Source organism: Geodermatophilus sp. SYSU D00965 (assembly GCF_054050075.1).
In genome coordinates, this window is record NZ_JBJGYQ010000002.1 from 112,245 (window position 1) to 168,098 (window position 55,854).

Genomic DNA, 55,854 nt, shown 5'->3' on the forward strand with positions numbered 1-55,854 from the left:
GTACGGCCTGGAGACCATGTGCATCGGCGGCGGGCAGGGCCTCGCCGCACTGTTCGAGCGCGTGTGAGCAACGACCCCGTCGTCCCCACCCCTGCGAGCGGTGTGGACGACGGGGTCGCCTCTCAGGTGCGCTCGGGGTAGCGGGCGCGGACGAAGCAGAACGCGCCGAACGCGGCGATCCCGAGCGCGACCAGCGTGAGCAGCCACTGGCCGAAGGGCGCGTCGAGGATGGTCCGCAGGGCGCCGTCGAGACCGCCGGCCTTGGACGGGTCGAAGGTGACCGCGGCGTAGACCAGCAGCGCGCCGACCAGGCCCAGCGCCACCCCCTTCGCCGGGAAGCCCACCATGCCGAGCTTCTCGACCAGGGCCTTCGTCTTCGGCGGTGCCTGCGTGAGGTCGATCTGCTTGAGGAAGCGCTTCGAGAGGCCCTTGTAGACGTGGTAGACGCCGACGCCGACCACCACGAGCCCGACGATGCCGACCAGCCAGCGGCCGCCGGGCCACCCGAAGACGCCGGCGGTCTGCTGCTGTTGCTGCCCGGCACTGGACTGCCCGCCGCCGGTGGCGAAGCGCAGCGCGAGCACCGCCAGCGCGAGGTAGACGACGACCTTCGACGCCGATTTGACGATCTTCTTGACCGCCTTCTTCCGCGCGTCGCCGGACGCCGAGAGCCCGCTGCGCCAGCGCAGGATCTCCGCCGCCTGCCAGGCGGCCAGCGCGATCATGCCGAGGGCGATCACCCACAGCAGCGGCTTCCCGACCGGCGACTCGGAGAGGGTGGCCATGGCGCCGGACTGGGAGGCCTCCTGCCCGCCGCCGCCCCAGGCCAGCTGCAGCGCCAGCCACGCGAGCAGCACGTGGACGACGCCGTAGGCGATCAACCCGACCCGGGCCAGGTGCTCCAGTGCGTCGCTGTTGCCGACCCGGTCCGCGGCGCCCGCGGCCGACCCGACGGACCCGCGCCCGCTGCTCATCCCGACTCCTCCCGTCGTCCCACGTGGTGGGAAAGCCCAGCGTGGCACAGGAGCGGCCGCGCCGCCGGTCGGGACGGCAACGCGTCCGGCGGCGCGGCTGTGCGAGCAGGTGGCCGGCGACCGGCGGCACGGCCCCCGAGTCAGCCGAGGGGGTGCCGGGCGCGGGCCAGGCAGTACACCGCGAACGAGGCCAGCCCCGCCGCGAGGACGGTGAGCACCCAGGCCCCGTACGGCTCGGCGGCGACGGTCCGCAGCGCCCCGTCCAGACCGGTCGCCGCGGCGGGGTCGAAGGTGGCCGCCGCCCACGCGACCACCGCGCCGACCAGCACGAAGGCCACGCCCTTCAGGACGAAGCCGACCTGGCTGAACCGGTGGGTGAGCGTGCAGAGGGCGGGGGAGACGGTGCTGAGGTCGATCTCGCCGAGGAAGTCCGAGCGCAGCCCCTTGCGGACCTGGTAGGCGCCGATCCCGATGACGACCAGGCCGGCGGCGACGACCAGTGCCTGGCCGCCGGGCCAGGACAGGACGCCGCGCACCGCCCGCGCACCGTCCTCCGGCCGCTGCCCGTCGCCGAGGGCCGTGCGGGCGGCCGAGACGGCGAGGAAGCCGTAGACGACCGCGGTGCCGAGGGTCTTGCCGAGCTGCACCAGGGCGGCACGACGCTCCGGCCCCGGGTCGGGCGGTGTGGTGCGGTGCCGCAGCACCTCCACCGCCTGCCACGCGCACAGGCCGGCCAGGCCGACCGTGAGGGCCCACAGCAGTCCCCGGCCGACCGGTGACTCCGCGAGCAGCGCCATCGCCCCGCTCTGGTCGACGGGGTCGGCACCGCGGGACCGCCCGGCGTGCCAGGCCAGCTGCAGGGCCAGCCACGCGACGAGGAGGTGCACCAGCGCGTACCCGACCAGCCCGAGCCGGGCCACGTGCCGCAGGGCGGTGCTGCGCGCCGCCCGGTGCACCACCGGGACGGCGTCCCCGTCCGCCTGCTCGGTCTCCGTCGTCATCCCGTCCCCGTCGCCGGCGTTCCTGCGCAGGGCAGCGTGACACGGCTCGCGCCCGGTCGCTCGGGACGCTCGGGAGCGGGCCGCGGCCGGAGGGCCTCGGTGAGGGACACTGGCTGCCGTGGCGAACGGCGCAGCGGTGTTGACGGCGGAGCGGACGACCCCGGAGGAGGCCCGCCGGTCCTGGCCGCGGTGGCTCGCCGGCGGGGGAGCCCTGCTCGTCGTGGCCGTCGTGGCCGTGTTCTGGGACGCCGCCGGTGCGCGGCTGCTGCTCGGCGTGGCGGGGGCGCTGGCCGCCGTCCGCGGTGGGGTGCTCCTCGCCGGGCGCCGGTCGCGGGGCCCGGCCGCCGTCGCCGTCGCCGCCGGGCTGGCCGCGCTGGTCGTGGCGCTGCTCTCGGCGTCCGCGTCCGGATGGGTGCTGCTGGCCGGCGTCCCGGCCGGGTTGCTGGCCGGCGCGCTGGTGCTCCTGCGCCGGGGTGGCGCGGCCCGCCGCAGCGGCTCGGCCGCCCTGGTCTGGTGGGCGCTGGTGACCGGCCTGCTCGTCGTGACCGGCGTCGTCGCCGGCTGGGGCCGCGCCGCGGACGGCGCCACCGTCGTCGCCGCGCTCGCCGTCGGACTGCTCGGGGTGTTCCTGCTCGTCGGCGCGGCCAACCTGCGCACGGTGGCCCAGCGGCCGCCGGCACCGGCCCGGCCCGCCGGCTGCGCCGGGTGCGCCTGCGGCGCGGGGGGCTGCGGCTCCCTCGGCTGACCCCGACGGTCGGCACCGTTCCGGTTACGGGGGGACGGCGCCGGGAACCCCCGTTGCGTGACCGGACACGTCTTCGTCGTCGGCGCCGACCTGCGCCACCTGGTGTGCGACGACGTCCTCGTGCCGACCGACCGGGCGCTGCGGGTCACCGCGGGGTGGCGGGAGCTGCTGCCCGCCCAGCTGGTCGCCGACGAGGACGGCGAGGGGGTCTGCCTGGACCTGCGGTGGCACGGCGACGAGCGGGTGCTCGAGGTCCCCTGCGACCGGCACCCCCGCCTCTGGCTGGTCGACACCGTCGACGGCGACGGGGGCGAGGGGGACGACGCCCTGCCGTGGCTGCTCGACGGCGCCCGTGCGGCGCTGGCCGCCGTCGCCCGGCGGGAGGTGGCCGAGCCGGTGCACGGGCGGGCCCGCCGGCTGGTGGCGCTGCCGGCGCTGGGCACCGGCTGGGGTGGAGCCGCCGGCCGCCGCGGCGAGCTCCTGCAGCGGCTGCTGCCGGTGCTGCGCGAGGCGGCCACCGAGCACGGCTTCGACGTCGCGCTGGTGCTGCGCGGGCCCAGCGACCTGGCCGCCGCGCAGCGGGTGCGCCGCGGCGAGGACGGCGGCTGGGACCTCCCCGAGCACCTGCGCGACCTGGCCGAGCAGCTGGGTGAGCGGGCCCGCCGCGGGCAGCTGGCCGCGTTCGTGGGCGCCGGGGTGAGCGCCGCGGCGGGCCTGCCGACCTGGGAGCAGCTGCTCGACGAGCTGGCCGAGCGGTCCGGGCTGGGCGCCGGGCTGCGCGCCGGTCTGGCCCGGCTGCCCGCCCAGGACGCCGCCGCGCTGCTGGCCCGCGAGCTGGGCCGCGGGCAGCTGGAGTGCTTCGTCAAGGAGCGCTTCGGTCCCGGCCACTACGCGCTCGCCCACGCGCTGCTCGCCGACCTGCCCGTGCAGGAGTTCGTCACCACCAACTACGACCCGCTGGTCGAGACCGCGGCCCGTGACATCGGGCGGTCGGTGGCGGTGCTGCCCTTCGACGACCCCGAGCCCGGCCGGCCGTGGCTGCTCAAGCTGCACGGCGACGCGGCCCATCCGGAGAGCATCGTCCTGACCCGCGAGGAGTACCTGCAGTTCGGCGACACGCGCGCCGCGCTGGCCGGCGTGCTGCACTCGATGCTGCTCACCCGGCACGTGCTGTTCGTCGGGACCTCGATGCAGGACGACGACCTGATCCGCATCGCCCACCAGGTGCGCAGCGCGATCCAGGCGCCCGGCGCGGCCCCCCGCCGGCGCAACGGCACCGTCCTCACCCTCCGCGAGGACCGGGCGCGGGCGCGGCTGTGGGAGCAGGACGTGGAGACCGTCGCGATGGCGCCGGCCGACACCCGGCCGGCCGAGGCGGCCCGCCTGCTGGAGGTCGTGCTCGACCTGATCGGCTGCCTGTCCACCCCGCCCACCGGCTACCTGCTCGACCCCGCGTACCGCGGGATGCTGGACGAGGAGGAGCGGGCACTGGCCGAGGCGCTGGGCCGCGTCGAGCAGGTGCTGCCGGCGGAGGTCGGCAGCGCGGCCGCCGCGGAGGTCGCCGCCCTGCTGCGCCGGCTGGGCTCCCGGGCCGGCGACGACCGCCCGCCGCCCGACGAGGCCACCCACCGCCGGGACGACCGGGTCCAGGAGCAGCGGCCCGGATGACCTCCGGGTTACCCACCGTCGCGGCTGGGCACGGGTGCTGCCATGCGCCGCCCCCGCCTCGACAACAGCGTCCAGCTGCTGACCCAGGGTTACGCCTGGCTGCCCGACAAGCGGCGGGCGCTGGGCCGGCGCACCGTCGCCACCCGGCTCGGAGGCCTGCCGGCGTTCGGCATCGAGGGCCCCGACGCGGCCCGCTTCCTCTACGACGAGGACCACGTCCGGCGCGCGCACGCCATCCCGGAACCGGTGCAGGGCACCCTCTTCGGCAAGGGCGCCGTGCACACCCTCGACGGGCACGAGCACCGGGTGCGCAAGGCGATGTTCGTGGCCCTGCTGATGGACCCGCAGCGCACCGCGCCGCTGGTGGAGCGGGTCACCGCCGCGTGGGACGCCGCCGTCCCCGGCTGGGCCGCGCGGGAGCAGATCGTGCTCTTCGACGAGGCGCGGGTCGTGCTCACCCGTGCCGTCCACGACTGGGCAGGCATCCCGCTGGCCGACGACGAGGTGCCCGGGGTGGCGCGGGACCTCACCGCGATGGTCGACGGCTTCGCCACCGGCGGCCCCCGCCACTGGCGGGCCCGGCGCTCCCGCGGGCGGCAGGAGGCCCGGCTGTCCCGGCTCGTCGAGGAGGTGCGCGGCGGCGGCACGACGGTGCCCGTGGGATCGGTGGTCGACGTCGTCGCGCGGCACCGGGACGCCGACGGCGAGCAGCTGGACCCGCACGTGGCCGCCGTCGAGCTGCTCAACGTCGTCCGGCCCACCGTGGCGATCAGCTGGTTCCTCGCGTTCTCCGGGCATGCGCTCGTCCGGTGGCCGCAGTACCGCGAGCGACTGGCGTCGGGCGAGCCGGCGTTCGCCGAGGCGTGGGCGCACGAGGTCCGCCGGTTCTACCCCTTCGCGCCGTTCATCGGCGGGCGGGCGCCGCGCGAGGTCGAGTGGGACGGCGAGCGGATCCCGCGCAACGCGATGGTGCTGCTGGACCTCTACGGCCAGGACCACGACCCCGACCTGTGGGGGGACCCCTACGCCTTCCGGCCCGAGCGCTTCCTCGACCGGGAGATCGGCGCCTTCGAGCTGGTGCCGCAGGGGGCGGGGGACCCCCGCACCAACCACCGCTGCCCCGGGGAGCAGGTCGTGGTCGCCGTGCTGGCGGCGCTCGCCGTCCGGCTGGCCCGGCTGCCGGCCGACGTCCCCGAGCAGGACCTCACCATCTCGCTGCGGCGGATCCCGGCGCGGCCGGCGTCGGGCGTCGTGCTGCGCGTGCGGGGCTCGGAGTGACCGCAGCGGCGTGGTCGCGCTCCGCAGCGGCCACGCCGAGGGCGACTCCCGGCCGTCGGCGGCCCGTGGTCAGATCAGAGCCGGTCGGGCTGGGGGAGGCGCGCATGTGCAAGGTCTGGGCTGCGGTGGTGGGTGTCGCCGGGCTGCTCGCGCTGGTCGGCGGCGTGGTGTGGGCCGAGATCGACATGGCCTCCATGACCGGTCCGGCCCTCGTCGGCCTCGGCGCGCTGCTGCTGGTGGCGGCCGCGACCCTGTGCGGCGTCAAGGAGGGCCTCGACGCGCTGACCCGGCACCGTCACGCCGGCCACCCCTGAGCCCCCTTCGGAGGGGGCAGGGATGGCCATCCCCGCCCCCTCCGAGGACTTACGCCAGGCGGGCGAGCTCGGCAGGCAGCGTGCCAGGGGAGAGGACGGCGAGCCGCTGGGTGGCCCGGGTGAGGGCGACGTAGAGGTCGTTGTGTCCGCGCACCCCCTCGTCGAGGACGCCCGCGGGGTCCACGACGAGCACGTTGTCGAACTCCAGCCCCTTGGCCTCGGTCGGCGTGATCACCACCGGGCCCGTCGAGGAGTCGGCGTCCGGACCGCTGGAGACGCCCGCCACCCGCTCCGCGACCGCGGCGGTGACCTCGTCGACCCGGCTCGGCGGGACGATGACCGCGGTGGTGCCCTCGTGCTCCGCCAGCTGCGCGGTGAGCTCGACGACCCGGCCGGCCAGCTTCTCCTCGCCGGTCACCTCGGCCCACGGTGCGGCGGTGCCCGGCCGCACCGAGCGGGGCGCGGTGGCACCGTTGCCGGCGGCGGCGAGCACGTCGGCGGCCACCGCCATGATCTCGGCCGGCGTGCGGTAGTTGACGGTCAGCTCCTCCAGCCGCCAGGCGTCGCCGACGTGCGGGCGCAGCGTCTCGTCCCAGGCGGCGGCACCGGCCAGTGAGCCGGTCTGGGCCAGGTCGCCGACGGCGGTCATCGAGCGGGTGGGGCAGCGGCGGACCAGCAGCCGCCAGGCCATCGGCGAGAGCTCCTGCGCCTCGTCGACGACGACGTGCCCGAAGGTCCAGGTGCGGTCGGCGGCGGCCCGCTCGGCGGTCGTGCGGGTGTCGACCGCGCGCTGCCGCTCGGCCAGCTCCTCGGCGCCGATCAGGTCACCGGCGCTGAGCACCTCGGCCTCCAGGTGCTCGTCCTCGAGGTCGATCGAGCGCGAGCCGTGCAGCACGTCGAGGGTCTCCTGCGCCTGCGCCAGCCGGCGGCGGCGGTCGCGCTCCTCGCGGGCCCGCTGCGCGCTGTCGTCGAAGCCGAGCAGCTCCTCGGCCTCGTCCAGGAGGGGGACGTCGGCCGGGGTCCAGGCGGCGCCGCGGGGGCGGTGCAGGAGCGCCCGCGTCGCGTCGTCCCAGCTGGGCGTGGCGGCGGCGATCCGGGCCGGGTCGGCGTACAGCTCGGTGAGCAGCCGCTCGGGGGTCAGCACCGGCCACAGGTCGTCGACGAGCAGCCGGACGGCGGGCTCGGCGGCGACCTCGCGGCGCAGCGCGGCGACGTCCTCGCGGTCGAGCAGGCTGCCCCCGCCCTGGACGTCGGTGCCGATGCGCTCGGCGTAGCGCTTGGTGAGCGTGTCGACGATGCGGCGGGCGAACTCCGGCCGGGCCAGGTTGTGCAGCCGGTCGGCCTTGCGCGCCCCGGTCTTCGCGCGCTTCACGTCGATCGGGCGCAGCCGCAGCGCGAAGCCGTCGACGACCACCTCGACGGGGGAGTCCGGCACCACCTGCCGGGCGGTGACGGCGCGCTCGAGGACCTCGACCATCTCCAGCCGGCCCTTGACCGCCGCGGTCTCCGGCGACTCGGTCCCGCGCGCGTCCAGGCCCGGGCGCAGCTGGCCCAGCCCGGCCAGGAGCACGCCGGTCTCGCCGAGCGAGGGCAGCACGTCGGCGATGTAGCGCAGGAACGTGGGCGTGGGCCCGACGACGAGCAGGCCGCGCCGGGCCAGCCGCTCACGGTGGGTGTAGAGCAGGTAGGCCGCGCGGTGCAGGGCGACGGCGGTCTTCCCGGTGCCCGGCCCGCCCTGGACGACCAGGACGCCCCGGTCGTCGGCGCGGATGATGCGGTCCTGCTCGGCCTGGATGGTGCGGACGATGTCCGTCATCCGGCCGGTGCGCGCGGTGTCGAGCGCGGCCATGAGCGCCGCCTCGCCGGTCAGTCCCGAGCCGGCGACCCCGTCGGTGAGCACCTCGTCGTCCAGCCGGACGACGCGACGCCCGCGGGTGCGGATGTGCCGGCGGCGGGACACCCCGAGCGGGTGCACCGGGGTGGCGGTGTAGAAGGGCCGGGCCGCGGGTGCCCGCCAGTCGACCAGCGCGGGGTCGCCGCCGGCGTCGTCGGCGGCCAGCCCGATCCGGCCGATGTAGAGCGGGCCGTCGTCGGTGCGGTCGATCCGGCCGACGCACAACCCGGCCTCGGCGGCGTCGAGGGCGGTGACCCGCTCGGTCTGGAACCGCACGGTGGCGTCGCGTTCCTGCAACGCCTGCGGATCCACCGCCGGCCAGGAGATGGCCTGCCTCAGCCGCTGCGAGGCGAGGTCGCGGGCGGCGTCGAGGCGGCCGTAGAGGTCGGCCACGTACTGCTGTTCGGTGTCGAGCTCGGGATGGGGAACGACATCGGGCTGCGTCGTCGGCACTGCGCGTCTCTCTGTCGGGGATCTCGGCGAAGGAGCAATCGCCCATGGTGCCCCGACATTCCCGATCCGCGCCGCCGACGCACCCGACAGACCCCTACGCTCGCGCTCGTGGGTCCCGGCCTCCTGCTCTCGCTGACCCTCCCCGGGCTGGTGCTGCTGCTCGTCGTCCTGGGGGTGGCCGAGTCCGTGTGGGCGCGGCTCGGCCGGCGCAGCCCGGTGACCCGCCACTCGCGGCACGCGCTGTCGGCCGGCGGGCTCGACGTCTTCTCGGCGGCGCTGGCGCCGGGCCGGGAGGTCGACCTGGAGCAGCAGCGGGTCCAGCGGACCCGGCGGGAGGACGCCGAGGAGGGCGCGCCGCCGTTCAGCCGGGTCGACCTCGACGCCGGCGTCGCCGTCCTCGTCGTGCCGCGGTCAGCTGCCCAGTAGCCGGCGCAGCCAGCGGGTGCGCGCTGCGCGCGCCTCCTTCGAGATGGTCGCGTCGGGGGCGAACCCGTCGAAGCCGTGGAACCCGCCCGGCCACACGTGCAGCTCGGCGATCCCGCCGGCCTGCCAGATGCGGGTGGCGTACTCGACGTCCTCGTCCCGGAAGGTCTCCGCGGAGCCGACGTCGAGGAACGTCGGCGGGAGGCCGGACAGGTCGGCGGCCCGCGCGGGCGCTGCGTAGGGGGAGACGTCGGGGCCGCCGCGGGCGTCGCCGAGCAGCGCCGTCCAGCCGGTGTCGTTGGCGGTGCGGTCCCAGACGCCGCGACCGGCCATCTGGCGGGCCGAGACGGTGTCGTTGCGGTCGTCGAGCATGGGGCACAGCAGCAGCTGCCCGAGCAGCGGCGGGCCACCCCGGTCGCGGGCCATCAGGGCCAGCGCCGCGGCCAGCCCACCGCCGGCGCTGACGCCGCCGACGACGATCCGCGCCGGGTCGATGCCCAGCACGGCGGCGTGCTCGGCGGTCCAGACCAGGCCGGCGTAGCAGTCCTCCACCGGGCCGGGGTGCGGCGTCTCGGGTGCCAGCCGGTAGTCGACCGAGACGACGGCCATCCCGAGCTCCTCGGCGTGCTCGAGCGGGCCGAGGACGCCGGAGCGGTTGTCCCCGATGATCATCCCGCCGCCGTGCGTGAAGTAGATCGCCGCGGTCGGGCCGGTGGCGGCGGTGGGCCGGCAGATCAGCAGCGAGACCTCCGGCGCGCCCTCCGGTCCGGGTACCGACCGCTCCTCGAGGGTGAACGCGCCGCCCCGGCGCAGCTCGTCGTCGGTCGGCCGCGGGGTGAGCGGGTTCTCCCGCAGCGCCGGGATGAGGTCCGCGGTGAGCGGGGTCGAGGTGAACGCCGCGAACTGCTCCAGCGCGACCGCGCACTCCGGGTCGAACGGGGGCGGCGGGCCGATCTCGGTGGCGGGGCGGGCGGACGGCGACGTCAGTGTCACGGGACCTCCAGGACGCGGGCGGACGGCGGCCCCATCGTGGTGCCAGGTGCAACCGTCGGCCAACCCCGCGGGCTCGGACCGGGCTCCGTGCGGCGCTGCGCCCGCCGGGACCAAGGACCCTGGCGCAGATCACAGTCGGTGACCGGGACGGCAACTCGGAGGTCATCTCGACGTCATGTCCTCTCCCTACCGTCGGTCGTGCACACCCCAGGAGGAAGCCATGACCGCACCCACCGCTGACCGCTCGACCCGCCGCGCCTCCGGCTCCCGGAGCCGCCCGCGTCCGGACCGCACGACCTGGACCTGCCCGAACTGCCACCGGGAGACCAAGCCGCCGCGCAAGCGCTGCGCGGACTGCGGCACCTCCCGCTACTGAAAGGACCCCTGGAAGGACCCCGTCCTCCTCACCGCTCGCAGGCTCGCGGCGAGCCTCTGGACGGGGCCGCTGACCCTCGCAGGCTCGCGGCGAGCCTCTGGACGGGGCCGTCCCCGCCCGTCGCGGCGCCCTGGAGGGGGCCGCCGACCGGCGCTCCGGGGGCGGACACGCCTGTGCGCGGGGACGGCGGGAGGAGACGGGGGACAGCCGGGGCGCGGTCCGTATACGGTCGGGCCGTGGGCGTGATCATGCGGAACCGGGTCCGCGTGACCGGGGTCGCCGGCGCGCGGCCGATGGTCTTCGCGCACGGCTTCGGGTGCGACCAGGAGATGTGGCGGTTCGTCGCGCCGCGGTTCGAGACCGACCACCGCGTCGTCCTCTTCGACCACGTCGGGGCCGGGCGCTCGGACCTCTCCGCGTACGACCCGGTCAAGTACGGCTCGCTGCGGGGGTACGCCGCTGACGTCGTCGAGCTGTGCCGGGAGCTCGAGCTCGCCGACGTGGTCTTCGTCGGGCACTCGGTCAGCGCCATGATCGGCGTCCTCGCCGACCAGCTGGCGCCGGGGCTGTTCGGGGCGCTGGTGATGATCGGTCCCAGCCCCCGGTACGTCGACGAGGGCGACTACACCGGCGGCTTCTCCCGGGCCGACATCGCCGGGCTGCTCGAGGCGCTGGACAGCAACCACCTCGGCTGGGCGCGGGCGATGGCCCCGGTGGTCATGGGCAACCCCGACCGGCCGGAGCTCACCGAGGAGCTGACCAACAGCTTCTGCCGCACCGATCCCGACATCGCCAGGCAGTTCGCCCGGGTCACGTTCCTCTCCGACAACCGCGCCGACCTGCCCGGCGTGGGCGTGCCGGTGCTGGTGCTGCAGTGCAGCGCCGACGCGATCGCGCCGGAGGCGGTGGGCCGGTTCGTGCACCGGCAGGTCCCCGGCAGCGTGTTCACCCAGCTGGCCGCGACGGGGCACTGCCCGCACCTGAGCGCACCCGAGGAGACCACCGCCGCCATCCGGGCCTTCCTCTCCGGCCTCGGCGGGTGAGGCCTGTCGTGGAACAGCCCGTGGGCGGTCGGCGGCCGGACGACCCGGCCGTGCTCCAGCGGTTGCTCGAGGAGGACCCCGCCGACCTGTACGAGAACGCGCCGTGCGGCTACTTCTCGGCGCTGCCCGACGGCCGCGTGGTCAAGGTCAACCGCACGTTCTGCGAGTGGACCGGCCGGGACGCCGGGGACCTGCTCGGCACCCGGTTCCAGGAGCTGCTCAGCATCGGCGGCCGGGTCTTCTACGAGACGCACATGGCGCCGCTGCTGCGCATGCAGGGCGCGGTGCGGGAGGTGGCGCTCGACGTCGCCCGCGCCGACGGCTCGCTGCTGCCGTGCCTGGTCAACGCCGTCGAGGTGCGCGACGCCTCGGGTGCGCCGCTGCTGGTGCGGGCGACGGTGTTCGAGGCGACGTCCCGGCGACGGTACGAGCGTGCGCTGCTGGCCGCCCAGCGCGCGGCGGCGGAGTCCGAGGCGCGGTCGGCGACGCTGCACCAGACCGTGTCGGAGCTGGCGGCGGCCACCTCGGCGCGGGAGGTGGCGCGCGTCGTGGTCTCCCGCAGCCGGTCGGCCGTCAGAGCCGGCGGCGCCGGGCTGTGGCTGGCCACCGAGCGGCGGGGCGCGGCGCGCCCGGGACCGTCCGTCCCGCCCATCGAGCTGGTCGCCGCCGAGGGCATCCCCCCGCAGCTGCTGCGGGAGATGGAGGCGGCCGCGGTCGGGGGCGCCGAGCTGGTCCGGGAGGGTGGGGTCCACACGGTGCCGCTGGGGGCCGGCCTGCGGTCGGTGTGGCCGCGGCTGGCCGCCGCGATGGAGGAGACCGGTCAGGAGTCGCTGGTCGTCGTCTCGGTCAACGCCGACAGCCGTCACCTGGGGGCGCTGGTGCTGCTGCTGGGCGCGGCCGGGGACAGCGAGCTCGTCGACCTGACCGAGCCCGGGCAGCGGGGCGCCCTGCCGCAGGCCGACCTCGACCTGCTGGCGACCGTCGGCCGGCAGGCCGGACAGGCCCTGGAACGGGTGTGGCTGCACGAGGAGACCGCACGGCAGGCCGAGCGGTCGGCGTTCCTGCTCGACGCCGCGCGGCTGATGGCCTCGGCCCGGGACGTCACGGAGACCGCCGAGCGGCTGGCCGAGCTGGCGGTGCCGCGGCTGGCCGACCTGTGCGTGATCGACCTCGTGACCGAGCACGGCCTGAGCCGCCCGGCGGCCCGGCACGCCGACCCGCGGCGGCGCCGGCTGGTCGGCGAGCTGCAGGAGCGGCACCTGCCGGCGCGCAGTTCCACCCACCCGAGCGTGCAGGCGATGGAGCAGGGGCGCACGGTGTGGGTCCGCGGGATCACCGACGCCTGGCTGGCGGAGGTCGCCACCGACGAGCGGCACCTGGAGATCGCCAGGGCGCTGCAGCTGGTCGACCTGGTCTGCGTGCCGCTGACCGCGGCGGACGGCCGCCCGCTCGGCGTGCTGACGCTGGGCACCGACCGGGGGCGCGGACCGCTCACCCCGGCCGACGTCGAGGTCGCCGAGCAGCTCGCGCTCCAGGTCTCCCAGGTCGTCGACAAGGGGCAGCGCTTCGAGCTGGAGGCGCGGACCTCGCACACCCTGCAGGCCAACCTGCTGCCGCCCGCCCCGCCGCCGGTGCCCGGGTTGCGGGTCGCCGTCCGCTACCTCGCGGCCAGCCGCGGGGCCGACGTCGGGGGCGACTTCTACGACGTCGTCCCGCTGCCCGGCGACCGGGTGGCGCTGGCCGTGGGGGACGTGGTGGGCCACGACATCACCGCGGCGGCGGTCATGGGCCAGCTGCGCAGCGTCCACCGGGCGCTGCTGGCCGACGGCGCGACCCCGAGCGCGGTCGTCGACCGGCTGCAGGCCGGGTGGCCGATGCTGGGGCTGCAGCGGATGGCGACGGCGCTGTTCGGCACGCTCGACCCCGACAGCGGCCGGCTGCAGGTGGCCTCCGCGGGGCACCTGCCGCCGCTGGTCGTCGCGGGCGGGGACGCCGCGCTGCTCGACGTCCAGCCCACCCGGATGCTCGGTGCCCCGCCGTCCCCGGCGCCGACGCGGGAGTGGACCGGGGTGCTGGCACCGGGGGCCACGCTGCTGCTCTACACCGACGGGCTGGTGGAGAGCCGGGACGCCGACGTCGACGTGGGCCTGGCCGCGCTGCGGGACACCGCGGTGCGGGTGGCGAGCGACGACCCCGACGAGTTCTGCGACCGGCTGCTGGCGGAGCTGGCCGCCGGCGTCCGGGCCGACGACGTGGCGCTGCTCGCGATCACCCGGGCGCCCGGGGTCGACACGCCCTAGCGCGGCGGCCCCGTGCGCGCGACCATCGGCGCAGAGCACCACGTGCGGCGCGGGAGGCGGCGATGGAGCGTTCCCCCAACCCTGGGACCACCAACCCGGTCATCGAGTCGATCGACGGCGCCACCGGTGACATCACCATGTCCGGCGACGCGATGCGCTGGTCACCGGAGCTGGCCGAAGGGAGCGGGCGCGGGGCGGCGTCGACCTTCCCCGGCGTGGACGTCGCCGCCGGGTTCGGCTCGCTGCTCGGCCTGGACGGCTCGGGCGTGCGGCGGCTGGTGTCCGGCGCGGTGACCTCCCTGGCCACGGTCGCCGGGGACGTCGTCTCGGAGCTGCGCCAGCTCACCCGCGGGACCGAGGCGGACGACGACCCCGAGCGCTGACCCGGGCGCGCGGTCGCCTTTCCTCTCCTCGTCGGCGTTGATCATGGGGTTGTTGCCGGCGACACGCGCCGACACGCCGCGCGACCGGGCAACAACCCCATGATCATCGGCGGATCCGGACGCGCCGGTCCTGGCGGCTCCCTGTAGAACCGGGGTGCACGGCCACACCGACGTGGGGAGTCGCACCGGATGACCAGCTCGCTGACCCTGGCGCCGGCGCCACCGTCCGAGGCCGCCGAGCGGGTGCGGGCGGAGGTGCGCGAGTTCCTCGCCGCCGAGCTGGCCGCCGGCACGTTCAGCACGCACGTCGACACGTGGCTCTCCGGCGTCGACCCGGCGTTCTCCCGCAAGCTGGGCGAGCGCGGGTGGCTGGGGATGACCTGGCCCAAACGCTACGGCGGGCACGAACGGACGGCGATGGAGCGCTACGCCGTCACCGAGGAGCTGCTCGCCGCCGGGGCGCCGGTCGCCGCGCACTGGATCGCCGACCGGCAGTCCGGGCCGAACCTGCTGCGCTACGGCACCGAGGCGCAGCGGCAGGCGATCCTGCCGCGCATCGCCGCGGGGGAGTGCTACTTCGTCATCGGCATGAGCGAGCCGGACTCCGGCTCCGACCTCGCCTCCATCCGCACCCGGGCCACCCGCAACGGCGACGGGGACTGGGTGGTCACCGGGGCCAAGGTGTGGACGTCGAACGCGCACGCCTCCCACTACGGGATCGTGCTGGTGCGCACCTCGCCCGCGGACCCGGCGAACCGGCACGCGGGGCTCTCCCAGCTGTTGGTCGACCTGTCGCTGCCCGGCATCACGGTCAACCCGATCCGCATCCTCGACGGCGGCCACCACTTCAACGAGGTGGTGTTCGACGACGTCGTCGTCCCCGGGGACATGCTGCTCGGCGAGGAGGGTGCGGGCTGGCACCAGGTCACCGCGGAGCTCGCGTTCGAGCGCAGCGGGCCGGAGCGGTTCCTGTCGACCTACCCGCTGGTCGCCGAGTTCGCCCGCCGAGCCCGCGACTCGGGGGACCCCGCGCAGCTGGCCGCGCTGGGCCGGTTGTCGGCGCGGCTGCTGGCGCTGCGCCAGTTGTCGATGCGCATCGCCGCGGCGCTGGACCGCGGCGAGCTGCCCGACATCCCCGCGGCGCTGGTCAAGGACGTCGGGACCACGTTCGAGGCCGACGTGATCGACGAGGTGCGGCGGGTGGTCGACGTGCCCGCGTCCCTGGACTCGCCGGACCCCCTCGGGCGGGCACTGGCCGAGGCACAGCTGCACGCGCCGGGCTACACGCTGCGCGGCGGGACGAACGAGATCCTGCGGGGGATCGTGGCGAGGGGGCTCGGACTGCGATGACGACGGCCGGGCGAGCATCGCAGGGAGCGCCAGCGACCGAGGAGCGGAACGAGGCCGGAGTCGAGCGGGGAACAGACCGATGAGTGACCAGGACCTGGTGGTCGAGACCGTCCGGGACATCCTCGCCGCGCACGAGCCGTTCACGCTCACCGCCGAGCAGTCGTGGGACGCCGGGCTGTGGGCCGACCTGGTCGCCACCGGGCTGACCGGCGTGGGGCTGCCCGAGGAGGCCGGGGGCTCGGGCGGCGAGCTCGCCGACGCGGTGGCCGTCGTCCGGACGCTGGCAGCCGGTGCCGCGGCGGTGCCGGTCGCCGAGCAGCTGCTGGTCGCCGGGCCCGCGCTGCTGGCCGCCGACCTCGACCTGCCGGCGGTCGAGGAGCCGCTGACGGTCGCCACCGAGGGCGCGGTGCTCGCCGAGCCGGTGGACGACGGCGACGGGCCGGGGCGCTGGGCGCTGACCGGCACCGCGACCGACGTGGCGTGGTCCGGGGTGGCGCGGCACGTGGCCGTCCTCGCCGCCGCGCCGCGGGGGATCGGGGGGGCGGTCCTCGCGCTGGTCGACGTGGCCGGGCTGGACACCAGCGAGGCGCGCAACCTGGCCGGTGAGCCACGCGGGTCGCTCGTGCTCGCCGAGGCGCCGGCCGCCGGTGCGCTGCTCAGCCCGGCGCGCGCCGACGAGGTGCGGGCCCGGTACGCGCTGGCGCGGTCGGTGCAGCTGGCCGCGGCGCTGGAGGAGGTCCTCGCGGCGACGGTGCGCTATGCGGGCGAGCGGCAGCAGTTCGGCCGGCCGCTGGCGCGGTTCCAGGCCATCCAGATGGAGCTCGCGGAGATGGCCGGCGAGGTGACCGCGGTCGGCGCGCTGGTGGACGCCGCCGTCCAGCGGCTGGCGCGCGGGGAGGACGTCGTCCTCGCGGCCGCGGCGGCCAAGGTACGGGCCGGCGCGGCGGTCGAGGCGGTGGCCCGCCTCGCCCACCAGGTGCACGGCGCGATCGGGTTCACGCAGGAACACCGGCTGCACCACCTCACCCGGCGGTGCTGGTCGTGGCGGGACGAGGCGGGCAGCGAGCGCACCTGGACCGAGGTCCTCGGCAGGGGGCTGCTCGCCGGCGGCGACGACCTCTGGCCGGCGCTGACCCGGGTCCTCTGACGCCGCGAGGCGGGGCCGGCGGTCCCCGCCCCGCGGTGCACCGTCCCGGGTCGGCCCCGTCCAGAGGCTCGCCGCGAGCTTGCGAGCGGTGAGGAGGACGGGGTCCTCTCTCAGACGGTCTCGGGCACCCGCAGGTGCGCCAGCGCCAGCTCGAACTCCGCGACGTCGAGGAACTCCACGCCCATCTCGCGGGCGGTGCGCTCCCGGATGGCGGCGGCGGGGTCCCGGCTGCGATCGAGGGCCGCCCGGTCGGCGAACGTGACCGCCCCGGCCCCCAGCCCCTCACGGCGGTCCAGCAGCATGCTGGCGCTGCAGAAGCCCTCCATGTCCTCCAGCCGGGGCAGCACCCCCATGCGGTAGGTCTCGAGGAGCTCGTCGACCCGGGCCGGCTCGATGCGCGGCCAGGTGACCCGCACCCGGGCGCCGGCCGGTGCCTCCCGGACCCGGTGGAGGACCGCGATCTCCCAGCCGTGCACCTCGGGCTGCCCGCCGAGGATCTGAGCGGCCCGGTCGCGCAGCGGGCCCACCCGGTCCATCGTGGCGCGCATCGCCTCCTCGGTCTGCCAGGCGGTCGTGACGATGCAGCGGCCGGTGTCGCGGTCGGTGAGCAGGGAGATCCCGACGAAGCCGTCCATCTCCTGGACCGCGGGCATCACCTCGTCGCGCAGGTAGGCGGTCGCGTCGTCGATCGCCCCGGGGTTGCCGCGGATGGTGGTCGTTCGGGCGTACATGCCACCACTCCTCTCGGTGTGCGGCGACGCCCGTGCGGCATCGCCGCACACCCGAGCCTCCTCGCCGGGCGAGCGGGTGGCTACGGACCTCGGGCCCGGTGGCCGCGCCCTCACACGGTCTCGGGCACCCGCAGGTGGTGCAGGACCAGCTCGAACTCGGCCACCTCGAGGATCTGGGCGCCCATCGCGGCGGCGAACTCCTCGCGGACCGCCGTCGCGTTCGTGCGGGACCGCTCCAGGGTCGCCCGGTCGGCGTAGGTCACCGCGCCGGCGCCGCGGCCCTCCCGCCGGTCCATCATCAGGCTGGCGCTGCAGAACCCGTCCATGTCCTCCAGCCGGGGCAGCAGGCTCAACTTGTAGGCGTCGACGACCCGCTCGACGTTCTCCGGGTCGGTGCGGCTCCAGGTCACGCGGGTGCAGGCGCCGTCGGGCGCCTGGTGGTCGCGGTGCAGGACGGCGATCTCCCAGGTCTGCACCTCCGGCTGTCCGCCGAGGATCGTGCCGAGACGCGACCGCAGCGGGCCGACGCGGTCCATCGTGCCCCGCATCGCCTCCTCGGTCTGCCAGGCGGTCGTGACGATGCAGCGGCCGGAGTCGCGGTCGGCGAGCATGGACAGGCCGACGAAGCCCTCCATCTGCTGGACCTGCGGCATCGTCTCGTCCCGCATGTAGGCGGTCGCCTCGTCGATCGCCCCGGGGTTCCCGCGCACGGTGGTCGTTCGGGCGTACATGCCACTCTCCTCCCGGGAGGCGGCGGTGCCCCTGCGGCATCGCCGCGTTGCAGAGCCTCCTCGCCGGGGAGGGGGGTGGCAACGACGTCGGTCCCCGCTCAGGCGGTCTCGGGCACCCGCAGGTGGGCGAGGACCAGTTCGAACTCCGCGACGTCGACGATCTGGCTGCCCATCGCCGCGGCGAACTCCTCGCGGACCGTCGTCGCGTCGGTGCGGGTGCGCTCGACGGTCTCCCGGTCGACGTAGGTGACCGCGCCGGCGGTGCGGCCCTCCTGCCGGTCCACCATGAGGCTCGCGCTGCAGAACCCGTCCACCTCCTCGAGGTGGGGGAGCAGGGTCAGCCGGTAGGCGTCGACGACCCGGTCCAGGTTCGCCGGGTCGGTGCGGGCCCAGGTGACCCGGGTGCAGGCCCCGTCGGGGGCCTGGTGCTCCCGGTGCAGGACGGCGATCTGCCACCGGTGCACGGCCAGCGAGCCGCCGAGCACCTCGGCGAGGTGGATGCGCAGGGGCCGGATGCCGTCGTCGCTGGCGTGCAGCGCCGCCTCCGACTCCCACGCGGTCGTGGCGATGCACCGGCCGGTGTCGCGGTCGGCGAGCATCGACAGACCGAGGCAGCCGTGGGTCCGGTCGAGGACCGGCATCACCTGCTCCCGCAGGTAGGCGATCCCGTTGTCGACGGCCTGCGGGTTGCCGCGGATGGTGGTCGCACGCGCGAACACGCCGCTGCTCCTTCCGGGGTCGGGAAGCGCTCCGGACGGTGCCCGCCCCGGTGTGGCCGGGCACCGTCCGGAGCCGAGGTCAGGCGGTCTCGGGGACCCGTAGGTGGGCCAGCACCAGTTCGTACTCCTGGACGTCGGTGATGGCCGCGTTCGTGCGCGCCACGAAGTCGTCCCGCATGGCGCGGGCGTACTCCCGTGCACCCTCCATCGCCTCGCGGCTCTCGAAGGTCACGGCGGAGACGCCCATCCCCTCGGCGCGGCTGACCAGGACGCTCATGCTGCAGAAGCCCCGGTACTCCTCCTCCATCCGCGGCAGGAAGACCATCTTGTAGGCGTCGAGGGTGCGGTCCATCTGGTCGGGCTCGCAGCGGACCCAGGTGACCCGCGTCCAGGCGCCCTCGGGTGCCTCGTGCGCCCGGTGCAGGACCCCGATCTCCCACTCGTGGACCTCGGGCTGCCCGCCGAAGATCTGCCCGGCGCGCTCCCGTGAGGAGCGGACGCCCTCGGCGCTTGCGTGCATCGCGTCGGCGTCCCGCCACGCGGTCGTCACGACGGCGCGGCCGGACTCCCGATCGGCGAGCATCGACAGGCCGATGCAGCCGTCCATCCCCTGGACCAGGGGCATCACCTCGTCGCGGACGTAGGCGATCCCCTCGTCCATGGCCTGCGGGTTGCCCTGGATGGTGGTCGAGCGGGCGTACATGCCACCACTCCTCTCCGGGAACGACTCCGCCGGGACGGCGGCCCGGCGGGAACGGCGGTGCCCCTGCGGCACCGCCGCGCCACCCAGCGTCCTCGCGGCGCGCGGGGGAGGGAAGGGCCCTCCGTCGCGCCGGGCGCAGTTGCCGAGGTGGCCACGAAGGCCGGTGTCCGGGTCGGGCGGGTGGGTCTGGTCGAGCCAGGGTGGGCCGGGCCGACGACGGGCGCACGTCACCGGTCGTCGCAGACCAGCCCACGCTGCAGCGCCGCCAGGTTCTGTCGCATCAGGCCGAGGTAGTCCTCGTCCGCGGCGACCCGCTCCACCGGGTGCAGCACGTCGGTGACCACGCCGAGGTCGTCGGCCAGCGCTGAAGCCGTCGCCCGGGAGGCGGCGGCGTCGAAGAAGACCGTTCGCACCCCGGACTCCTGCACGGTCTCGGCCACGTCGCGCAGCCGCGCCGGGGTCGGCTCGACGGCCGGGTCGATCCCAGCGATCCCCACCTGCCGCACGGCGTAGCGCTCGGCCAGGTAGCCGTACGCCTCGTGCCCGGTCACCAGCGTGGCGCCCCGGCAGGGGGCCAGCGCGGTCACGTACTGCTGGTCGAGGTCGGTCAGGGTGGCTTCGACCGCGGCGACGCGGGCCTCGACGTCGTCCGCCGCGCCGGCATCGAGCTCGGCCAGCGCGGCCCCGACGTCCCGGGCGACGATGGCGAGCCGGAGCGGGTCGAGCCAGAAGTGCGGGTCCCCCGCGAGGTCCGCCACCGGGGCGACGTCCACCAACCTCCCCGGGGGTTGCTGGTCGAGCGCCGCGTCGACGCCCGGCTGCAGGCCGCCGGAGAGGTGGACGACCAGGTCGGCCTCGGCCAGCTCGACGACCTGGGCCGGCGTGGGTTCGAACCCGTGGGTGTCTCCGCCGGGCGGCACGAGGTCGGTGACGGCCACCTCCGGTCCCGCGACCTGCTCGGTGACCCACTGCAGCGGGTAGGACGTCGTGACGACGTCGAGAGTGCCGTCCGCGTCCCGCGCCGCCGGACCGGTGCAGCCGGTCAGCGCGACGGTGGCGAGCAGGCACCCGACGGCGCGGGCGCGGAAGGCGGTCACTCGGCGTCGTCCCCCTCGTGAGCGGCCTCCGGGTGGCTCGCCCCCGCCTCGGCGTCGCCGGGGACACCTCGAAGCTCGTTCGGCGTCACCTCGAGCGGCGCGCTCTTCCAGACCTCGCCGCCCTCGACGTCCACGGCGTGGATCTGCGTGCTGGCCGGCTCGGTCACGTAGGCCGTCCCGTCGACCACGAACACCTGGGGGTGCGGGTCCTGCCAGTCCTCGGACTCCTCCCAGGGCGCGGTGACCGGGATGGACCGGGTGATCGAGCCGCTGGCCGGGTCGACGACCTGGAGCGCGCCGTCGTAGGTCAGGACCAGGCCCTCACCGTTCGGCCCGCGGCCGAACGAGCGGTACCAGTAGGGCGCCGGGAGGGCGACCAGGCTCATCTGCGCGGTCGTGGTGTCGATCAGCGCGACCGTCCGGGAGCGGTCCTCCGCGCTGCGCTCGTAGTCGCCGAGCACGATCGGCGAGTCGTCGGTGCCGAACTGGTTGCCGATGCGGCCGTACGCGTCCGGGCTGTCGATCTTGGTGAGCCGGCCGTCGGCGTACAGGACCGCGCCGTCCTCGCACCCGATGACGACCGCCTCGCCGGCGGCAACGGTCTCGCCGTGGACGTTCGGGCAGTCGTCGCGGGCGGCGATCTCCTGGCCGTCGGCGTCCAGGACCCGGACCCCGGAGCGTGCGTCCTCGGTGCCGTCAGAGACGACCATCCGGCCGTCCTCGAGCTCGACGGCGACGCCGTGGTGCGCTGCCGGCGTGCTGAACTCGCGGACCTCGCGGCCGGGGTCGGCGACCTCGGCGCTGTCGAACGCGGTCACGTCCCCGGTGCCGTCGTCGAAGAGCACCGTGCGGTCGGCGTGCGTCACGACGTGGCCGGGCTCCTCGGCCGGGAACACGATGTCGGTGAGCTCGGGCTCGGCCGTGTAGTAGTGCGAGTGGTCGCCGTGCGGCTCGGCCCAGGCGCCGGCGTCGAGCACCCGGAAGCCCCCCTGGGTGGAGACCAGCAGGTGCCGCCCGTCCCCGGCCGGGTTGAGCCGGCTGAAGCCGGGCAGCGGCTCGTCCGCGAGCACCTCGAGGGTCGTCGCGTCGAGGACCTGGACGCCGCCGTCGTAGGTGATCGCCAGCCGGGGGGCGTTGGCGCGCACCTCGAGCGCGGAGGCGTCCTCGGTCTCGTGCCCGTCGCCGGTGGGCGAGGGGCTCGTCGTGGCCGGGGCTGCGGACTGCCCGGCGTCCCCGGACGCGCACCCGGTCGCCACCGCGAGCGGGAGGACGGCGGCGACCAGGGAGACGCGGCGGGGGGCGGGGGACGAGAGGCGGTTCACGGCGACTCCTCGGTGGGTGGTGGGAATGCCGCGAGGCTAACAATAACGATACTCATTATCGATTAGCGGGGTCTGGTCGTCGCGCTGCAGGCCGGGCAGCATGCCGGGGGTGACCAGCGCGACCGACCGACACGGACACACCCACCGCCTCGACCTGGCGGACGCGACCGTCCGGGAGTGGGACGCCACGGTGGTGGCGGCCGACCCGGAGCAGGGGATCGTCCTCGACCGCAGCGCCTTCTACCCCGGCGGGGGCGGGCAGCCGCCGGACGAGGGGGTGCTGCTGTGGGGCGGCGTCCGCACCCGGATCGCCGGCACCCGGAAGGGCGACGAGCTCTACCTGATCCCCGTCGAGGGCGACCCGGTCCCGCCGGCCGGCACCGCGGTGCGCGGTGCCCTCGACGACGAGCGGCGCACGCAGCTGATGCGCACCCACTCCGGGCTGCACGTGCTCACCGGCGTGGTCTTCCGCGACTTCGGCGCACTGGTCACCGGCGGCAACATGGAGCCGCTGACCGCCCGGATGGACTTCGACCTGGCCGAGGTGCCGCCGGACTTCAAGGACCGGGTGGCCGAGGCGGTCAACGCCGAGATCGCCGCCGACCGCCCGATCGAGGTGAAGACCCTGCCCCGCGAGGAGGCGTTCGCGATCCCCGACATCATCCGCACCGCCACCAACCTGCTCCCGCCCGACATCGAGGTGGTGCGGATCGTCGACATCGTCGGCCTGGACACCCAGGCCGACGGCGGCACGCACGTGGCGAGCACGTCGATGGTGGGCCGGGTCGAGGTCACCAAGATGGAGAACAAGGGCCGCGGGTTCCGCCGGCTGCGCATCCGCGTCGTCTGAGGCTCAGGCCCGGTACGCGGCCCACTCGGGGGTCTCCCGGCCGAGGGCGACGGCGTGGGTCAGCCGCAGGCTGCCGGCCAGCCACACCAGGACGTCGTGCAGCCGCAGCCGGGTGAGCGGGACCCCACCGGTGGACACCAGCAGCTCCGACACCGTCGTCTCGAGGACGGCGAAGGCCTCGGCGCCGGCGACCAGCTCCCGGTGCACGACCGCCTCGACCCCGCTGTCACCCTCCTCGAGGTGGGGGAGCAGCTGCCGGCGGGTCGTCGCGTCGACCAGCGGGAACAGCTCCGGGCGCCGGTGGTGCAGTGCCGCGCCGAGGTGGTCGCGCGACGGCCCGGCCACCCGCTCGCCGATCTCGCGCAGCGCCGCGCCCACCGTCCCGGGCTCGGCCAGCACCGACAGCTCGTCGACCGGCAGCTCCCAGAAGGCGCGGCCGGCGGCCCGCTGCGTGACGGCGTCCGCGAGCGGGGCGACGTCGTCCATCGCGGCGCGGACGGCGGCCCATCCGGCCGGGTCGAGCCGGCCGTGCAGCCCCTCGGCGGTCAGGACGTCGTCGTCGCCGAGCGGGCCCGTGCCGCGGGTCCGGCCGTCGAAGCGCTCGTAGCCGAAGGCCAGGACGCGCAGCCACCGGCCCTCCGGGCGGCCGAGGGAGCGGAACCACAGCGGCCGGCGTCCGCGGGCGTAGCCGAGCACCGCCGCCACCGCGGTCTCGACCGTCAGCGGCTCGGGGCCGGCGCTCGGCAGGCGGAGGGGAAGACTCCCGTCGGGCACCGCACCAGCCTGGTGGACGCGGCCTCCGTCGCACAGCAGGGCGCGGCGAGTCGCGGGCGACTGGCCTACCGTCGTCCGTGCGCCCGGAGTCGCTCCCCCCGACCGAAGGAGCGTCGCGTGCCCTCGTCGCCTGCCCGCCGGCGCGCCGTCCTCGGCGCCCTGGTCCTCGTCCTCGCCGGTCTGCCGGCCGCGCAGGCGGTCGCCGCCAACTGCGCGGCCGAGCCTCCGCACGAGATCGGTCAGGTCCAGGGCAGCGGCGCGGCCACGCCGCTGGCCGGGCAGCAGGTCACCGTCCGCGGTGTCGTCGTCGCCGACCTGCCCGGCTTCTCGGGGTTCTACGTCCAGGCGCCGGACGGCGACGACGCGACCTCCGACGGGGTCTTCGTGTTCAGCCCCGTGCCGGTGGCCCTCGGCGACACCGTCGCGGTCAGCGGCGAGGCGCAGGAGTTCCAGGGCCAGACGCAGATCGCAGCCCGCTCGGACGTCACCGTCTGCGCCACCGGCAGCCCACTCCCGGCGCCGGCCGTCCTCGACCTGCCCGCCGGCGACGCGGCCCGCGAGCGGCTGGAGGGCGTGCTGGTCGAGCCGGCCGACGTGCTGACCGTGAGCGACGTGTTCGACCTGGTCACCTTCGGCGAGCTCACCCTGTCCGAGGGCGGGGTGCTGGTGCAGCCCACCGAGGTGGCCCGGCCCGGCCCGGCCGCGCAGGCGGTGGCCGCCTACGACGCGCGGCGGAGCGTCGTCCTGGACGACGGCGTCAGCGCGCGGGTCAGCGTCACGACCCGCCCGTACCTGTCGCTGACGACGCCGGTGCGGGTGGGCGACGAGGTCCGGTTCACCGAGCCGGTGGTCCTCGGCTGGGGCTTCGGCCAGTGGCGGCTGCAGCCCGCCGACGGCACGGCCGACGGCCTCCTCGCCCCGCAGGACACCCGCCCGGTCGCGCCGGACGACGTCGGCGGCGCCCTGCGGATCGGCTCGTTCAACGTGCTCAACTACTTCCTCACCCGCAGCGGCCCCGACGCCCGCGGGGCCCGCACCGACGCGGAGTTCGAGGAGCAGGCCGCCAAGGTCGTGTCGGCCATCGCCGGGCTGGACGCCGACGTCGTCACCCTGCTCGAGGTCGAGGACACCGACACCACCGGCTTCAGCCCCGGCGACGCCGACCGGGCGCTGGCCGACCTGACCGGGCGGCTCACCGAGCGCACCGGCGAGGAGTGGGCCTTCGTGCCGCTGCCGGCCGCGCTCTACGGCGTCGAGCGGGACGCCATCCGCAACGCGATCGTCCACCGCACCGCCGCCGTCCGGCCGGTCGGCGACCCGGTCGGGCTGGTGGACGAGGCGGTCTGGGGCAACGCCCGCGAACCGGTCGCGCAGACCTTCGCGGCCGGCGGCGAGGTGCTCACCGTCGTCGCCAACCACTTCAAGTCCAAGGGGTCGGCCGACGAGGCCACCGGGGACAACGCCGACACCGGCGACGGCCAGGGCGCGTGGAACGGCGACCGGGTCCGGCAGGCCCGCTCGCTGGCCGGCTTCGTGGCGGACCTCGCCGCGACCGACCCGGACGTCGTCGTCCTCGGCGACCTCAACGCCTACACGCGGGAGGACCCGGTCGAGGCGCTGCGCGCGGCCGGCCTGACCGAGCTCGGCGAGCGGTTCGACCCGGACCGGTACAGCTACGTGTTCGACGGCCGCTCCGGGTCGCTGGACCACGCGCTGGCCACGCCGTCGCTGGCGGCGCGGGTCACCGGGCTGGCGCACTGGCCGGTCAACGCGGTCGAGTCGTCGGCCTACCAGTACGACGGCGACCCGGCCCTCTACGCGCCTGACCCCTACCGCTCCAGCGACCACGACCCGCTCGTGCTGGGGGTCGACGCGGGCGCCGCCGGCCTCGCCGCCGGCCCGGCCTGCCTCAGCCGAGCAGCACCTCCCGCATGACCTCGTGCAGGTGGGTGTTCGGGTAGCTGCCCGCGAGCCGGTCGCTGCCCGGGCCCTCGGCGGTCACCGGAGTCGGCGCGCCGGTGTGGCCGTCGGTCGCCCAGCGCAGCACGAAGGCCCGGTCGCTGCCGGCCACGGGGAACGGGCCGTCGTCTCCGACCGGGACGGAGCCGCCCACCTCGACGGACAGGCCGCCGGTCTCGTGGTCGCCGGCCACGACCAGCAGCGTGTCGGGGTGCGCGGCGACGTGCTCCCGGACCACCTGGACGGCGTCGTCCAACGCGCGCATGGCCGCGAGCAGCCCGGCGCCGGCGTTGTCGTGGGCCGTCGCGTCCACGCCCTCCTCCTCGACGAGGAGGAAGAAGCCGTCCGGGTCGGCGGAGAGCCGGGCCAGCGCGGCGCGGGTCAGCTCCGCCAGCGACACGTCCGAGGGGCCGCCGTACAGCGGGCCGCCGGCGAACAGGCCGAGCACCCGGTCGCCGCCCGCGGCCGCGAGCCCGGCGCCGTCGGTCACCGTCGCGTAGCCCCGGCCGCGGGCGGCGTCGAGCAGGCCCCCGGACCAGCGGTCCGCGCCGCCGCCCAGGACCACCGCGGGGCCGCCGTCCTGCAGGTACTGGCCGGCGATGTCCTCCTGCGCGTCCCGGTCGGGCGTGGTGGCGAAGAACGCGGCCGGGGTGGCGTCGGTGACCTCCGAGGTGGTCACCAGACCCGTCGCGATCCCGGCGTCGGCGGCCTCGGTGCCGAGCGGGGTCAGCGGGTTCCCCTGTGGATCCACGCTGATCGCGCCGTTGCGGGTCCGGACGCCGGTGGCCCACGCCGTGGCCGCGGCCGCGGAGTCGGTCACGTCGGTGCCGGGGTCGTCGGGGGTGGTGGTCTGCTCGCCCGCCACGGCGAGGGAGTCCATGGCCAGCAGCCCGTCGGCGCCCTCCTGGTCCAGCCGGCCGGCCTCCCGCTGGGCCGCACCCATGCCGTCCCCGACGACGAGGACCACGCTGCGCGGCGGGAGCGCGCCGCGGACCGGCGACGTCGGGCCTGCGCCGGACGGGTCGGCGACCGTGCCGGCGGTGCCGGCCGTGCACGCCGCCAGCAGGACGGCGCTGCCGAGCGCCGCGGCGCGGGCGGACCAGCGGTGCCGGCTCATGCGGTCCACTCTCTCCCGCCCTCGCCCCGGCCGGCCCGGCTCCGGAGCCCGACCGGCTCAGCGGTGGCCGATGCCCGCGGGGCCGTGGTCGGCGGGGACCGTCTCGTCCTCCGGCGGCGGCCCGGGCGGCGTGCCGTCGCCGAACGGCGACCCGCCGAGCTCCTCCCGGCCGTGCGGGGTCAGCCAGTTCGACGTGTCCGGCCCCTGCGGGATGACCTGGGTCGGGTTGATGTCGGCGTGGACGACGTAGTAGTGCTCCTTGATCTGCGGGAAGTCGATCGTGTCGCCGAACCCCGGGGTCTGGAACAGGTCGCGCGCGTAGGCCCACAGCACCGGCATCTCGCTCAGCTTCTGCCGGTTGGCCTTGAAGTGGCCGTGGTAGACGGCGTCGAAGCGGGCCAGCGTGGTGAACAGCCGGACGTCGGCCTCGGTGATCGACCCGCCCATCAGGTAGCGCCGGTCGGCCAGCCGCTCCTCCAGCCAGTCCAGCGCCGTCCACAGCCGGTCGTAGGCCTTGTCGTACGCCGATTGGGAGCCGGCGAACCCGCAGCGGTACACGCCGTTGTTGACCTCGGTGTAGACCCGCCGCATCACCTCCTCCATCTCCTCGCGCAGGTGCGCGGGGTAGAGGTCGGGGGCGCCCTCCCGGTGGTGCTTCGTCCACTCGGTGGACAGGTCCAGCGTCATCTGGGCGAAGTCGTTGGTGACCACCTGCCCGCTGGGGACGTCGACGATCGTGGGCACCGTGATCCCGCGGTCGTAGTCGGGGAAGCGGGCGAGGAAGGCCTCCTGCAGCCGCTCGTAGCCGAGCACCGGGTCGCGGCCGTCGGGGTAGAGGTCGAAGGTCCACGACCGCTCGTCGTGGGTCGGCCCGCACAGGGCCATGGAGATCGCGCCCTCCAGGCCGAGCAGGCGACGCACGATCACCGCGCGGTTCGCCCACGGGCAGGCCCGGGCCACGACCAGCCGGTAGCGGTCGGGCTCGACCGGCCAGCCGCCGGAGCCGTCGGCGGTGATCCGGTCGCTGATGTAGGTCGAGTCCCGGTTGTACTCGCCGCCGGTCACGTAGCCCGATCCGCTGCTGTCCTCGCTCACGCCCCCAGCTTGATCGACGCGACGGCGTCGCGCCCGTCAGAGGCGGGTGAGCGTGGCCTCGTCGCGCTCGCCGCCGAAGAACCGGTCCAGCACCTGGCCGAAGACGGCGGCCTCGGGCTCGGCCCGCTCGAACAGCGTCATCGACGAGCGCAGCTTCACCGCGTCGACCGGCCCGAACACCCGGACGGCGTCGGCGGTGCCCAGGTCCAGCAGCGCCTGCGCGCACTCGGCCAGCCGCGGGCCGAGCACCGGGTGGTCGAGGTAGGCCTGGGCCTCCGGCAGCCCGGAGACCGCGTAGCGCTGCGCGGTCGCGCTGCGGCCGAGGCCGGCGACCTGCGGGAAGACGAACCACATCCAGTGGCTGCGCTTCGCGCCCGCCCGCAGCTCGGCCAGCGCCTGCTCGTAGGTCCCGCGGTCCTGGGCCTGGACGAACCGCTCGAGGTCGAAGGGATCGCTCACGCCGTCTCCCGTGTCCGCCGCGGGCCGCCGCCAACCACGCCCGGTGCACCCGGGGCGCCGGCCTGCCGATGACGTACGGGTGAACACCGGAAGAAGCCGTGCCGGGCGCGCACGGGATCGAGGACGCCGCCGGCTCGGGACGGCCCTGCTGGCCGGTGCGGTCCTGGGGACGACGGTCGCCTGCGGCGCGCAGACCCCCGCGGAGCCGGCCGCCTCGGCGGCGCCGACCGCGACCACGCCCCCGCCACCCCCGCCCGTGCTGTGGCCCCTCACCGGGGTGGACAGCGCCGGCGCCGACGTCGACCGCCCCGCACTGGCGATCAAGGTGGAGAACTCCGCCGACGCCCGCCCGCAGAGCGGCCTGAACGCCGCCGACCTGGTGTGGGAGGAGGTCGTCGAGGGCGGCATCGCCCGCTACGTCGCCGTCTACCACTCCACCCTGCCGCCGTCGATCGGCCCGGTGCGCTCGGTGCGGCCGATGGACCCCAACATCGTCGCGCCGCTGCACGGGCTGCTGGCCTTCTCCGGTGGCCAGAAGCCCTTCGTCCAGGCCACCCGCGACGCCGGCCTGCAGGTCGTCGACCCCGGGACGGGCGCCGGCTTCACCCGGGTCAGCGACCGCGTCGCGCCGCACAACACCTACGTCGACCCGGCCGCGCTGCTCGCCCAGGCCGACGCCGACCACCAGGCCGCGCCGCCGCCGCAGTTCGACCTCGCCAGCGGGGACGAGCAGCCCACGGCGCTGACCGACGGCACCCCCGCGGCCACCCTGGACCTCGCGCTGTCCCGGATCAGCACGCCGCGCTGGACCTGGAGCCAGCCGGACGGCGCCTGGGTGCGGGCCGAGGGCGGCACCCCGGCGGTCGAGGCCGACGGCACCCCGCTGCGGGCGACCAACGTCGTCGTCCTGCGGGTGGACGTCGTCGACACGAAGTACAAGGACAGCGCCCGCAACCCCGTGCCGGAGACGGTCATGCTCGGCGGGGGAGAGGCGCTGGTCGCCTCCGGCGGGCGTTCGGTGCCGGTCACCTGGTCGAAGGGGTCGGCGGACGAGCCGGTGCGGCTCACCGGCCCCGACGGCCAGCCGGTCCGGCTCGCGCCCGGCCGGACCTGGGTCGAGCTGGTGCCGAAGGCGACGGGGTCGGTGACCGTCGGCTGACAGCGCCGGGGGCATCGCAGCGAGCGAGGAGCGGACCGGGGCGCGCAAGCCGACCAGAGAAGCCGTCGCCCAAGTGTTGGTCCCGGGATGCTCGTGCTCTGCGTGCCGGACGTATGCAGAGCACGAGCACCCCGAGCACCAGCACGTGCGGACATCGTGCTCTGCGTGCTGGGCGTACGCAGAGCACGACCATCCAGAGGTGCGGGGTCGGCCGGCCGGGGGGCGCCACCGCGCCGCGGCCGCCCGGGGCGCTACCGCGCCGGTTCCCCGGGGGGCTCCTCCGCCAGTGACCTGGGCGCCACGCCCGCCGGGCGCGGCCCGTCCAGGGAGCCGACCAGGAAGTCCAGCGTCGTCCGCACGATCAGCTTGCGGGAGTCGGCCCGCCGGAAGACGTGCCCCTCCGCCTTGAGCTCCAGGTACTCCACCGGCCGGTCCAGCGCGCGCAGCGTCGCGACGATCTGGTGGGCTTCGCCGATCGGCACGTTCGTGTCGTGCTCGCCGTGGATGACCAGCAGCGGGGCGTCGATCCGGTGGGCCGAGGCCAGGGGCGAGATGTCCTCGAGCAGGGCGCGGTCGCGCTCGGGGTGGCCGTACTTGCTCACCGCCGCTGCGGCGATCCACGGCTCGCTGTCCCGGTAGAACGACACCAGGTCGGACATGCCGCAGACGTCGACGCCCGCGGCGAACACCCCGGGTGAGAAGGCCAGCGAGGCCAGCGTCAGGTACCCGCCGTAGGACCGGCCGGTCACCGCGACCCGGTCGCTCTCGGCGATCCCGGCCGCCACGAGGTGGTCGGCCGCGGCGAGCACGTCGGCGAAGGCGTCGTACCGCAGGTGCACGTCGTCGGCGTGCACGAACTCCCGGCCGAAGCCCGACGAGCCGCGGATGTTGGGCGCGAACACGGTGATCCCCGCCGCGGCCAGCGCCTGGTGCTCGGGCTCGAAGGTGGGCCGCTCCTGGCCCTCCGGGCCGCCGTGCAGGTACAGCGCCACCGGTCCGGGGGCCTTGAGCCGGCTCGGGGCGCGGTACAGCCAGCCGGTCAGCGGCAGCCCGTCCCGGCCGGCGAAGGTCTCCAGCGTCGGCACGACCAGCCGCCGCTTGGGCAGCGGCGGGGCGGAGGTGACCCGGGTCCAGGCGTGCGTGGTCGTGTCCAGGTGCCACAGCTCGCGGGGGCGGGTGGGGCCCTGGACGCCGAGCACCACGCTCGAGCCGTCGCGGCTGAGCACCGGGTCGGCGGCGACCAGGCCGGGCAGGCCGGTGATCGGCGTGCGCCCGCCCGTGGCGGTGTCCATCAGCTCCAGCTCGCTGCGGCCGGCGACGTTCCACACCAGCAGCAGCAGCCGGCCGGCGTCGTCGGCGTCGATGCCCTCCAGCTCCGCGTCGTCGCGGGCGGCCAGGCAGCGGGCCTCCCCGCGCCAGCCGTTGGGCCCGAAGGGCAGCCCGATGAGCTGCCGCCGGGGCAGCCCGACGTCGGAGGCGAGGTAGACGTAGACCGGGCCGCGGTGGTCCTCCGGCGCGGGCCGGATGAGCGCCACCTCGGTGGAGCCGGTCGCGCCGTGGGGGAGCGCGCTGAAGTCCTCGTCGGTGAGCCGGTCGACGACGGAGACGTACTGCTGACCGCGCTGGCCGTCGCGGATGACGATGAACCGCTCCTCCAGCGACACGTCGAGCACGTGGATCAGGTCGCCCTCGGCGAGGGGGTCCATCCGCCCGGTCGCCGGGTCGGCCAGGTACGAGCGGGTCGGCACGTCGGGCCCGGCTCCGGGGAAGGTGACGACGAAGCGGTGCCCGCTGCGCGTCCACGGGCCCAGCTCCGCGTGGGTCTCGGCGTCCCCGGCCACGCGCCGCGCGTCGGTGCCGTCGGGCCGCACCACCCAGACCGCCGTCCGGACGCCGCCGTCAGTGGCCACCTCGCAGGTCAGCCAGCCGCTGTCGGCCGCCCACCGGACCTTGACCACCGGGTCGTCGGAGAGCCGGATGTGCCGGGCGGGCGGGATCGGGCCGTCGAGGACGACGTCCTGGATCCACACCTGCGGCGTGCCCGACCGGTCGCTGATGAACGCGACGCAGCGGGCGTCGGGGGTCATGTTCGGGCCCCAGCTGCCCCAGGCGTCGACGAGGTCGTCGGCGAGCGCGGCCGCGGCCTCGACGGTCGTCGGGCTCGCGTCCACGTGGGTCGTCACCGTGCTGTGTCCTCCACCTTCTGCAGCCACATCTCCAGCAGCGCCACCTGCCACAGCGCGTTGGAGCCGAGGGTCGTCCGGGTGACGTTCGGCTCCCGCAGCATGCGCTCCACAGTGTCCGGCCGGAACAGGCCACGCCGCTTGGCGGCCGGGTCGGTCAGCGCCTCGCGGACCCGTTCCAGGTAGGGGCCGTCGAGCTGCCGGATGGCCGGCACCGGGAAGTATCCCTTGGTCCGGTCGATGACCTCGTCCGGGACCATCCCGCGCGCGGCCCGCTTGAGCACGCCCTTGCCGCGGTCGGCGAGCTTGAGCTCCGGCGGGATCCGCCCGGCCAGCTCGACCAGCTCGTGGTCGAGGAAGGGCACCCGCGCCTCCAGGCCCCAGGCCATCGTCATGTTGTCGACCCGCTTCACCGGGTCGTCGACCAGCATGACCGTGGTGTCGTTGCGCAGCGCGGCGTCCACCGCGGTCTCCGCGCCGGGCTGCCCGAACTGCTCGCTGACGAAGGCGGTCGGGGCGTCGGAGTCGAGCAGCCAGTCCGGCTCGAGCAGCTCGCCCATCGCCGCCCAGCGGCGGTCGAAGAACACCCGGGAGTAGGCCTCGACGGCGTCGGCGCGGGGCACGCCGGCCAGCGGGGGGTACCAGTCGTAGCCGCCGAGCACCTCGTCGGCGCCCTGCCCGGACTGCACGACCTTGACGTGCTGGGAGACGTCCTGCGCGAGCAGGTAGAAGGCGACGCAGTCGTGGCTGACCATCGGCTCGCTCATCGCGGCGACGGCGGCGTCGATGCCCGGCAGCAGCCGCGAGTTGTCGATGGCGATGCGGTGGTGGTCGGTGGCGAACCGCTGCGCCACCAGCGACGAGTACTCGAACTCGTCGCCGGACTCCCCGCCGGCGGACTCGAAGCCGATGCTGAACGTGGCCAGCCCGGTCTGCCCCTGTTCGGCCAGCAGCGCGACGACGAGGCTGGAGTCGATGCCGCCGGACAGCAGCACGCCGACCGGCACGTCGGAGACCATCCGCCGCTCGACGGCGGTGCGCAGCGCGGCCAGCAGCGCCTCCTCCCAGTCCCGGGAGGTCCAGCCGGCGCGGTCGGGGTCGCGGGTGAACAGCGGCCGCCAGTAGACGGTGTCGCGGCTGGTGCCGTCGGGCTCGACGACGCGCACGGTGGCCGGCGGCAGCTTGCGGACCCCGGCCAGGATCGTCCGCGGCGCCGGGACGACGGAGTGGAAGGTCATGTAGTGCGCCAGCGCGGTCCGGTCGATCGCGGTGTCGACGCCGCCGCCGGCCAGCAGCGCCTGCACGGTGGAGGCGAACCGCACGCGGTCGGGCCGGGCGTCGACGTAGAGCGGCTTGATGCCGAGCCGGTCGCGGGCCAGCACCAGCCGGCCGGTGGCGTGCTCGACCACGGCGAAGGCGAACATGCCGAGGAAGTGCTCGACGCAGGCGGTGCCCCACTCGGCGTAGGCCTTGAGCACCACCTCGGTGTCCGACGTCGAGAAGAAGCGGTGGCCGCGGGCGGCGAGGTCGGCGTGCAGCTGCCGGTGGTTGTAGACGATCCCGTTGAAGACGACGGTCAGCCCCAGGTGCGGGTCGACCATCGGCTGGGCGCCCCGCTCGGAGAGGTCGATGATCGACAGCCGGCGGTGGCCGAGCCCGATCGGGCCGCGGGCCCACAGCCCGTCGCCGTCCGGGCCGCGGTGGGCCTGGCAGGCGGTCATCCGGTCGAGGACGGCGACGTCGGCCCGCCCTCCGTCGAGGCGCAGTTCGCCGGCGAGTCCGCACATCAGCGGTTCCCCTTCCCCCTCGGGTCCGACGGCGTCGGCCCGGTGATCAGCCAGGTGTCCTTCGCTCCGCCGCCCTGCGAGCTGTTCACGACGAGGCTGCCGGGGGCGGCGACCCGGGTCAGCGCGAGCGGGGGCACCGAGGCGTCGTCGGGCCCGGTGCCGGTGAGGTGGACGAACGCGCGCAGGTCGATGTGCCGCGGGTGCAGGCCGTCGCGGTCCAGCGCCGGTGCGGAGGAGAGAGCGACGACCTCCTGGGCCACCCACCCGCCGGGTCGCCGGGCGATCTCCGCGCGTCGCTGGACGACGGCGGCCGCGGGCGCCGCCGGGCCGATCAGCACGCCGGAGCCGCCGAAGCCGTCGACGGGCTTGGTGACCAGCTCGCCGACCCGCTCGAGGACGGCGCGCCGCTCGGCCTCGTCGCTCGGCCGGTAGGTGGGCACCGACTCCAGCAGCGGGTGCTCGTCGAGGTAATAGCCGATCAGCTCGGGCACCCAGCAGTACGTGGCCTTGTCGTCGCCGACGCCGTTGCCGGGGGCGTTGGCCAGCACCACCGCGCCGGCGGCCGCGACGTCGAGCACCGCGGCGCCGACCGGGCGGCCCGCGGTGTCGGCGAGGTCGGCCAGCTCGCCGTCCAGCCGGAGGTGGAGGGCGCCGATCGGCAGGCGGCTGCCGCGGTGCACCACCCGGCCCTCGTCGGTGTCGAGGTCGTCGGCGGTGACCAGCAGCAGCCCGGCGCCCTCGGCCAGCCGCCGGTGCTCGTACCAGGCGGAGCTGTCCGGGCCGCTGGTGAGCAGCGCCGCCGCGGTGCCGGGCTCGGCGTGCCGGAGCAGGGTCGCCCGCAGCGACTCGTAGACCGCAGCCGGGTGGGCCAGGCCGGCCGGGCGGGGCAGGTCGGGCATGACGGCGTCCAGCAGCCGGCGGGCGGCCACGGCGTAGGCCGCGCCGCTGGGGTCGCGCAGGTTGTCCTCCAGCACCCGCCAGCCGCCGTACTCGGTGCGGACGACGTCGAAGCCCATGACCGGGGCCCGGACCGCGTCACGGGGCAGCCGCGTGGCCTCGGGCCGCCACCCGGGGCAGTCGAGGACGGCCTCACGGGGCAGCACCCCGTCGGCGAGCACCCGTTGCGGGCCGTACACGTCGCGGAGGAACAGCTCCAGGGCGCGGGCCCGCTGCACCAGCCCGGCGGCCAACTCCTGCCACTCGTGGCGGTTGACGATCCGCGGCACCAGATCGACGCCGAACAGCCGCTCCTCGCCCTGCACCCGGAAGGTCACGCCCTGCGCGGCGAGCCAGGCGTCGCGGGCGGCCTCGCGCCGGGCGACCTCCTCGGGCGGGAGCGCGGAGACCACCTCGAGCACGTCGCGGTAGGCCGGCCGGGGGACCGCGCCGGCGCCGATCGCCTCGTCCCCGGCACGGGACCGGTACCGCCACAGCGCCGGACCGGCGGGCGCGGGACCGCCGGCCGGGCCGTGGGACTCCGCGACCACCAGCCGCATGACGTCGGTGAGGTCGCCGGACTCGGCGAACGCCGCCCGCTGCCGGTCGGCGGAGTTGCCGCGGGCCAGGGTGGTCTCGGCGAGCTCGGTGACCGTCTCCCAGTCGCCGAGCTCCTCCAGCTGCGGCCGCAGGCGGGCGAGCAGGCCGCGCACCACGTCGGCGGCCGGGCGCGGCCGGGGGTGCAGGGCGCCGTCGAGCAGCTCGCGGGTCAGGCCGCCGCGGGCCGCCTGCCACATCGCGGCGCGGTGCAGGGGCGCCGGCGCGGGCACGTGCGGGCGACCGGCCGCCACGTCGAGCTCGGCGGCGCGGACCATCGCCCGGAACAACCCGGCGATGAGGACCGCGTCGTCCACCAGCGGGCAGGCGTCGCAGACGCGCAGCTCCAGGGTGGGCGCGTGCGACGAGGGCCGGACGTCGAAGTAGGCCATCTTCGCGTCGGCGATGACCCCCGACCCGATGAGGTCGGCCACCAGCGCGTCGTACTCGGCGGCGCTGGCCAGCGGGCCCGTCGCGCCGGCGGTGGGCCAGCGCTGCCAGATGATCGTGCGGATGCTGCTGTAGCCGGTGTCGGAGCCGTTCCAGAACGGCGAGCTGGCGGAGAGGGCGAGCAGCACGGGCAGGTCGCGGGCCACCCGCTGGGCGATCTCCACGGCGAGGTCGCGGTCGGAGACGCCGACGTGCACCTGGGTGCCGCAGATCAGCTGCTCGTCGACCAGCAGCCGGTACTGCTCGTGCATGCGGCCGTAGCGGCCGGTGGCGGTCAGCTCGAAGTCGGCGAAGGTGGAGCGGGGCGCCGTCCCGACGGCGGCCACGCCGAGCCCCTCGCGGCCGGCGACGGCGACCAGCTCCTCCCGCAGCCGCAGCAGCTCCGCGCGCAGGTCGGCCAGGGTGGTGACCACCGCGGTGTTGGTCTCGACGGTGGTCCGCTGGATCTCCGCGGCGTAGGACGAGCTGGGCAACCGGCTGAGCAGCCGGGGCGCGCGTGCCGACAGCTCCCACCGGTCGAGGTCGATGAGGTGGAGTTCCTCCTCGGCGCCGAGCGTCAGCTCTGCGGCCATCCGAGGACGCTAACGGGCCGCGTGTTGCATCGGTGGGTCCCCGGCGTTCCCGTTCGGGGAAACCGGCGGCCACCGGCACCGCGCCGTCCGGAAACCGCTGGTCCCGGCGTCGTCGCCCTGCCAGGCTGCCGCGGTGCAACGGGGATGGACGACGTACGGACCGGCGGCCCAGGACGGCGCGGCGCCGGTCGACGACCGGCCGCTGGAGCTGGCCGACATCGGCAAGCTCGCCCGCCGCGGCGTGCGGGCGGTGACCCGCGCGGCGCGGGCCGACGACCGGGCCACCCTCGCCGGGCTGCTCGGCGAGCACCTGGGCGACGCCGCGGGCGGGGACGTCGTCGAGGAGACCTGGCCCGGCTACGAGCACGTCAACGTGCAGTCCGGGCTGGACGCCTGGCTGGCCGCCGACGGGCGGACCAGCGAGCTGGTCGGGATCGTCAACTTCCGGCACCGCCCCTTCGGCCTGGCCGAGCTGCTGGCGATGGACGGGCAGCCGGCCGACCCGTTCGGCCCGCGGCCGGGCAACGCCGCGACGGTCAACCTGCCGTGCGGTCCGGACGGCGCGACACGGCCGTGCCTGCGCTGCGCTGTTCACCTGGTGACCGAGAACGGCGCCCGGACGGCGGTGCTGGTGCGCGCCGCCGAGCCGGAGATGGGCATGGACCGGGTGTCGGTGCAGGCGCTGTCCACCGACCCGGACGCCGCGCGGGCCGCCGTCCGGGACATCCGGGCCGCCGCCGAGCGGGAGAACGTCTTCCGCGGGCAGGTGCTCTCCTTCGGCACGGAGGTGTTCGGGCACGGGCAGACGCTGCTGCAGTTCCACCGCCGGCCGCGGCTGGCGCCCGGGCAGCTGGTGCTCGACGCCGGGACGATGGCCGAGATCGAGCGCCAGGTCGTCGACGTCGCCCGGCACAAGGAGCGGCTGCTCGCCGCCGGGCAGCACCTCAAGCGCGGCCTGCTGCTCTACGGGCCGCCCGGCGTCGGCAAGACGCACACCGTGCGCTACCTCATCGGCCGGCTGCCCGGGACGACCGTCGTCCAGCTGACCGGCGGCGCCCTGCACCTGATCGCCGAGGCGTGCTCGGTGGCCCGGTCGCTGCAGCCGGCGATGATCGTCGTCGAGGACGTCGACCTCATCGCCGAGGACCGCGGCATGCACCCCGGCCACCACCCGCTGCTGTTCCAGCTGCTCAACGAGATGGACGGCCTCGCCGAGGACGCCGACGTCGTCTTCCTGCTCACCACCAACCGGGCCGACCTGCTCGAGCCGGCGCTGGCCGCCCGCCCCGGCCGGGTCGACCAGGCCGTCGAGCTGACGCTGCCCGACCGCGACGCCCGCCGGGCGCTGTTCGACCTCTACCGCGGCGAGCTCGCGATGGACCTCTCGGGCCTGGACGACGTCCTGGACCGCACCGACGGCGTCACGGCGTCGTTCCTCAAGGAGCTCATCCGCCGGGCCGCGCTGTTCGCCGCCGAGCGCACGGGGGACGGCGCGCTGTCGGTGTCCGCCGCCGACCTGACCAGCGCACTCGACGAGCTGCTCGACACCCGCAACGCGATGACCCGCACCCTGCTCGGCGCCGCCCGCACCGTGTGACGGCGCCCTGAGCAGGGACGCAGGACCCTGGTGCACCGGGCGTGTCGCGGTACGAGGATGTTCCGTCTCGGTTCCTCGAGACATGGGGTCCTCCTGTGCCGGACCCGGCAGAGCACGAGCGTCCGCGGACCGGCCTCAGCGGCGGCCGGCGTAGAGGCGCACCGGCGCGGCCCAGCTGCGCGGCACCTCGGCGACGTCGGTCAGCCCGGCGTCGCGGAGCAGGTCCAGCAGCTCGGCCGGCTGCCAGGGGTGCCCGCCGCTGCGCACCGTGCGCAGGTCGGTGAGCAGCTGCCCGAGCCGGTCCGGGCCGCCGGCGAACGTGCCGGCCAGCAGCCAGCCGCCCGGACGCAGCGCCCGGCACGCTGCCTCCAGCACCTCCGGGACGACGTCTCGCCGCAGGAACGGCATGGGCAGCCAGACCACGTCGTAGGCCTCGGTCTCGTCGAGGGTCGCGGCGTCCTGCAGGCGCAGGTCGATCCGGTCGGTCAGCCCGGCGTCGGCGCGGTTGACCTTGGCCAGGTCGAGCGCCGGCTCGAAGAGGTCGATCCCGGTGACGTGCAGGTGCGGATAGGCCTGCGCCAGCGCGATCGCCAGCCACCCGGTGCCGGTGCCGACGTCCAGCAGCGTCGAGCCGGGGCGGGCGAGCGCCTCGGCCAGCCCGGGCAGCGCCGGCTCGGCGGCCCGGACGGCGCCGGCGATGCCCATCGACAGCCGGCCGATGCTCTGCAGCAGCCGCTCGTCGACGCGGTCCCAGCCTCCGGACCGCCCGGGGTCGTCCACGAGGTCGACGGCCTGCCGCAGCCAGGTGCGGGCCAGCCCCACCACCTGGGCCGCGGGGACCGGGGCGACGGCGTTCCCGCCGAGCAGCTCGGCGGCGACGTCGGCGAGCACGGCGCGCACCGCCGGGTCGGCCGGCAGGCCCTCGGTCTCGATGCGGACGTGGGCGGCGAGTGCGGCCAGCGCGTCGGTGGCCACGCCGAGCTCCACCGCCCGGGTCATCAGTGCGTCGGCAGCCATGGCCGGCCCTCCGCGGCGGCCCCCGGGTGCGGGGACGGGGGCCCAGCCTCCCGCCGTCCGCACGCCTCGGGCAACGCCCTAGGACCCTGGACGCGCCCGTGCGACCCCGCACAGCCTGGGAGGACATAACCCGGCGTGGAGGAGGCCGTCATGAGCCGCAGGGACATCGAGGTCCTGAACGACACGTTCGTGCAGGGTGTCGAGAAGCGCGACGCCGCGATGATGGGGTCGGTCTACGCGCCGGACGCCCGGCTGCTGCCGCCGGGAGCGCCGGCGGTGGACGGCGCGGACGCGATCACCGACTTCTGGAAGCAGGTGCTCGACCAGGGGGTCGACGGCGGGTCGCTGACCACGCTGTTGGTCGAGGAGCGCGACGACCTGGCCGTCGAGGAGGGGCAGTTCCAGATCAGGGCGGGCGGTGCGGTCGTCGAGTCCGGCAAGTACGTCGTCGTCCACCGGCGGCAGCCCGACGGCTCCTGGCGGTGGTGGCGGGACATCTTCAACTCCGACCAGCCGCCGCCGAGCAGCTGACGGCGGCCTCGGCATCACGTCGTCTCGCGGGCGAGCCGCTCGATCGGCTCGGACCAGGCCGCCGGCGCCGTCCACACGAAGCTGTGCGCCCCGGGCAGGGCGCGGAACCGGCCGTCGGGGGCCAGGTCGCTCAGCTCCCGCGCCCACGCCTGGGTGCAGATCCGGTCCTGGTCCCCGTGGAGCACCAGGACGGGGACCGGAACCTGCGGGACGACGTCCTCGAGGGCGTCGGCCAGGTGGACCCGCAGCGCGTGCCGCACCCGGCGCAGCCCCGCCCGCTGTCGTTCGGGGGTGTGCTGCTCGTCGAGGCTCCTCGGTTCCAGTTCGTGGTTGCGGCGCCAGGCCAGCAGGATCCGCCGCGTGCTCCGGAAGCGGGGGTCCATCGTCGGGCTGGCCAGCACGAGCGCACGTACCGACGGCGGCCGGCGCGCCGCGACCCGGGCAGCCACCTGGGTGCCGCTGGAGTGCCCGGCCAGCACGACCCGGTCGAGGCCGCTCGCCTCGAGCCACTGGACGACGGCGTCGGCGAACTGCGGGACGTCCATCGGGTGCGGCGGTTCTCCGCTGCCGGAGAAGCCGGGCAGCTCGACCAGGTGCGCACGGGTCCAGCGGCCCAGCTCGCACACAGCCGGCTGCAGGTAGTTGGCCACGGCCAGGCCCGGGACGACGACCACCTGCGGAACGCCGTCCCGAGGCGTGCCGACGACGCGGCTGCGGAGGACCCCCCAGGTGGTGGGCCGGTGCTCCAGCGCGACCTCGGGCGGCACGGCGGCCGGCATGGCCCGACGCTAGCAACGCGCGCCGGGTGCGAGAGGACGTCGGTGCTGGTTGACTGCGGCTGACGGCGAGCCGAGCCGTCGGGGCCGACCTCCAGGGGGAACGCCGTGGCAACGACCGCAGGCACGTCCAAGCAGTCGCTGGCGAGGGCGCTCGGCGCGGCCGGAGCGGCCTTCGGGCTCGTCAGCGTCGTGGCACCGCGCGCGGTCGCCCGCTCGTACGGCGTCCCGATCACGCCGGCCGGCCTGCAGCTGCAGCGGCTGTTCGGCAGCCGGACGCTCGCCGTCGCCGCCCTGGCGCTGACCGCGCGCAGCGACGAGGAGGTCGACCGGGGGCTGGCCGTGGTGGCCGCCATGAACGCGGTCGACAGCCTGACCGCGCTGGCGGCGGCTCGCCAGGCCGGATCGCGGACGTCGGTCGCGGCGATCGTCAGCTCCCTGGCCTACGGCGCAGCCGCGCTGGCCATCCGGTCGATGGCGGACTGAGCCTCCCGACGGTCAGGCGCCGCGGCCGACGTCCTCCACGTCGAAGAAGGTGACCGAGACGCCGCCGGTGGCGAAGTGCGGGACGTCCTCGCCGGCTGCGGCCCACTCCGGGGTGCCCATGGCCTGCGCCATCTCCTCGGCGGAGGCGAAGTCGAGCTCGGCGACGAGGTAGGTGGCCGGCGGCTCGCCGTTGCGGGCGGCGGGGCGACCGAGCGTGTACCGCAGGACGCTGGGCACCTCGTTGATCAGCCGGACGTGCTCGCGGTAGCGCTCCTCGAACACCGCCGCGTCCGTCGGCTGCCCGTACTGGACGACCATCCTGTGCACCATGCCGCCGAGCCAACCAGGGCCGCGGCGCGGTGCGACACCGACCTTCCGCACGACGGGGCGCCTGCCCGGAACCTCTCCTGCGCATGGTCGTGCTCTGCTTCCCCCGGGAAGCAGAGCACGACCATCCGCGAGGTGGGTGTCGCCCCCCGGGGAGTCGTGCTCTGCGTACCGGTCGCACGCAGAGCACGAGCACCCGCGGAGGACGACCGACCCGGGGCGGCGGTGCGGTCAGACGGTCTCGGGCGCCCGCAGGTGGGCGATGGCGAGGTCCATCTCGGCGACGTCGACGATCTTGGCGCCCATCGCGCGGGCGAACTGCTCGCGCAGCGACCGCGCGTGCCGGCGCACCAGATCGAGGGCCTCGCGGGTCTCGAAGCTCGTGACGCTCACCGTCCGGCCCTGCTTCCGGTCGACCAGCATGCTCAGGCTGCAGAAGCCGGGCAGCTCCTGGAGCTTGGGCATCAGGTTGCTGCGGTAGGCGGCGAGCAGGTCGTCGAGGTGGTTGTTCGGGATTCGGGTCCAGGAGACCTGCGCGCCGGCGCCGTCCCCGGCCGGGCGCTCCCGGTGCAGGATGGCGATGTCCCACTGCGCGACGTCGGCGTGCGTGCCGCCCACGGTCTGCACGAGACGCTCCTGGATCGAGCGGTCCTCCTCGGCGGTGGCGCGCAGCGCCCGTTCGTCGGCCCAGGACGTCGTCATGATGCAGCGGCCGGCGTCGTGGTCGGCGAGCACGGACATGCCGACGCAGCCCTCCGCCTGCGAGACCTTCGGGAGCACCTCCTCACGCAGGTAGCGGACGCCGTCCCCGATGCTGTCTGGATTGCCTCGGACGTTGGTGGATCGCGCGTACAAGCGGCCACTCCTCCCGGTCGGGCAGTGTGATCGCGCTCACCATGCCGTCCGGCGGTCGGAGGGGCAATGGGTCAGGCGGTGCCCTCCGCGGCGATCAGGTCGGCCACCTCCTGCGGACGCGTCGAGCAGTCGTCGTCCGACGGCGGCTGGTCGGCGGCCAGGCCGGTCACGCCGAGGGCCTCGACCGGCTTGAACCCCAGGCGCTCGATGTGCCGGGGCACCCGGTTCTGCGCGTTGACGACGTGCGAGCGCGACAGCCAGCCCAGGCCGTCCTCGACGTCGAAGTCCAGGCCGCCGCCGGGCGCGCGGCGGACGTGGCCGGGGGAGGGGAGCAGGCCGACGATCTGGACCGCCTGCTCGACCGGGAGCTCCTGCGGCGGGGTGTCGAAGTAGTACCAGCTGGCCGCGCAGACGCCGTAGAGCGCCGGCCCGAACTGGGCGTAGTTGACGTAGAGCTCGAGGATCCGGCGGGTGTCGAGCGCGTAGGCGACCTCCATGGACAGGCCCGCCTCGACCGCCTTGCGCCAGGCGCTCATCTCCTGGTTGAGGAACAGGTTCTTGGCGACCTGCTGGGGGATGGTCGAGCCGGTCGGGTCCTCCTCGCCGGAGAGGTGGGCCGTGGCGCGGTCCATGAGCTCGCCCCACTCGAAGGCGCTGGAGCGGTAGGGCAGCTCGGCGTCCTCGTGGGCGATGACCGCGGCGAGGAAGTTGCGCGAGACGTGCTCGATCGGCACCGACTGCTGGATCACGTCGCCCGGGTTGGCGGCCATGAAGGCGGTGGTCGGCGGGTCGATCCAGCGCAGGGAGAGGATCACCAGCGCTTGGACGACGGCGACGACGGCGAGCACCTTGCCGACGCGGCGGGCGAGCCGGCGGCGGGACCGGGACGTCCCCTGGGGGCGCTCCGGGCGGTCGCGGGGCGCGGGCACGTCCCGCTGCCACGGCCGGCGCCGCGGGCGCTCGGTCTCGGGCGCGGGTGCGTACGGGCCGGTCGTGCCGGGGTCGTCCGCGGCGTACCGCGGGTCGGGGATCCAGGGGTCGTCCGGCGACCAGCTGGGTCGCGCGCGCCCTATGCGGCGGAAGCGGGCGGTGGGCCGGCGGTCCGGCGGCACGTGGGCCATGGGGCGAGCGATCTCCCTGGTCGACGAACCGTCATCCTACGACTACCGACGGTCCTGACCGCTGAGTTCCGGGGCGCGCGCCGGTCACACCTGCATGCGAATGACGCAGCTGGACCTCGGTCCCCAGGTGGAGGTCGTGAAGCGGGTCGTGGCCGGCGTCGGGGACGACCAGCTCGACGCCCCGACGCCGTCCGACATCTCGGTGGCCGGCCTGCTCGACCACCTGGCGGGCCTGACCCTGGCGTTCCGGATGGCGGCGGAGAAGACGCCGCTCCCCGGCGCCCCGGTGCCCTCCGCGGACAACCTGGCGCCGGACTGGCGCACCCGGATCCCGGCGCAGCTCGACGCCCTGGTGGCCGCGTGGCGGCGTCCGCAGGCGTGGGAGGGCACCGCCGACGCCGGCGGGGTGACCATGCCGGCGGCGGTCGCGGCGGCCGTGGCGCTGGACGAGGTGCTGGTGCACGGCTGGGACCTCGCCGTCGCCACCGGCCAGGACTACGCGGCCGACGACTCGTCGATCGAGGCGTGCACGGGCTTCGCCGAGCAGGTCGCCGCCGGGCCGGTGCAGCCGGGCCTGTTCGGCCCGCCGGTGCCGGTGCCGGACGACGCCCCGCCGCTGCACCGGCTGCTCGGCCTCACCGGCCGCGACCCGCAGTGGCGCCCGCCCGGACGCTGACCGCGCGGGCGCCGGCCGGGTCACGCGTTCGTGTCGACGACCTGGAGTCCCTCCGATCGCCAGGCTGTGAGCAGGTCCTCGTCGCCGGACACCGCCGTGACCCCGATGCCGGCGAGGCGGAGCGCTGCTGCGCAGTGGACGGCGTCGTAGCCCCGCAACGCGTGGCTCACAGTCAACCCAGCGGCCTCGCGCACGAGGTCCTCGTCGATGGGCAGGACGCTCAGCCGGGCCCATGCCTGGTCCAGCCGGTCCACAGCCGCGGCGTGTTGATCGGCGGCCACACGTCCGAGCCGGACGGCTCGAGCCAGTGCAGCCGCCGCCTCGACGTAGCCCAGCCGGCAGCAGGACACGGCATCGGCCGCCTCCCAGAGCCGCCGGCACAGATCACTGCTCGGCTCGTCGATGACCAGCGGGACGATCGCCGAGGTGTCCAGGTAGACGATCAACGGCGCTGTTCGGCGACGAGGTCGCTGACCGTGCCCTTCGTGCGCAGCGGCTCGGGCAGGGGCCGCTTCCGCTCCCGGGCCGGCTCCACGATCCCCTCGGCGATGAGCTTCTCGAGCGTCGTCTGACCCTCCACGGGGACGATCCGCGCCACCGGCCGACCGTGGTCGGTGATCGTGATGGTGTGCCCGGCCCGCACCTCGGCGACGTACCGGCTCAGCCCGTCCCGGAGCTCCTTGATGCCGACGGTGTTCACGACGACCTCCTGGTGGCCACGACCGGATGGCCGATGGTAGCCACTTTCTGCCGCTCGGGCACCGAGCCGGCGGATGTGCTCAGTCGGCGGTGGCCGGACCGAGCAGCCGGACCTCCTCGATGTCCAGCGAGGCCTGGACCTCCCGCAGGACGATGTCGTCGATCTCGCCCGCGTCGCGCAGCGCGATGACCGCCTGCCGCTTGTGCTCGAGCAGGCCGAGCCGCAGCCGCCGGTCCAGCTCCCGCTCGTCGGCGGCGCCGTCCCCGTCGGGGGAGAACTCCACCTCCAGGTCGCGGGCGTGCCGCTCGTACTCGGTGCGCACCCGGTCGAGCAGGTCGCCGTCGACCCCGAGCCGCTCGGCGACGCGGGGAAGGGCGTCGAGCGCGGCCTCGGTGGCGCGGGTGCGGGCCAGGCGGAGCTCCTCGCCGCGGGCGGTGTCCTCGGGCAGCCGGGCCCAGCGGACGACGGCCGGCAGGGTCGTCCCCTGCACGACGATGGTCAGCAGGATGACGACCGCGGTGGTGAAGACGATGAGGTCGCGGTCGGGGAACGGTTCGCTCCCGCCCACGGTGGCGGGCACGGCGAGCGCGGCGGCGAGGGAGACCGCGCCGCGGAAGCCGGCCCAGCCCGACGCCACCCGCGCCCGCCACGGGATCCGGCGCAGCCGCTGCGCCGGGCGGCGGTCGAGGGCGCGCACGACGTAGGGGACGGCGAGCACCCAGACCAGCCGGGTGAGCACCACGACGGCGGTCACCGCCAGCGCGAAGAGCACGGCGCGAGCGCGCTGACCGTCCTCGAGGTCGCGGACGACCCCGGGGATCTGCACGCCGACCAGCACGAACAGGGAGCCGTTGACCAGGAACGTGGAGAGGTCCCAGAAGGCGTAGGCCTGCACGCGGGAGCGGGCCCGGATGATCCGCGGGCCGGCGTGGGTGAGCAGCAGGCCGGCGGTCACCACCGCGACGACCCCGCTGGCGTGGACCAGCTCGGCGAGCAGGAACGCGGCGAACGGAGTGACGACGCTCAGCGCGCCCTCGCGCAGCGGGTCGTCGAGCCGGCGGCGGACCACGATGACGGCCGCTCCGACCAGCAGCCCGGCGGCGATGCCCCCGGCGTAGGAGCCGAGGAACCGGGCGCCGACGTCGACCAGGCCGGGCTCGGCGGCGCCGGTGGCCACCGCGACCGCGACGGCGAAGAGGACCAGCGCGGTGCCGTCGTTGATGAGGCTCTCCGCGCGCAGCGTGGTGAGGGTGCGGCGGGGCATGCGCTTGGCCAGCCCGGCGACGGCCGCCGCGTCGGTGGGGGCCAGGACGGCGCCGAGCACCCACGCGGCGCGGGCGTCCATGCCCAGCGCCTGGGCGGCGTAGGAGACGGCCACCATCGACGCGATGACCAGCGCGACGGCGGACAGCACGATCACCCGCAGGTTGGCGCGGATCTCGCGCAGGCTGGTGTTCAGGCTCTCCCAGTAGAGGATCGCGGGGAGGAACAGCAGCAGGACGACGTCCGGCTCGAGTTCGACCTCGCCGAGGCGCGGGACCAGGCCCAGCAGCGTGCCGAAGACGATGAGCAGCACGGGCGGGGCGACGCTGTACCGGCCGCCGAGCGTGGTGCCGACCAGGACCGTGATGCTGAAGACGACGGTCACGACCAGCGCGAGCACGGCGACCAGCGTAGGCAGCCCGCGACCCGCTCAGCCGACGACGAAGGCGGTGACCTGCGGACCGTCGGCGTCGATGCACACGCCGGTGACCGTGACCGCCCGGCCGTCGGCGGCGGGGGCGGTCGCCCCGAGGACGGCGGTGCCGTCGCAGAGCTTCACCTCGCCGACCCGCTCGCCGGAGTCGAGGTCGACCGTGACCAGCTCGGCCGGGTACTGCAGGTCGGCCACGGGCACCGAGGCGGTGCGCCCGTCCGGGGCGACGGCGAGGTCGAGGGCGGAGTCGCCGGCGCCGTCGAGGTCGGTGGAGGTCCGCAGCTCGCCGTCCACCACGGTGACCAGCCGCCCGACGGCGCGAGCCGCGCCGAGGTGCACGGTGGCGACGGCGGTGCCGTCGGCGGTGACCTGCAGCGCGGCGGGGGAGCTGGGGCGCTCGGGCACGAGCTCGACCGGTGCGCCGTCGGGCCGCAGGTCGGGGCCGTAGAAGGCGAGCGCCGCGCCGGTTCCGCCGGCCGGGCGGTCGACGGTGAGCAGCGCCGCGAGGCCGTCTGGCGCGAGCGCGAGCCGGGTGGCGGGCGCCTTGCCCGTGCGGACGACGGCGCCGGTACCGATGTCGACGGCGGCGAGGCGCCCGTCGGCCGCCAGGTACAGCGTCGAGCCGTCGAGGACGGCGGCGTCGGGCGGTCCGCCGTCGAGGGGCGTGACGGTCGGCGGCCCGTTGACCGGGACGGTGACCAGGTCCTCCCCTGCAATCACCGCCGTGCCGTCGGGGGCGACGGCGAGCCGGGACCGCGGCGGGACGGCGGGAATCGGGGAGGCCGTGGCCGAGGCCGGGCCGTCCTCGCCGGGGGTGATGCGCACCAGCCAGCTCGAGTCGGCGTCGCCGACGAGGGCGACCGGGGCGCCGTCCGGACCGGGCGCGAGGTCGTACAGGCGGACGTCCGCGCCGACGGCGTCGGCCAGGTCGAGCGCGGCGAGGACGGCGGGCGCGGGAGCCGGGGGTTCCTCGGCGCCGGTGCAGCCGGCGGTCAGCATGGCGAGCGCCAGCGCCGCGGCGGTGCGGCGGCGGGCGGGCATGTCGGCTCCGGGCGACGGGGAGCCCGAGCGTGCGCCGGGCGGGTGAGCAGCGCAACCGGCGCTCGTGACGCTGGTGGGGCGCGTGTGACGACGCCGTCCGTCCGGGTGACCGGACTGCCGATGAGCCACCTGAGGCGACGGCAGATCCTCGACCCCCCGTCGCCGCGGAGGTGACGCCGGATGGCTCGACTCGAGCGGTTCGGGAACGGTCTGGCGGTGCTGGGCGGCGCACGCCCCGACGTGCTGGAGGCAGCGCCCGGTGCGCGGCCGAAGTTCGTCGCGCTGGGCGGCGTCCTGCTGAGCACGGGCGGGCTCGCGGTGCTGTCGGCGGCGTTCGCCGTCCACATGGCGCTGGGTGTGTGGTGGCCGTTCGCGCTGCTCGTCGGCCTGGGCTGGGGCGCGGTCATCGTCAACCTCGACCGGATGCTGCTGGTCGGGATGGCGCACGACGCGTCGCTCAAGCGCAACCTGGTGATGGCGGTGCCGCGGGTCGGGCTGGCGCTGGTGCTCGGCGTCGTCGTCGCGACGCCGCTGACGTTGCAGGTCTTCCACAAGGAGATCGACACCGAGATCGTCACGATGCAGGCCGAGGCCGCCGACGCCTACCGGACCTCGCTCGAGACCGATGCGCGGTTCGCCGGCCTGCCGGAGCTCCAGCAGCGGATCGCGACCCAGGAGCAGATCGTCGCGACGGGCGGCGAGAGTGACCCGGCGCTGGCGGCGGTGCACGACGACGTGACGGCCAAGCAGGCCGCCTACGACCAGGCGCTGGCTACCCAGCAGGAGCTGGAGGCCAAGGCGCAGTGCGAGCTCGACGGCACCTGCGGCACCGGCGACGCGGGCACCGGGACGGCGTACGAGCAGGCCCGCGCCGCCGCGGACGCGCAGGCCGCGGTGGTGGCCTCGGCGAAGTCCGAGCTGGACGCCGCCGTCTCGGCCGCCTCTGCCGCCGAGGCGCGGTCGGCCGCGCAGGCCGCGACGTCCCTGGAGACCGACCGGGCCGAGTACGAGCGGCTGACCGCCGAGCAGACGCGGCTGCAGTCGTCGTTCGACGGGACCAACGAGGGGTCGGGCGGGATCCTCGCGCGGCTGGAGGCGCTGGACCGGCTCAGCGAGTCAAACGGCACGCTCTGGGCGGCCAAGACGATGCTGTCGCTGCTGTTCATGTGCATCGAGCTGCTGCCGGTGCTGATGAAGCTGCTGCTCAACTTCGGCCCGCCGTCGGCCTACGACAAGCTCGCGGCGCTGCGTGACTCCGGTGACCTGGAGGTCGCCGAGCTCGAGGAGGACTCGCGGCGCACGGTGGCCCGCGAGAAGGAGGAGCTGCTCCTCATGGCCGAGCGGGAGCGGATCGATCGGCAGAAGGAGACGATCCGGGCGCGCCAGCGGGCGGCCGAGGCGGCGTTCCTCGCCGAGCGGCTCGCCGCCGTGACGCCGGCTCCGGCCGCTGCGCCCGCGCCCGCTGCGGCTCCCGAGCCGCGGCAGCCGTGGGACACCGGACCGATCCGCCTGGCCCGCAGCGCCGCGCGGATTGCGCGCCGCCGGCCCACCGACCGGGTGCCCGCCGGGGTCTGACCTCGCGCACGTCCTTCCGGCGCCTCCGTGGTCTGATGCCCTCTCGGGGATCGGCCGGCGGAGGGGCCGGTCGCGTTCACGAGGGGGTTCGTCGTGGCTGCTGGCTCTGGTACCGGTTCCGGTGAGGTGCTGCTCGAGGTGGACGGCGGCGTCGCGGTGGTGACGCTGAACGCGCCGGACCGCCGCAATGCGCTGACGCCGGGGATGGCCCGCGAGCTGATCGGGCTGTTCGACGAGGTGGACGGGCGACCGGAGGTCGGGGCACTGGTGGTGAAGGCCGTCGGGAAGTCGTTCTGCGCCGGCGGGGACATCGCGACGTTGACCGCCGCCGGCCGCGACCCGGCCGAGCCCGCCGCCTACGACGGCATGTCGGCGATCTACGACTCCTTCTACCGGCTGGGGCAGGTGAAGGTGCCCACGGTGGCCGCCGTCCGGGGCTCGGCGGTGGGGGCCGGGATGAACATGCTGCTGGCGACCGACCTGCGGATCGTGGCGTCCGACGCCCGCCTGCTGTGCGGTTTCCTCAAGCGCGGGATGCACCCGGGCGGTGGGCACTTCGTGATCCTGTCCCGGCTGATCGGCCGCGAGGCCGCGGCGGCCATGGCGCTGTTCGGCGAGGAGGTCTCCGGCGCCCGGGCTGCCGAGCTCGGGCTGGCGTGGGAGGCCGTGGACGACGGTGCGGTGGAGTCCCGCGCGCTGGAGCTTGCCGCCCGGGTGGCGGCGGACCCGGAGCTGGCGCGGGTGGCCGTGGGCAACTTCCGCCGCGAGGTCGTCAACGGCGCGGTGAGCTGGGAGGTCGCGACCCAGTTCGAGCGGCCGGCGCAGATGTGGTCGATGCGCCGGTCCGCTGCCGACTGACCGTCAGGCGCTCGTGCCGGCGTCCGCGGGCGCGGGGAGCGTCAGCGTCTCGCTGGCCGTGGCGGTGAGGCAGACCACGTCGCTGAGGCAGTACTGGGCGCTGACCTTGAAGGTCGTCGGCAGGGGCAGGAACACCCGCAGCGCCCCGAAGGAGGTCGCCGTCCACTCCGTGGGGGTGCCGGCGCACTGCACGGCCGGGTCCACGAAGAAGAAGTCGCGCGCGATGTCGTAGCCCTGCACCTGGGCGACGTCCCCGAAGACGAACACATCGACGGGCTCGGTGCAGGTGACCGTGCCGGTGACCACGACGGTCCCGGGGGCGCTGCCGATCTCGGCCGAGTCGAGCGTCACCTCGACGGTCGGCTGCTGGACGGGGACGGGCGGCGCGGCGAGCGCGGGCGGTGCGGCGAGGACGGTCACTGCTGTGAGGGCGACGCCCGGAAGCAGGGCACGGCGGATGTAGCGGTTCGCGGACATGGCTGCGCTCCGAGCGGAGGGGAAGGGGCGGCTGCGGGCGACAGGGTCCTCGCGGCCGTCTCGGACCGTCAATCGCGGCGCTGACCGTGCGTCAGGGCTCGGTTGCGCCGTGACTCACGGTCAGCGGCTGCTCTCCGGTGCCGCGGTCCACTCCAGCCAGGCGGCGCCGGGGTGCGCCCGGCCGAGGACGGCTCCGTGTTGCTCGCGGTCCCGGATGCTCACCCGGCCGATCACGCCGAAGACGCCGCCGTCCCGGTTGTCGCGCAGCCACTCGGGCGGGACGGCGAGGCCCTGAACCGTGCCGGTCGCGGCCGGCCCCAGGGGGACGAGCGGGTCGACCGAGATCCACTCGACGTCGCGGCCGAGATTCGGGACGGCCTCCCGGAACGCGGCGAGGCGCTCGGGCGGCAGGAACACGTGGACGTAGGTGTCGACCAGGCACAGCAGGGCGTCGTCCGGGACCTGGTCGACGACGGTGGGCAGGACGTCGACGAGGTCGCCGCGCAGGGTCGGGGCAGGGTGCTTCCTGGCCACCTCGACGGCGGCGGCGAACCGGGTGACGGCGTCGACCTCGGGCGGCACGCAGGCGGCCAGCCACCGGGCGGTGCCGGGGTCGGTGAGGTCGAGCGGTTCGACGTCGACACCGGCCCGGTGCGCGATGGCAGGGAGCCGGACCGGGGGCCTGCCCGGACCGCGCACCGCGCATGACAGGTGCACGGGGGAGCGGTGGTCGCCGGCGCCGATCGTGGCGCCGTCGGGCAGGCGGTAGGTGTACCCGTAGTGGTCCAGGTTGAGGGTGAGCCCAGCGCCGGTGCCGAGGTCGACCAGCGCGAGGGGTCGCGGGTCGCCGGCGGCGATCGTGGCCAGCACCGGGAGGACGTCGAGGCAACGGCCGACCTCGTTCATCTGGTACCGGTGCCGGCGGCAGAGCTGCTGGAGCGCGGGGGCGTGGGCCCGGGCGAAGGCTCGCAGTGCCGGGCGGAAGTCGTCGTCCTCCGGTGGCTGCGGGCGGCCGGGCTCCGGGTAGTAGGCGGCCAGAGGCTCGTCATCGAGCAGGAACCGGATCGCGGCGCTGAGCAGTAGCGGCGGGAGCCGGTCGAGCGGGATGGCGGCGGCCAGGTCGAGCAGCTCGTCGTCCTCGGCGATCGCGGTGAACGTCGCGGCGGTCAGCCACCAGCTGGGCGGGGCGTCCGGTGGGGACCAGGCTGCCGCGATGGAGCGGGCCTGCTCGGCGACCGTCGCGCGTGGGTCCACGTCGGCGGGACGCTCTGGCGCCTGGAGCTCAGACGGTCTCGGGCACCCGGAGGTGGGCGAAGACCAGCTCCATCTCCGCGACGTCGAGGATGTCGACGCCCATGGTGTTGACGCTCTCCTCGCGCAGCATGCGGGCCTGCTCCCGGGACCCCTCGAGGGCGGCGCGGTTGGCGAACACGGTGGTGCCGACGGCGCGGCCGCTGTCGCGGTCGACCAGCATGCTGAGGCTGCAGAAACCGGACATCTCCTGGAGCCGCGGTATGAGGCTGGTGCGGTACATGTCGAGCAGCTGGTCGGCCCGGCTCGGGTCGGTGCGGAGCCAGGTGATCCGGCAGCAGGCGCCGTCGGGTGCCTGGTGGTCGCGGTGCAGGACGGCGATCTCCCACTCGCGGACCTCCGGTTCGCCGACGCCGGCCCCGAAGCGCTCGACCATCGCCTCGCGCATGGGGTGGACGTGCTGATCGCTGGCCTGCATGGACTCCTTGTCCGCCCAGGCCGAGGTGGCGATGTACTTGCCGCTCTCGCGGTCGCACATCATGGAAAGCCCGATGCAGCCGTCCATGTCGCGCATCGCCGGCCAGACCTCATCGCCCATGTAGGCGATGGCCTCGTCCATCGACGCGGGATAGACCATCAGGATGGTGGAACGGGCGTACATCTCCCGGCTCCTCTCTGGCGTGCGGCCGTGGTGTCGCCGCAACGGCGAGCGTCCTCGCCCGGGACGGGGGACGACGGTGCCGAACGTCCCGCGCTACGTGCTCGTGGTGTCGTAGCCGGGCAGCCAGCGCCGGACCTCGGCGTCCACGGCGACGGTGGCGCCGAGCGAGCACAGGACGCCGACCAGCTCGGCGGCCACCCGCTGCAGCAGCAGGTAGTGCGGGGGGATCGTGAGCCGGCGCTGGGTCCGGGCGGCGGTGCTGAGCGGGTCGGAGACGCGGCGGGTCTGCTCCTGCATCCAGCGGCGGGTGAACCGGTACTCCGCGGTGCGCAGCGGCTGCAGGTAGGGGTCGAGCAGGTCGAGCAGGGCCTGCGGCGTCACGCTGCCTGGCTGGAGGAGGTGCCCGGCGGCGATGCGGTGCAGCGTGGTGGCGTCGCCGTCCCGGCCGGCGGCGAGCAGCGGGCCGAGCCGGTCGGGCCAGCCGTGCGGCATGGCCTGCGTGGAGCCGAAGTCGAGGACGGCGAGCCGCCGGTCGGGCAGGAGGCGGAAGTTGCCGGGGTGCGGGTCGCCGTGCACCCGATGGGCTCTGGCGGGGCCCGAGGCGAGCAGGCGCACGAGCAGTTGGCCGGCGCGGTCGCGGTCGTCCTGGCTGCCCTCGGCGATGACCCGGGACAGGGGAGTGCCGCCGACCCACTCGGAGACCAGTACCAGGCGCTGGACCCGGAGCACGTTGGGGACGTAGATGTCGGGGTCGCCGCGGTAGCCGTCGGCGAAGTCCCGCTGCGCCTGGGCTTCTCTCTGGTAGTCCGCTTCCTCGGTGAGCCGTTCCCGCAGCTCGGCGAAGAGCTGCCGGGCGTCGAGACCGGGCACGGCCGCCTTGAGGATTGGCGTCAGGACCTGCAGGTTGCCGAGGTCGGCGACGAGCGCCTCGGCGGCGCCGGGGTACTGGACCTTCACGGCGACCGGTGTGCCGTCCCGCCAGGTGGCGCGGTGCACCTGCCCGATGCTGGCCGCGGCCACCGGTTGGTCGTCGAAGTCGCGCAGGACGTGGCGCCAGTCCCGGCCGAGCGAGCGGTCCAGCTGCTCGTGGACCCGCGCGGTCGGCATGGCCGGCGCCGCCTCCTGCAGCCGGACGAGCGTCTCCCGGTAGGGGCCGGCCAGCTGCTCGGGCAGCGCCGACTCCATGGCCGACAGCGCCTGGCCGACCTTCATGGCGCCGCCCTTGAGATGGCCCAGGGTGGCGAACAGCTGCTCGGCGGTGCGCTGCTGCACCTGCGTGGCAACGGCCTCGGCCGGGCGGCCGCCGATGCGCTTGCCGACCCCCAGGGCGGTGCGCGCGGCGTACGCGGCCGGCAGCGCGGCGAGCCGGGCTGTCCGAGCAAGGCGGCTCCGCGTCGGCGTGCTGTCCTCGGTGCCCCCCACCGGAGGACGGTAGCGCTGTCGGCAGGGTGCCCGACCGGCCCTCACCGTCCGCCCTGGACGAGCGAGGCGACTTCTGGAACCGGTACGTCGACCCGTCGCTTGGCCTCCCTCCGGCGGCGCCTCTGCCCTTCATCGCGACCTCATAGCATCGAGTGCATGTCAGGCGACCTCTCGCTGTTCGGCGACGACCAACCGCAGAAGCCGGCTCAGTCAGCCTCTGCCGAGGCTCCGATCGCCGACTGGCTGGTCGATTCCCTCAGAGAGGCCCTCACCGCCCGCGGCCTGATAACCATGGCCGAGCGCCAGCAAGCAATCGAGGCCGCCGCCGGGCGATCGGTCGACTCCTTGCGGTCGCCGACCCGCGCGGAGGCGCTGCGCGCGTTGTCGCAACTGACTCCTACGACGGCGTCGCAGACGCGCTCGACATCGACGTGGGACGACCGCGATGAGGACACCTGGATCGATCGCCTCTGACAGGGTCACGGTCGCGCCGTCACCTGCGCCATTCTCCTGCGGCGAACCAGGGGCGCAGGGCCGAGAAACTCCGCTCGGTGGCAATTGCTCCGGGATCGCTTCGCGGCCAATGTCCTGGCCACTGACCCGCGAAGCAGTAACCCGCAGTTTCTACGAGACAGCCGCGAAGCAGTTGGCATCGATGTCGGCGATGACCGGCACATGGTCGCTGCGACCGGCTGCGATCCAGGTGTCGAAGTCTCCGACGTCGACCTTGGCGCCGTTCGCGCACTCGGCGGGCAGCCAGATGTGGTCGATGTGGAAGCCTCGTACCTCGCCTTGCCGGCGCTGGTAGTACGTCGGATCGACCGGCGGTTCGCTTGGCTCCAGGTCGCGGGCGACTCGGTAGACGTCTACCAGACCCAGGTCCCCGAGGCGGCGGGCGACTTCGTCGTACTGCTTCTGGCTGCTCGCGATGGGAGAGTTGAAGTCGCCGGCCAGCACGATCGGTCCCCTACCGGATTCTGTTTCCATCCAGTCGACCGCGCGATCGATCTCCTCCTCATAACTACGAGAGCCCGGGAACTTGGCTGTGTACAGAGCCACGAGCGTGAACGCCGCGGGTCCGCTGACGCGTACGGGCAGAGTCCACTGGGGTGCGGTCTCCGCTGCTTCGTGACGTGTCACGGACCATGGCTCACAGGCGACGACCACGAGTTCCCGCCAGTCTTCTGCTCGCATTCGTCGATTCAGTCCGGTGACCGCCCGACCGTCGGGTGTTGCCGGCCAACGGGACGGCGCCTTGGCTTCGCACAGGACGGCGAGGTCGATGCCGAGATCGAGCAGGTACGGGAGCTTCACATCGAGCTTTCCGCGGCAGTTCCAGGTGGCGAGCTTCACTGCGACATCAGAGCAGACGGGCGCGTTGCTTCGAAGTACGGACTTAAGTCCGTGCACCGTGTCGTCGAGGGGGACAGCTGGTTAGCGGCTACGGCTGCCATCAGCGACTGGTCTCCCGACGCTTGCGTACGGGGCGGATGGGGCCGCTTGTGCCTGTGTTGACTCGACACGAACGTGCGCCGGCGAGTGAGACGAGCAGGCCGCGCTTGGTCAGGTAGACCTTCCGTACCTGCGGCCTTCCTTCGTGCTCGAGCCAGGAGGCCGCGTCGTCAACCTCCATTCAAGTCCGTTCTCAGGAGTGCTCGTTGAAGCGCAACATCAGCCTGGTCCTGGCGCTGGCCGCCGCGTCACTGTTGACCGCTTGTGGAGGGGAAGAACCTGCTGGACCTGATGTGCGAGGGATGACCTTGCCTGACGCCAAGGTGAAGCTCGCCGAGGCCGGCGTGGAGGCCAGTGCTCACGCTGAGGACGCGGCCTTTGGGATCCTCATCGAAGAGAACTTCGTCGTCTGCGAGATCGAGGCCATCAACGAGCGGATGGTGCGACTCGAGGTGGCCAAGAAGGGCTGCTGAGAGCGATGTGAAGGGGCGACTCGCACAAGCGCTCCTCGGGTGGTGCGCTCGTCGGTGCAGCCTCGCCCCGGATGTTGCACCTCAGAGGATGGGAGCCTGGCGCTCGACTGTTCCACCGGACAGGTCGTGGATGCGCTGCACGAGTGCCCTGACATAGTCCAGCGAGGTGCCCCGCGGGTAGCTGTCCAGATGGCGATGGCGCCGTTGCTCGAAGAAGAGCGATCCGCGGGCTTCCTCCAGAGTCGCCGGCAACGTCCCCCGGTCGTGCCATGCCTTCGCTGCGGCATTCGCCATGTTGGATAGTCGGTCGAATCCGCCGAACTTCGCGTATCCGTCGAATGTCAGGGCGAACTCCTCCAGCTGCCACCACGGCGCGGTGGGGTCGGGGACCGGGACACTGGCCGTCGTCGACTCCGCTGCGTAATCCGCGCCCAGCACAGCCGCCCACGGGTCCACGGGGCGCTGGTCCTCAGTCGGCACGACGGAACCTCCAACAGCCGGAGCAGCGGAGAGACCGGTACGTCGATCAGAAGTCGATCCGGGCAGCATGACCGGCGGTGTCGAGGCAACGTCATCACGGCGCTGATGGCCCTTGACGTGGTCCATCGCGGCCTCGAGTTGGCGCCGGACCCGGGCAGGAACCGGATCACCCTCTGGAGGCGAAGCCCTCAGCTCCTCGAGCAGCTCCGGGAGATGCAGGGCCACAGCGACCACGGACGTCTTGGTGTCGCCACCTACGCGGAGATCGAGGCGTTGTACGGCTTGGTGTGACTCGGAGGGAAAGACGAGGACGGAGCTGGGCGTTTCCCCGAAGCCGCGGTACGCCTGCGCGTAGAGGAACAGCTGGTACAAGTCGTCCGGCGACACCCGCTTCACGTCGTAGCGCTTGTACTTCGCGTCCACGGCGAGGGTCGCCTGCCTCCTGCGGAGAAGCAGATCGGGCACGACCGTGCCCCATCGCTTCTGCCCGTTCCACAGGAGCGACCGGTCGCGATACTGGGCCTGGACGTCGAACTCGCCGGGGTCCAGTGTCCGCCTGAACAGCCATTCGACGAACCTCTCGAAGAGGCCGTTCATGTCGATCAGGAAGACGCTGCCGCGCTGGCCGGCGTCGTCGAAGGGGCGAACGACGGACTGGTTCTTCAGCAGCGCCAACGCCCAGACGTGCGCCGTCCGATACCCCTCGTTGCGTCGGTCGTACTGCAGCTGCCGCTCCACGTCGACGGCGGCGGGACACGGACCCGGAGCGATGTCCAGCAGCTCGTTGTGCAGCTGACGC

55 protein-coding genes (2 of these 55 running past the window's edge) are annotated in these 55,854 nt (G+C 75.1%); 23 read left to right on the top strand and 32 right to left on the bottom strand.

What is annotated here, in order from left to right; translation table 11 throughout:
• Positions 1 to 67: the 3' portion of an acetyl-CoA C-acetyltransferase gene (locus ACI789_RS02205; protein WP_457006508.1), read on the top strand. Its footprint begins 1,145 nt before the window's first position; the window shows 67 of its 1,212 coding nt (coding positions 1,146-1,212); the start codon falls outside the window, past its left edge; it ends in the stop codon at positions 65 to 67.
• 55 nt (positions 68 to 122) lie between these two features.
• On the opposite strand, the gene ACI789_RS02210 is transcribed toward ACI789_RS02205, so the two are convergent.
• Together ACI789_RS02210 and ACI789_RS02215 are read right to left on the bottom strand one after the other, a co-directional pair.
• On the bottom strand, positions 123 to 974 hold the full coding sequence (locus tag ACI789_RS02210; protein ID WP_457006509.1) for a DUF1206 domain-containing protein: 852 nt from the start codon (positions 972 to 974) through the stop codon (positions 123 to 125).
• Between the two features lie 140 nt (positions 975 to 1,114).
• Positions 1,115 to 1,975 (bottom strand): DUF1206 domain-containing protein, encoded by an 861-nt coding sequence (locus tag ACI789_RS02215; RefSeq protein ID WP_457006510.1) that lies wholly within the window; start codon positions 1,973 to 1,975, stop codon positions 1,115 to 1,117.
• A 118-nt stretch (positions 1,976 to 2,093) separates the two neighbouring features.
• On the opposite strand from ACI789_RS02215, the gene ACI789_RS02220 reads away from it, so the two are divergent.
• The 4 genes from ACI789_RS02220 to ACI789_RS02235 all read left to right on the top strand — a co-directional run bounded on the left by ACI789_RS02220 (position 2,094) and on the right by ACI789_RS02235 (position 5,980).
• Positions 2,094 to 2,720 (top strand): hypothetical protein, encoded by a 627-nt coding sequence (locus tag ACI789_RS02220; protein ID WP_457006511.1) that lies wholly within the window; start codon positions 2,094 to 2,096, stop codon positions 2,718 to 2,720.
• A gap of 57 nt (positions 2,721 to 2,777) precedes the next feature.
• Entirely contained in the window at positions 2,778 to 4,388 is a 1,611-nt protein-coding gene (locus tag ACI789_RS02225; RefSeq protein ID WP_457006512.1) for an SIR2 family protein, read from the top strand.
• Positions 4,389 to 4,430: 42 nt separating this feature from the next.
• On the top strand, positions 4,431 to 5,666 hold the full coding sequence (locus ACI789_RS02230) for a cytochrome P450 (RefSeq protein WP_457006513.1): 1,236 nt from the start codon (positions 4,431 to 4,433) through the stop codon (positions 5,664 to 5,666).
• A 104-nt stretch (positions 5,667 to 5,770) separates the two neighbouring features.
• On the top strand, positions 5,771 to 5,980 hold the full coding sequence (locus ACI789_RS02235) for a hypothetical protein (RefSeq protein WP_457006514.1): 210 nt from the start codon (positions 5,771 to 5,773) through the stop codon (positions 5,978 to 5,980).
• 49 nt (positions 5,981 to 6,029) lie between these two features.
• Here the strand turns inward: ACI789_RS02235 and ACI789_RS02240 are convergent, their stop codons facing one another.
• Positions 6,030 to 8,327: a HelD family protein gene (locus ACI789_RS02240; protein ID WP_457006515.1), complete on the bottom strand. Its 2,298-nt coding sequence runs from the start codon at positions 8,325 to 8,327 to the stop codon at positions 6,030 to 6,032.
• Positions 8,328 to 8,435: 108 nt separating this feature from the next.
• Here ACI789_RS02240 and ACI789_RS02245 point away from each other — a divergent pair, with 108 nt between their 5' ends.
• Positions 8,436 to 8,753: a DUF6191 domain-containing protein gene (locus tag ACI789_RS02245; protein WP_457006516.1), complete on the top strand. Its 318-nt coding sequence runs from the start codon at positions 8,436 to 8,438 to the stop codon at positions 8,751 to 8,753.
• Here the strand turns inward: ACI789_RS02245 and ACI789_RS02250 are convergent.
• On the bottom strand, positions 8,739 to 9,743 hold the full coding sequence (locus ACI789_RS02250) for an alpha/beta hydrolase (RefSeq protein WP_457006517.1): 1,005 nt from the start codon (positions 9,741 to 9,743) through the stop codon (positions 8,739 to 8,741). The genes ACI789_RS02245 and ACI789_RS02250 overlap by 15 nt on opposite strands.
• A gap of 220 nt (positions 9,744 to 9,963) precedes the next feature.
• Here ACI789_RS02250 and ACI789_RS02255 point away from each other — a divergent pair, with 220 nt between their 5' ends.
• The 6 genes from ACI789_RS02255 (at position 9,964) to ACI789_RS02280 (ending at position 16,342) form a co-directional block, all read left to right on the top strand.
• On the top strand, positions 9,964 to 10,119 hold the full coding sequence (locus ACI789_RS02255; RefSeq protein ID WP_457006518.1) for a hypothetical protein: 156 nt from the start codon (positions 9,964 to 9,966) through the stop codon (positions 10,117 to 10,119).
• A gap of 236 nt (positions 10,120 to 10,355) precedes the next feature.
• Positions 10,356 to 11,162, top strand: a complete 807-nt coding sequence (locus tag ACI789_RS02260) for an alpha/beta fold hydrolase (RefSeq protein WP_457006519.1) — start codon at positions 10,356 to 10,358, stop codon at positions 11,160 to 11,162.
• 8 nt (positions 11,163 to 11,170) lie between these two features.
• Positions 11,171 to 13,462 (top strand): SpoIIE family protein phosphatase, encoded by a 2,292-nt coding sequence (locus ACI789_RS02265; protein WP_457006520.1) that lies wholly within the window; start codon positions 11,171 to 11,173, stop codon positions 13,460 to 13,462.
• A 62-nt stretch (positions 13,463 to 13,524) separates the two neighbouring features.
• Positions 13,525 to 13,845, top strand: a complete 321-nt coding sequence (locus ACI789_RS02270) for a hypothetical protein (protein ID WP_457006521.1) — start codon at positions 13,525 to 13,527, stop codon at positions 13,843 to 13,845.
• Between the two features lie 189 nt (positions 13,846 to 14,034).
• Positions 14,035 to 15,195 carry an acyl-CoA dehydrogenase family protein gene (locus ACI789_RS02275; RefSeq protein ID WP_456919869.1) on the top strand — a complete coding sequence of 387 codons (1,161 nt, stop codon included), beginning with the start codon at positions 14,035 to 14,037 and terminating at the stop codon, positions 15,193 to 15,195.
• A gap of 79 nt (positions 15,196 to 15,274) precedes the next feature.
• Positions 15,275 to 16,342, top strand: coding sequence for an acyl-CoA dehydrogenase family protein (locus ACI789_RS02280; RefSeq protein WP_457006522.1), 1,068 nt, complete (start codon positions 15,275 to 15,277; stop codon positions 16,340 to 16,342).
• Between the two features lie 110 nt (positions 16,343 to 16,452).
• On the opposite strand, the gene ACI789_RS02285 is transcribed toward ACI789_RS02280, so the two are convergent.
• From ACI789_RS02285 to aztD, 6 genes are all read right to left on the bottom strand, one after another.
• A complete protein-coding gene (locus ACI789_RS02285) occupies positions 16,453 to 17,073 on the bottom strand; it encodes an antibiotic biosynthesis monooxygenase family protein (protein ID WP_457006523.1) in 621 nt (206 codons plus the stop codon).
• A 110-nt stretch (positions 17,074 to 17,183) separates the two neighbouring features.
• Entirely contained in the window at positions 17,184 to 17,804 is a 621-nt protein-coding gene (locus tag ACI789_RS02290; protein WP_457006524.1) for a hypothetical protein, read from the bottom strand.
• Positions 17,805 to 17,902: 98 nt separating this feature from the next.
• A complete protein-coding gene (locus ACI789_RS02295) occupies positions 17,903 to 18,523 on the bottom strand; it encodes a hypothetical protein (protein ID WP_457006525.1) in 621 nt (206 codons plus the stop codon).
• A 79-nt stretch (positions 18,524 to 18,602) separates the two neighbouring features.
• Positions 18,603 to 19,226, bottom strand: coding sequence for an antibiotic biosynthesis monooxygenase (locus tag ACI789_RS02300; protein WP_457006526.1), 624 nt, complete (start codon positions 19,224 to 19,226; stop codon positions 18,603 to 18,605).
• 227 nt (positions 19,227 to 19,453) lie between these two features.
• On the bottom strand, positions 19,454 to 20,323 hold the full coding sequence (locus ACI789_RS02305) for a metal ABC transporter substrate-binding protein (RefSeq protein ID WP_457006527.1): 870 nt from the start codon (positions 20,321 to 20,323) through the stop codon (positions 19,454 to 19,456).
• A complete protein-coding gene (gene aztD, locus ACI789_RS02310; RefSeq protein ID WP_457006528.1) occupies positions 20,320 to 21,645 on the bottom strand; it encodes a zinc metallochaperone AztD in 1,326 nt (441 codons plus the stop codon). Before aztD ends, ACI789_RS02305 begins: the two co-directional genes overlap by 4 nt.
• Positions 21,646 to 21,745: 100 nt before the next feature.
• On the opposite strand from aztD, the gene ACI789_RS02315 reads away from it, so the two are divergent.
• On the top strand, positions 21,746 to 22,495 hold the full coding sequence (locus ACI789_RS02315) for an alanyl-tRNA editing protein (RefSeq protein WP_457006529.1): 750 nt from the start codon (positions 21,746 to 21,748) through the stop codon (positions 22,493 to 22,495).
• 3 nt (positions 22,496 to 22,498) lie between these two features.
• On the opposite strand, the gene ACI789_RS02320 is transcribed toward ACI789_RS02315, so the two are convergent.
• Positions 22,499 to 23,269: a DUF6308 family protein gene (locus tag ACI789_RS02320; RefSeq protein WP_457006531.1), complete on the bottom strand. Its 771-nt coding sequence runs from the start codon at positions 23,267 to 23,269 to the stop codon at positions 22,499 to 22,501.
• A gap of 117 nt (positions 23,270 to 23,386) precedes the next feature.
• Between ACI789_RS02320 and ACI789_RS02325 the strand changes: the two genes are divergently transcribed.
• A complete protein-coding gene (locus ACI789_RS02325) occupies positions 23,387 to 25,204 on the top strand; it encodes an ExeM/NucH family extracellular endonuclease (protein ID WP_457006532.1) in 1,818 nt (605 codons plus the stop codon).
• Here ACI789_RS02325 and ACI789_RS02330 read toward each other — a convergent pair.
• From ACI789_RS02330 to ACI789_RS02340, 3 genes are read right to left on the bottom strand one after another with little or no spacing between them, the layout of a single operon-like run.
• A complete protein-coding gene (locus tag ACI789_RS02330) occupies positions 25,179 to 26,345 on the bottom strand; it encodes an alkaline phosphatase (protein ID WP_457006533.1) in 1,167 nt (388 codons plus the stop codon). The two genes, ACI789_RS02325 and ACI789_RS02330, sit on opposite strands and share 26 nt — an antisense overlap.
• A gap of 57 nt (positions 26,346 to 26,402) precedes the next feature.
• Positions 26,403 to 27,440, bottom strand: coding sequence for a glutathione S-transferase family protein (locus tag ACI789_RS02335; RefSeq protein WP_457006534.1), 1,038 nt, complete (start codon positions 27,438 to 27,440; stop codon positions 26,403 to 26,405).
• A 36-nt stretch (positions 27,441 to 27,476) separates the two neighbouring features.
• Positions 27,477 to 27,899, bottom strand: a complete 423-nt coding sequence (locus tag ACI789_RS02340; protein ID WP_457006535.1) for a DUF1810 domain-containing protein — start codon at positions 27,897 to 27,899, stop codon at positions 27,477 to 27,479.
• Positions 27,900 to 27,978: 79 nt separating this feature from the next.
• On the opposite strand from ACI789_RS02340, the gene ACI789_RS02345 reads away from it, so the two are divergent.
• Entirely contained in the window at positions 27,979 to 29,058 is a 1,080-nt protein-coding gene (locus ACI789_RS02345; RefSeq protein WP_457006536.1) for a DUF3048 domain-containing protein, read from the top strand.
• A 251-nt stretch (positions 29,059 to 29,309) separates the two neighbouring features.
• Here the strand turns inward: ACI789_RS02345 and ACI789_RS02350 are convergent, their stop codons facing one another.
• Genes ACI789_RS02350 through ACI789_RS02360 form a run of 3 tightly spaced genes read right to left on the bottom strand, consistent with a single transcriptional unit; the run spans position 29,310 to position 35,583 of the window.
• Complete coding sequence (locus ACI789_RS02350; protein ID WP_457006537.1) at positions 29,310 to 31,241, bottom strand: S9 family peptidase; 1,932 nt, start codon at positions 31,239 to 31,241, stop codon at positions 29,310 to 29,312.
• Positions 31,238 to 33,028, bottom strand: coding sequence for an N-acetylglutaminylglutamine amidotransferase (locus tag ACI789_RS02355; protein ID WP_457006538.1), 1,791 nt, complete (start codon positions 33,026 to 33,028; stop codon positions 31,238 to 31,240). Before ACI789_RS02355 ends, ACI789_RS02350 begins: the two co-directional genes overlap by 4 nt.
• Positions 33,028 to 35,583: a glutamate--cysteine ligase gene (locus ACI789_RS02360; protein ID WP_457006539.1), complete on the bottom strand. Its 2,556-nt coding sequence runs from the start codon at positions 35,581 to 35,583 to the stop codon at positions 33,028 to 33,030. The genes ACI789_RS02355 and ACI789_RS02360 overlap by 1 nt, the downstream gene beginning before the upstream one ends.
• Before the next feature lie 133 nt (positions 35,584 to 35,716).
• Here ACI789_RS02360 and ACI789_RS02365 point away from each other — a divergent pair, with 133 nt between their 5' ends.
• Positions 35,717 to 37,180 (top strand): AAA family ATPase, encoded by a 1,464-nt coding sequence (locus tag ACI789_RS02365; protein WP_457006540.1) that lies wholly within the window; start codon positions 35,717 to 35,719, stop codon positions 37,178 to 37,180.
• A gap of 135 nt (positions 37,181 to 37,315) precedes the next feature.
• Here ACI789_RS02365 and ACI789_RS02370 read toward each other — a convergent pair whose 3' ends face one another.
• Positions 37,316 to 38,197: an SAM-dependent methyltransferase gene (locus ACI789_RS02370; RefSeq protein ID WP_457006541.1), complete on the bottom strand. Its 882-nt coding sequence runs from the start codon at positions 38,195 to 38,197 to the stop codon at positions 37,316 to 37,318.
• Between the two features lie 150 nt (positions 38,198 to 38,347).
• On the opposite strand from ACI789_RS02370, the gene ACI789_RS02375 reads away from it, so the two are divergent.
• Complete coding sequence (locus ACI789_RS02375; RefSeq protein ID WP_457006542.1) at positions 38,348 to 38,728, top strand: YybH family protein; 381 nt, start codon at positions 38,348 to 38,350, stop codon at positions 38,726 to 38,728.
• 14 nt (positions 38,729 to 38,742) lie between these two features.
• Here the strand turns inward: ACI789_RS02375 and ACI789_RS02380 are convergent, their stop codons facing one another.
• On the bottom strand, positions 38,743 to 39,507 hold the full coding sequence (locus tag ACI789_RS02380; RefSeq protein WP_457006543.1) for an alpha/beta fold hydrolase: 765 nt from the start codon (positions 39,505 to 39,507) through the stop codon (positions 38,743 to 38,745).
• Positions 39,508 to 39,612: 105 nt separating this feature from the next.
• On the opposite strand from ACI789_RS02380, the gene ACI789_RS02385 reads away from it, so the two are divergent.
• Entirely contained in the window at positions 39,613 to 39,990 is a 378-nt protein-coding gene (locus ACI789_RS02385) for a DUF4267 domain-containing protein (RefSeq protein ID WP_457006544.1), read from the top strand.
• Positions 39,991 to 40,002: 12 nt separating this feature from the next.
• Here the strand turns inward: ACI789_RS02385 and ACI789_RS02390 are convergent, their stop codons facing one another.
• From ACI789_RS02390 to ACI789_RS02400, 3 genes are all read right to left on the bottom strand, one after another.
• A complete protein-coding gene (locus tag ACI789_RS02390) occupies positions 40,003 to 40,320 on the bottom strand; it encodes an EthD family reductase (protein WP_457006545.1) in 318 nt (105 codons plus the stop codon).
• A 228-nt stretch (positions 40,321 to 40,548) separates the two neighbouring features.
• Complete coding sequence (locus ACI789_RS02395; protein ID WP_457006546.1) at positions 40,549 to 41,172, bottom strand: hypothetical protein; 624 nt, start codon at positions 41,170 to 41,172, stop codon at positions 40,549 to 40,551.
• 71 nt (positions 41,173 to 41,243) lie between these two features.
• Positions 41,244 to 42,293, bottom strand: a complete 1,050-nt coding sequence (locus ACI789_RS02400) for a transglycosylase domain-containing protein (RefSeq protein ID WP_457006547.1) — start codon at positions 42,291 to 42,293, stop codon at positions 41,244 to 41,246.
• Between the two features lie 100 nt (positions 42,294 to 42,393).
• On the opposite strand from ACI789_RS02400, the gene ACI789_RS02405 reads away from it, so the two are divergent.
• Positions 42,394 to 42,969 carry a TIGR03086 family metal-binding protein gene (locus tag ACI789_RS02405; RefSeq protein WP_457006548.1) on the top strand — a complete coding sequence of 192 codons (576 nt, stop codon included), beginning with the start codon at positions 42,394 to 42,396 and terminating at the stop codon, positions 42,967 to 42,969.
• A 20-nt stretch (positions 42,970 to 42,989) separates the two neighbouring features.
• On the opposite strand, the gene ACI789_RS02410 is transcribed toward ACI789_RS02405, so the two are convergent.
• From ACI789_RS02410 to ACI789_RS02425, 4 genes are all read right to left on the bottom strand, one after another.
• Positions 42,990 to 43,415: a type II toxin-antitoxin system VapC family toxin gene (locus tag ACI789_RS02410; protein WP_457006549.1), complete on the bottom strand. Its 426-nt coding sequence runs from the start codon at positions 43,413 to 43,415 to the stop codon at positions 42,990 to 42,992.
• Entirely contained in the window at positions 43,412 to 43,669 is a 258-nt protein-coding gene (locus ACI789_RS02415) for a type II toxin-antitoxin system Phd/YefM family antitoxin (RefSeq protein WP_457006550.1), read from the bottom strand. Before ACI789_RS02415 ends, ACI789_RS02410 begins: the two co-directional genes overlap by 4 nt.
• A 79-nt stretch (positions 43,670 to 43,748) precedes the next feature.
• Positions 43,749 to 45,332: a Na+/H+ antiporter gene (locus ACI789_RS02420; protein ID WP_457006551.1), complete on the bottom strand. Its 1,584-nt coding sequence runs from the start codon at positions 45,330 to 45,332 to the stop codon at positions 43,749 to 43,751.
• A 30-nt stretch (positions 45,333 to 45,362) separates the two neighbouring features.
• On the bottom strand, positions 45,363 to 46,406 hold the full coding sequence (locus tag ACI789_RS02425; protein WP_457006552.1) for a hypothetical protein: 1,044 nt from the start codon (positions 46,404 to 46,406) through the stop codon (positions 45,363 to 45,365).
• Positions 46,407 to 46,586: 180 nt separating this feature from the next.
• On the opposite strand from ACI789_RS02425, the gene ACI789_RS02430 reads away from it, so the two are divergent.
• Complete coding sequence (locus tag ACI789_RS02430; RefSeq protein ID WP_457006553.1) at positions 46,587 to 47,981, top strand: DUF4407 domain-containing protein; 1,395 nt, start codon at positions 46,587 to 46,589, stop codon at positions 47,979 to 47,981.
• A 93-nt stretch (positions 47,982 to 48,074) separates the two neighbouring features.
• Complete coding sequence (locus ACI789_RS02435; protein ID WP_457006554.1) at positions 48,075 to 48,839, top strand: enoyl-CoA hydratase/isomerase family protein; 765 nt, start codon at positions 48,075 to 48,077, stop codon at positions 48,837 to 48,839.
• Between the two features lie 3 nt (positions 48,840 to 48,842).
• On the opposite strand, the gene ACI789_RS02440 is transcribed toward ACI789_RS02435, so the two are convergent.
• From ACI789_RS02440 to ACI789_RS02455, 4 genes are all read right to left on the bottom strand, one after another.
• Positions 48,843 to 49,316, bottom strand: coding sequence for a hypothetical protein (locus ACI789_RS02440; RefSeq protein WP_457006555.1), 474 nt, complete (start codon positions 49,314 to 49,316; stop codon positions 48,843 to 48,845).
• Positions 49,317 to 49,436: 120 nt separating this feature from the next.
• Entirely contained in the window at positions 49,437 to 50,570 is a 1,134-nt protein-coding gene (locus tag ACI789_RS02445; RefSeq protein WP_457006556.1) for a DUF2332 domain-containing protein, read from the bottom strand.
• A 28-nt stretch (positions 50,571 to 50,598) separates the two neighbouring features.
• Positions 50,599 to 51,228: an antibiotic biosynthesis monooxygenase gene (locus tag ACI789_RS02450; RefSeq protein ID WP_457006557.1), complete on the bottom strand. Its 630-nt coding sequence runs from the start codon at positions 51,226 to 51,228 to the stop codon at positions 50,599 to 50,601.
• 93 nt (positions 51,229 to 51,321) lie between these two features.
• Positions 51,322 to 52,650: an ABC1 kinase family protein gene (locus ACI789_RS02455; protein WP_457006558.1), complete on the bottom strand. Its 1,329-nt coding sequence runs from the start codon at positions 52,648 to 52,650 to the stop codon at positions 51,322 to 51,324.
• Positions 52,651 to 52,806: 156 nt separating this feature from the next.
• Here ACI789_RS02455 and ACI789_RS02460 point away from each other — a divergent pair, with 156 nt between their 5' ends.
• The gene (locus ACI789_RS02460) at positions 52,807 to 53,124 is read left to right on the top strand and encodes a hypothetical protein (RefSeq protein WP_457006559.1); all 318 of its coding nucleotides are present in this window, start codon (positions 52,807 to 52,809) and stop codon (positions 53,122 to 53,124) included.
• A 150-nt stretch (positions 53,125 to 53,274) separates the two neighbouring features.
• Here ACI789_RS02460 and ACI789_RS02465 read toward each other — a convergent pair whose 3' ends face one another.
• A complete protein-coding gene (locus ACI789_RS02465; protein WP_457006560.1) occupies positions 53,275 to 54,003 on the bottom strand; it encodes a hypothetical protein in 729 nt (242 codons plus the stop codon).
• 305 nt (positions 54,004 to 54,308) lie between these two features.
• Between ACI789_RS02465 and ACI789_RS02470 the strand changes: the two genes are divergently transcribed.
• A complete protein-coding gene (locus ACI789_RS02470; protein WP_457006561.1) occupies positions 54,309 to 54,575 on the top strand; it encodes a hypothetical protein in 267 nt (88 codons plus the stop codon).
• An 81-nt stretch (positions 54,576 to 54,656) separates the two neighbouring features.
• On the opposite strand, the gene ACI789_RS02475 is transcribed toward ACI789_RS02470, so the two are convergent.
• Positions 54,657 to 55,854 carry the 3' portion of an McrC family protein gene (locus ACI789_RS02475; RefSeq protein WP_457006562.1) on the bottom strand. 602 nt of this gene lie beyond the right edge of the window, so 1,198 of the gene's 1,800 nt are visible here — the last part of the coding sequence; the start codon falls outside the window, past its right edge; its stop codon occupies positions 54,657 to 54,659.

Excerpts from the sequence above, each read along its gene's own strand:
- ACI789_RS02400 (WP_457006547.1), bottom strand. The coding sequence starts at position 42,293 with ATGGCCCACGTGCCGCCGGACCGCCGGCCCACCGCCCGCTTCCGCCGC.
- ACI789_RS02315 (WP_457006529.1), top strand. The coding sequence starts at position 21,746 with ATGCCGGGGGTGACCAGCGCGACCGACCGACACGGACACACCCACCGC.
- ACI789_RS02355 (WP_457006538.1), bottom strand. The coding sequence starts at position 33,028 with ATGTGCGGACTCGCCGGCGAACTGCGCCTCGACGGAGGGCGGGCCGAC.
- ACI789_RS02360 (WP_457006539.1), bottom strand. The coding sequence starts at position 35,583 with ATGGCCGCAGAGCTGACGCTCGGCGCCGAGGAGGAACTCCACCTCATC.
- ACI789_RS02440 (WP_457006555.1), bottom strand. The coding sequence starts at position 49,316 with ATGTCCGCGAACCGCTACATCCGCCGTGCCCTGCTTCCGGGCGTCGCC.
- ACI789_RS02375 (WP_457006542.1), top strand. The coding sequence starts at position 38,348 with ATGAGCCGCAGGGACATCGAGGTCCTGAACGACACGTTCGTGCAGGGT.
- ACI789_RS02380 (WP_457006543.1), bottom strand. The coding sequence starts at position 39,507 with ATGCCGGCCGCCGTGCCGCCCGAGGTCGCGCTGGAGCACCGGCCCACC.
- ACI789_RS02215 (WP_457006510.1), bottom strand. The coding sequence starts at position 1,975 with ATGACGACGGAGACCGAGCAGGCGGACGGGGACGCCGTCCCGGTGGTG.
- ACI789_RS02330 (WP_457006533.1), bottom strand. The coding sequence starts at position 26,345 with ATGAGCCGGCACCGCTGGTCCGCCCGCGCCGCGGCGCTCGGCAGCGCC.
- ACI789_RS02230 (WP_457006513.1), top strand. The coding sequence starts at position 4,431 with ATGCGCCGCCCCCGCCTCGACAACAGCGTCCAGCTGCTGACCCAGGGT.
- ACI789_RS02390 (WP_457006545.1), bottom strand. The coding sequence starts at position 40,320 with ATGGTGCACAGGATGGTCGTCCAGTACGGGCAGCCGACGGACGCGGCG.
- ACI789_RS02270 (WP_457006521.1), top strand. The coding sequence starts at position 13,525 with ATGGAGCGTTCCCCCAACCCTGGGACCACCAACCCGGTCATCGAGTCG.
- ACI789_RS02450 (WP_457006557.1), bottom strand. The coding sequence starts at position 51,228 with ATGTACGCCCGTTCCACCATCCTGATGGTCTATCCCGCGTCGATGGAC.
- ACI789_RS02425 (WP_457006552.1), bottom strand. The coding sequence starts at position 46,406 with ATGCCCGCCCGCCGCCGCACCGCCGCGGCGCTGGCGCTCGCCATGCTG.
- ACI789_RS02290 (WP_457006524.1), bottom strand. The coding sequence starts at position 17,804 with ATGTACGCCCGAACGACCACCGTGCGCGGGAACCCCGGGGCGATCGAC.
- ACI789_RS02255 (WP_457006518.1), top strand. The coding sequence starts at position 9,964 with ATGACCGCACCCACCGCTGACCGCTCGACCCGCCGCGCCTCCGGCTCC.
- ACI789_RS02285 (WP_457006523.1), bottom strand. The coding sequence starts at position 17,073 with ATGTACGCCCGAACGACCACCATCCGCGGCAACCCCGGGGCGATCGAC.
- ACI789_RS02300 (WP_457006526.1), bottom strand. The coding sequence starts at position 19,226 with ATGTACGCCCGCTCGACCACCATCCAGGGCAACCCGCAGGCCATGGAC.
- ACI789_RS02370 (WP_457006541.1), bottom strand. The coding sequence starts at position 38,197 with ATGGCTGCCGACGCACTGATGACCCGGGCGGTGGAGCTCGGCGTGGCC.
- ACI789_RS02430 (WP_457006553.1), top strand. The coding sequence starts at position 46,587 with ATGGCTCGACTCGAGCGGTTCGGGAACGGTCTGGCGGTGCTGGGCGGC.
- ACI789_RS02280 (WP_457006522.1), top strand. The coding sequence starts at position 15,275 with ATGAGTGACCAGGACCTGGTGGTCGAGACCGTCCGGGACATCCTCGCC.
- ACI789_RS02275 (WP_456919869.1), top strand. The coding sequence starts at position 14,035 with ATGACCAGCTCGCTGACCCTGGCGCCGGCGCCACCGTCCGAGGCCGCC.
- ACI789_RS02235 (WP_457006514.1), top strand. The coding sequence starts at position 5,771 with ATGTGCAAGGTCTGGGCTGCGGTGGTGGGTGTCGCCGGGCTGCTCGCG.
- ACI789_RS02210 (WP_457006509.1), bottom strand. The coding sequence starts at position 974 with ATGAGCAGCGGGCGCGGGTCCGTCGGGTCGGCCGCGGGCGCCGCGGAC.
- ACI789_RS02405 (WP_457006548.1), top strand. The coding sequence starts at position 42,394 with ATGACGCAGCTGGACCTCGGTCCCCAGGTGGAGGTCGTGAAGCGGGTC.
- ACI789_RS02460 (WP_457006559.1), top strand. The coding sequence starts at position 52,807 with ATGTCAGGCGACCTCTCGCTGTTCGGCGACGACCAACCGCAGAAGCCG.